The following is a 57671-nucleotide window of genomic DNA, read 5'->3' on the forward strand; positions in this document are numbered from 1 at the left end:
AGGGCAGGCTGCTCGATGGGAACCCGGTGGGTGGCGCCTTCGATCACATGAACGCGGGCATGGGGGAGCTCGGCGGCCAGTCGACATGTGTGAATGGGTGGGATGACCCGGTCCTGGGCGCCCGTGACCAGATGGACGGGGGTGTCTTCCAGTGCGGCGAGCCGGCCCGCGACGTCGAAGTCCGAAATCGCGCGGAACCAGGCGGCTGCCACATCGGTGGCTGGCCGCGGTGCTGCCGAGGGAGACAGAAGGTCTCGCAGGTAGCGAGTGGAGCGCGGAGCACGGGTGCAGGCCTCGGCGATGGCGGTGCGCGCACTGCCCACAACACGGGCCAGTGGCGGATACCCTTCGAGGCGCAGGTCGATCTGGCCGCTGCTGGCGCTCACCAGCAGCAGGCCCGCGAGCCCCGCGGGCGTGGAGAGGCTGTCTCTTGCGGCGCCCATCAGTACGGCCATCGACCCCATCGAGTGCGCGGCCACGATGGCCGGGGTGCCCGCGCTGAATGCGCTCAGCACGGCCTGCAGGTCGTCTGCCAGGACGCCGATGCCCGCCGGGGTGCGGCCTGGGGTGGAGGCTCCGTGACCACGCTGGTCGAAGGTGAGGACCCGCATCCGGTCGTCTGCTGGAAGGTGGCGGATCACGTCGTCCCACACGGCGGCGGACGCCGACCAGCCGTGCGCCAGGATCAGCGTCACGTCGGGTGTGGCGCTCGGTTCTCGCCGGTAGACAGCGAGGCACGCGCCGTCCGGCCGGGGCAGGTGCAGAAGTTCTGCTGGCACGGTGAGGTCCATCGGGCTACCCAACGGGGACCGCGAGGTCGACGGTCGAACTGTGAATGGCTGGTCGGGGCGGTGAGAGGTCCGCGTGATCCGGGGCGTGCCGCCCGGCTGGCTGGGCGGGTGGATCGAGTGCTGCGCCCGTATGTGGAGCGTGGCTGAGGGGCCTGTACGTCCGCACCACGGGCGCGGGCGATACGCTGACGCGGCGGTGCCCCCCGGCCAACTGAACCTTGGCCGGGGGGCACCGTGCTGTGCGGGCTACTGCTTGGTGATGGTCGGGTTCTTGCGGTCGCGGGGCTGCCCGTGCTTCTCCAGGACTCGGTAGAGGCGGGACGGGGGCATGGCGGCTGCGATAGCGATGGCCTTGCGGTCGGCGTGGGGGCTGGTGCGGTCGGCGGCGGCGATGGCCAGTTCGCGGGCGGCTTCGAAGTGCTGGATAACGTGTGACATCTGAGTGATGACGGCGGTCAGGTCATTGAAGGTCTGCGCGTGGCGCGGGGGTTGAACGTTGATCTGGTTGCGGATGGCAGCGATGAACGCCTCGGCAACGTCGGGGCGGATGTCATAGACGGTGTCCTCGCGCTCGTTGGCGGCGCTGCCGAACTGGGCGAACCAGTTTCCTTGAGATCCCATGGTGTTCCTACTCAATGTCGTTGAGGGTGTAAGCGACACGAACGTCTTCGGGAAGGTGGGCGACGATCTCCTCCCGGTTGCTCACGAACCCGAAGTCGTGTTCGTCGCAGATCGCGTTGAGGTCCAGGTCGCAGGCTTCGAACAGGTCGTGAAGGGTTACGGCCGGCACTTCGTCGAGCTCGGCGGCTTCGGCGGCGCGAAGGCGATGGGTTCCGCTGTAGGACACGGCGTAGTCCGGGAGTACAACGAGGGGGGCGCCCTGCCAGCCGTTGCGACGCATGCTGTCGGCGATCTCGTCGATGTGGGCCTGGTCGTAGAAGTCCCAGTTGCCGCCGGTGGTGTATCCGGTGGCGTCGATGATGTTCAGGTTGAGAGGGTTCATCAGCTCCATGACGCATACGCTACACGCATCGCGAACGCTACGCAAGGGGGTCGGGGTGAGTTAGATGCCAGGGTCCTGCTGCGCGGCGCGCCATTCGCGCCCGATATTCGAACAGACGTAGCATCGCTGTGTGCCCAAGAACAGCCCTGCCCCCGACTTCCCTGACGATCTCCGCGCAGCCCAGCTCGCACTCCTTGAGACCCGCGCCGCGTACGACGAGTACGCCAAGACCCTGCCGTGGTCGGTCGAGCCGCTGCCCGGGTGGGAGGGCGACAAGCAGCTCCACAGCAGCTACCGGTCGGGGAAGGCGGACAGCCCTGGCTACACCGACGAGCAGAAGGCCGAGGTGGCCCGTTTCCGGGCGGAGCTGCTCCGCCTGAGCATCGAGGTTTCCACCCACTCGTACTGGGAGTCGGTGAGCGGTCCTGACCTGGTTGAAGCGCGGATGGCACTCAAGCACGCCCACGAATCCAGCGACGAGGCATAGCGGTGCCTGACCCGGACGGCGTGTCCGACCTGGACAAGAACCGTGCACTGGCCGAGTGGCTGGAGTACCAGCTGCGGCAGGTTCGGGCCCGAATCCGTGACCTCGAACGCGCCGAGGAACAAGACCGGTGGCGCCGGGAGCGGGCGCGGATCGAGCAGATATGGAAGCTTCAGCCGCAGCGGGCCGGGACGCCCGCGATGCTGCACCGTGGCGGATGCGGTCTGTACAAGACTGAGCTCGGATACCTCAACCGTGAGGAAGCGCTGATCGCCCTGGCGGAGCCGGACATCGAGCCGTGCGAGGTGTGCCGGCCTGAGGCGGGGCTGCAGAACGGGTAGGCCGGACGTCTGCTCGCCGTCACCGCCGACACCGACTGCATGTCGCGGGGCAGGTGCTTGTCTAGCTCGACTTCCGCCGCGCTTGGGTCGACTGGCCTGCGGGTTCAAAGGAGTTGAGCCAGCCCCTTGCGCTACACCCTATTTTAGGGTGTAGCCTGTGGGGTGTGAGGCAGGGGAACAGCCCCAGCCCGCTCCGTAAGACACTCGGAGAACCCCATGAACACCACCGCGGCTGCCGCCCAGGCCAACGTCACCGTCGACACCATCCGCACCTGGTGCCGCCGCGGCGTGATCACCGCCACCAAGACCGCAGGCCGCTGGGTCATCGACGCCGCCTCCCTCGCCCACCGCATCGTCATCGGCAAGATGAAGCGCCCCGCCCCCAAGGCGAAGCCGGTGGTCTTCTCCACCGAGACGCTGGTCGCGATCGGCGGCAGCCGCTGGACCAAGGCCGGCCACGACCGCGTCTACATCAACGACTGGACCCAGTACCTGCCCCTGGAGATCAACCGGTACAACACCGGCAACATCTCCTGGGCCGCCTGGGACGGCGAGACCATCGCCAACCGGCAGGCCAGTCTCATTCTCGGCTCCGTCGACAAGGTCTGGTTCGACGCTGCCGACGGCAAGCTCCACTGCCGCTACGGCTGGACCGAGTCCCGCGTCGCCGACCGCGAGGAGATCTGGTCCCTGATCGCCGCCGGTATCCGCGCCGCCATCGCCGCCCTCTAAAGACCACCCACCCAAGACTGTCCCTGGAAAGGGGATCCGCCATGAGCGTCCGCATCATCGAGTGCACCGACCCGACCGGGCTGTACCGCCACTACGACGGCCAGTCCGAAGCCCAGCTGGCCTACATCGAGTTGGATTTGCGCGAGGGCACGCTGCTCGCCGACTACGACTCCGAGATCGGCAACGCGATCCCGTTCTCCGTCTCCTACGGGTTCGAGCGACGCTACGGCGTTCCCGTCCTGACCGCCGAAGCGGCGAACCGGGTGATGGAGGAGATCCGCCCGTTCGCCGAGCGCATGCTCGCCGACTGGGAGGAGGAATGGGACGGCAACAACCACGTGGCGCGCCTCGGTGAAGACGCGCAGGCCGCCGAGGAAGAGATCACGGAGCGCCTGGGGCTGAACCTCGGGTACGGCGCCCTCGGCGGGGAGACGCAGGGGTTCGACGATATCGACATCGTCCAGGCGTGGGACATCGACGGTGCCACCAACGGGCAGGAGGTGGACGATTACGACATCACCGCCGACACCACCGATGCCCGGCTGGACGAGATCGAGGCCGAGATCACCCAGGGCATGGCCGCCTGCGTCACGCGGGCGGAGGGCGACACCCGTACCCCGGTCGCCGTGGTTCACGGCCTGGACGAGTACCTGCGTAACCTGCGGGACGAGCTTGCCGAGGAAGAACCGCTCACCGCGGCCGAACTGCGCATCACCCGCGAGCAACTCGGGCTCACCGGCGACCACCTGGCCAAGCTCCTCGGCGTCAACCCGCGCACCCTGCGCTCGTGGGAGCAGGGCCGCGACCCGATCCCCGGCCGCCTCCGCCCCGAGATCGCTGCGCTGAAGGAGGAGACGGCCCGCGCGGTCGCCGACATGGTGGCCGGCCTCGACGACGCGGACGAGGACGTGCTCATCACCTACCGCAACGACGAGGAGTTCCTGGCCGCCAACAAGGGCAGCCGCTGGTCGGCCTCCTGGCACCGGCAGGTCTGCGCCCACGCGGCCGACCAGACCGACGCCCGCATCAACTACGCCGACGACGAGGACAGTGAGTGATGCTACGCCCCTACCAGCAAGAAGCAGTCGCCGCGATCACTGAGGGCCTCGCCGACGGCGGCCTCGGCCAGGTCCACATGGCGTGCGGATCAGGCAAGACCCTCACGGCGCAGCGCGCAGCCGAAAGGCTGCTGCCCGATGGTGGCACGGTCGCGGTACTGGCTCCTTCCTTGGCCTTGGTCGCTCAGACCCTGGCTTCCTGGCAGGCGCAGGCGAGTGCACCGCTTGGGAGGATGCTCGCCGTGTGCTCGGACGACACGGTCGTCGACGCGCCCGTCCACACCACTGATCTGCCCGGTGACGTCACCACCAGCACCGACGAGATCCGTGCCTGGCTGGAGGTGCCCGACAGCGGGATCCGGCTGATCGCAGGAACCTACGCGTCCGCTGAGCGGCTCGCCGACGCGGTCCGTGGCACGGGCCGACCGCTGGGCCTGTTGGTGCTCGATGAAGCGCACCACCTCGCCGGGCGCCCTGATCCATCTGCGAACAGCGTGCGCCGCGTGATGAACCAGGCATGGCTGCCAGCGCGCCGCCGGCTCTTCATGACTGCGACGCCACGGATCGACGCGGCCTCAGCGGAACGGCACGGGCATCTGTCGATGGACGACCGCACGCTGTTCGGACCGGTCCTCTACACCTACCCCTTCAGCCGGGCGATCGCCGAGGGCTATTTGGAGGACTACCGGCTGCTGGTCGTCGGCGTGTCCGACAGGGAGGCCCGTGCCCTGCTCGCCGATACGCAGCGCGAGTACGTCGACGCGCCCGGCGCCCAGTCGTTGCAGACCATGGTCGCGCAGGCCGCCCTGGTCAAGGCGAGCCGACTGCACGGACTGAGGCGCGTGCTGAGCTTCCACCCGAGGGTGGATCACGCGGCCGAGTTCGCCCGGAGCCTGCCGGGAGTGGCCCGTTTACTCGGCATGCCCGAGCCGTATGCCGCGCACGTCCATGGAGAGATGGACCACCAGACCCGGGCCCGGCTCATCGACCGGTTGCGTACTCCACCCCTTGAAGGCTGGACCGTGCTGTCCAATGCCCGCTGCCTCGGTGAGGGTGTCGACGTGCCCGCCGTCGACGGGATCGTGTTCGCGCACCCCAAGCGAAGCTCGGTCGACATCGTGCAGGCAGTGGGCCGGGCGCTGCGCCGGCACCCGGACACGCCAGGCCCGTCCACGGTCATCGTGCCGGTCGTCGTGCCCGACGAGGACGGCGAAATCGGTGACCTGGACGCTGGCGACTACAGCACCTTGTGGCAGGTGGTACGGGCCCTGCGTGCGCATGACGAGCCGCTGGGCCTGGCGCTGGACACCCGGCGGTCCTCCCCGTCGACGCACAACCCCCAACTGCCCGCGAAGATCACCGTCGTGCTGCCCGACGGGACGTCCCGGACCATCCTCGACAAGCTCACGGTGCTGACCGTCCGGCAGGTGACCTCCCCCTGGTGGGAGGGGTACGGGCGGGCCGCTGCCTTCCGGGGGGCGCACGGCCACTTGCTCGTTCGGAGCGGTTACCGGTCACCCGACGGGCACCGGCTGGGCACCTGGCTCAACCAGCAGCGCAGTGACTACCGCAAGGGCTGGCTGGCAGCGGACCGCGTGACGGCACTGGAGGACCTCGGCATCGAATGGGAACCGGTGGACGCCCGCTGGCAGCTCCTGATGACCGCGGCCCGCGCCTACCAGGCCGAGCACGGACACCTGCGGGTCCCCACCGACTACACCACACCTGACGGGTACCCACTGGGCAAGCAGCTGTCGATCCGCCGCAGCCAGCAGAACTGCGGAGAGCTGAATCCGGCCTGGGCCGCGGACCTGACCCGGCTGGGCATGGTGTGGGGGGCGCTCCGAACCCGTTTCTGGGACACCCACGACCGTCTCGCCCGCTACCTGCAGGACCACGGCCACCTCGATGTGCCCGCCTCCCACGTCGACCCCGACGGCTACAAGCTCGGGAGTCGCATCCGCAAGCTCCGCAGTACTGCCCGCGGCACCCTGTCGGCCGAAGAGTCCGCCGCCCTGGACCGGCTCGGCTTCCGCTGGTCGGATCAGGAACAGCGGGCAGACCTGATCACCGCGGTGGAACACTTCCACACCGCCCACGGGCACGCCGAAATCCCCGCGGACTACGAGGCCCCGGGCACACCGGCCCGGCCGGCCGGTTGGCTCGTCGCGGTCGTCAAGGGCGAACGCCGCCTGGCACGGGCGGAAGCAGCGCGACTGCGTGCCGTCGGGGTGACCGTGCCCGGCCAGGCGGATCCGCGGTGGGAGGCGAACCTTGCTGCGCTGCGTGCCTACCGTGCCGAGTACGGGCACCTGGACGTGCCGACCAAGTACCGGACCGCAGACGGATCCCGGCTCGGATCGGCGCTGGTGGCGCTGCGCTACAAGTACCGCCAGGGGCAGTTGTCCGCAGACAGGGTCGCGGCCCTGGAGGAACTGGGGGTCGTGTGGTCTCCGCGGGAGGAGCAGTGGGAGGACTTCCTCGCTGCCTGCGACAGGCACATCCAGGAGTATGGGCACCTGAGGGTGCGGGTGGACTACGTGGACGCTGAGGGGTTCCCGCTCGGCGCGAAGATTGTGTTCTACCGGGGACTTGCCAAGGGCAATTCACGGGGTGAGCTGTCGCCCGAACGGCGTACGGCGCTGGACGCCCGTGGGATGGTCTGGGACGCGAGGACCTCGCCATCGAGTTCGCGGGCGGTGTCCGAGTGATTGAGCTGCGCCCGTATCAGCGGGAAATTATCGACGGCGTGGTGGCGGGCCTGAGGGATGGCGGGCTCGGGCAGGTCCATATGGCGTGCGGGAGCGGGAAGACGGTCGTCGGACAGTGCGCCGCAGAGGAGCTGCTGCCCGGGGGCGGCACCGTCGCGGTGCTGGTTCCGTCCCTCGCGCTGGCCGCACAGACCCTGGAGGCATGGGGACGCAACAGCCGGCAGCCCTTGGACGTGCTGGTCGTATGCGGCGACGACAGCGTCGCGGACGCCGCAGTCCACGCCGAGGACCTCCCGGTCCCGGTGACCACGGACACCGATGCGATTGCGGCCTGGTTACGACGACCGCCGGTGACCGGTCTGCGCCTGGCGCTGTGCACGTATATGTCCGCGCCGCGCCTGGCGGACGCGGTCGTGGCAACCGCCCCGTTAGACATGCTGATCTTGGACGAGGCGCACCATCTGGCTGGGCGGGTGGAGTTCACCACCCGCCAGATCCTGAACCCGGCGCGGCTCCCGTCCCGGCGGCGGCTGTACATGACCGCGACCCCGCGCGAGGACCTGCGGATCAGCCTCAACGCTGGTTCGGCGGCGATGGTCGGCATGGACGATGAGGGGGTGTTCGGCCCGGTCCTCGGCCGGTACTCCTTCGCACAGGGCATCGCCGAGGGCTACCTGGAGGACTACCGCATTGCGGTGGTCGGCATCCCGGACAGCGAGGCGCGCAAACTCATGGCGGACGAGCGGGTCGAGTACGTGGAACAGATTGGTGGGCCCTCGCTGCAGACCGTCGTCGCCCAGGCCGCGCTGGGCCGGGCCCGTGAGCAGTTCGATATCCAGCGCGTGCTGGCGTTCCACCCCAGCATCGAGGCGGGGGCCGAGTTCTCCCGGAGCCTGGCCGGCACCCTGGCCCGTGTCGCGCCCGGGACACAGGAGGACCTGTATGCGGGACACGTGCATGGCGAGATGGGCCATCGGGTCCGCAGCCGCGTTCTGGACCGTCTGCGGGACACCGGCGGCGGATGGTCCGTCATCAGCAGCGCCCGGTGCCTGAGCGAAGGCGTCGACCTGCCGGCCGTCGACGCGATCCTATTCGCCCACCCGAAACGGTCCGCGGTGGACATCACCCAGGCCGTGGGACGTGCGCTGCGGCGCGACCCGCAGGTGCAGGGCCCGTCGACCATCGTCGTGCCGCTGGTCGTGCCCGAGGAAGATGGAGAGATCGGCGACCTCGACCCGGGGGACTACGACACGCTGTGGCAGGTCATCCGTGCTCTGCGCGCCCACGATGAAGCGCTGGGAATCGCTCTCGACAACCACCGGTACAAGGACTCCTCGTACAACCCGCAGCTTCCCGGGAAGATCACGTTCGTGCTGCCGCCCGGCACGAGCCAGGACTTCCTGACCCGGATGAAGCTACTGCTCGTACGGCAGACCACCAGCCCGTGGTGGGAGGGATACGGAGAGGCCGAGCGGTATTACGAAAAACACGGACACCTCCTCGTCCCGGCCGGTCACCGCACGGACACCGGATTCCGCCTGGGGCACTGGATCGCCCAGCGACGTTACGAGCACCGCCGCGGCCGGTTGAGCCCGGACCGAGTCCAGAAGTTGCAGACGATCGGCATGGTCTGGAACCCCGCAGCTGACGCGTTCGCCGAGAACCTTGCCGCCGCCGCCGCGTTCCGGGCCGCGCACGGGCATTTGCGAGTGCCGCAGAGCCACATCACCGACGACGGCAGGCGCCTCGGCGAGTGGCTCGGCAAGCAGCGGGCCCAGTACAAGCGGGGGAAGCTGGCTCCTGAAGGTGCCGCGGCTCTCGAAGCGCTCGGTATCGAGTGGGTGGTGAGCCTGGCCGCGGAAGCGTGGGCGGCCGGTCTCGACGCTGCCCGCGCCTACTACCAGGAGCACGGGCATCTGAACGTGCCGAAGTCCTACGAGACAACCGACGGGCACCGGCTTGGTGGCTGGCTCAATACCCAGCGGGTGAAGAACCGCAACGGCGAACTTCCGCCGGACCGAGTGGCCGCACTCGAAGAACTCGGGGTGGCGTGGAACGCGACTGAGGCACGCTGGCAGCAGGCTTATGCTGCCGCCCGTGCGTTCCACGCCGCTCACGGCCACCTGCGGGTGCCACACGCCTACGTCGCACCGGACGGCATCCGGCTCGGGTCATGGGTCCTCCACCAGAAGCAGCTCCGCAGAGGCGTCAAGAAGGGGGGCCTGACCGCCGAACGGATCGCGGCTCTGGACATGCTCGGCATTTGCTGGTGACCGCCCGACCCGGCGGCGGAACCGGAACCCGTTTCGTAGAGTTCTGCATGTCAGCAGCGGCCGTTGACGAGCCGAGACAGATGACCAACGTGATTGGGGACGCCATGGCCTACAGCCCTACCGTTCGTACTGCCTCTGAACTGCGTGTGGACTGGTGGAAGTCCAGCGCGTCTGGGGCTCAGTCCGACTGCGTCGAGTGCGGAGTCATCGATGGTGGCGCGGTCGCTGTCCGGGACAGTAAGGACCCGCACGGGCCCGCCCTGGTCTTCAGGCATGACACGCTCCGCGTAATGGTCAACGCCGTGGCAACCGGGACCTTGTGATCCCCTCCTGAGGGGCGCCCTCCAGCGATCAGCTGGAGGGCGCTTTGTGTCTTCCAGCCCCGATGGGGGTCAGGCCGCCCAGGTGCCGCGGATGGCTGCGGTGGTGAAGCCGGGCCCGAACGCGACCATCAGGCCTTGGGCTCCGTCGCTCGGTGGAGTGGTGTGGGTGCGGGCGAGAACGTCAAGGACCGCTGCCCCGCCAAGGTTCCCGCACTCCGCAAGCGACCAGCCGCGCCTGGAAAAGGCAACGAGCCGTCCGGGAGCATCCTTCACGGATGGACTGGAAGCCTGCGTCCTTCTGGGGATCGGCTCTTCCCCGGTCCTCGAGCAGCTCATGCACCTCTACCGGTGGCCCCAGCCCACCAGCGCCGCCTGACAGCTCTGTCCGGAACGGCTGACACCTCAGCCACAGCGTTGTAAGAGCGGCCCCCATGCGTCGCCGGACGAGCGTGCCTGCCGATGCCAGGAACCCGACCGGCAGGCCAGACACCCCTTTCTCCCTACTCCGTTGACCGCCGTGGGCTGGTCGACATGGCTCGCCACACCCACCTGCCGCCCGCTATGCGGCTTACATCACTCTGGAGCTGATTTCGGATGCGCAACCTCTCCTCGAACGCCCGCCGGGGGACCGCCGCCGCGCTCACATTCGCCGCTCTCGCCGGCACCTCGCTTCTCGCCGCTTCACGAGCGTCGGCGCTCTCCTACAAATGCACCACCAGCACGAAGTCCATCGACAACCCGGCCTACTCCGGCCCGTGGGCGGACAACTGGGACATCAAGATCAGTCTCTGCTCCGCCCGCTCGGGTTCGACGGTGTACAGCTACGCGAAGGCATCCTGGGACGGCCCCGTCGAAGAGGTCGACGACACGTCGATCTTCAACGGCGCATACCTGCGGATCTGGATAGCCAAGTCCGTCGCCGGCACCGACCCGGTTGTCCGCAGCGGCAACTACTACGGGATCGAAGCCAAGCTGGAGAACTCCGACTACTGGGGCAACTACAACAACAGCTACACCACGCCAACGATCAGCTACCCGGTCGGGAACGCGAAGGCGTACGTCGACGGTCAGCTGAAGCTCGAATGGCGCAACGACGGCAAGGGCTACCTGAACTACGACTACAGGGCCTCGCCGCTGGTCTGACCAGCCGACGCTCCTACCGCCCCGCGGGTAACGGCTGACCTGACGACGCACAGGAGCACCTGCTCGCGGCTGCTCCGCCCCGTTACCTTTCTCGTGGCCCTGAAACGGGGCGCCTGGCCCCCGGGCCCGGTATGGCTGTTTGCCCCCTGTCGCACGCATGACCTGGGGGGTGTTGCCGCCGGGTCTCGGGGCACCGCTTGACCGCTGATGAGGGGCCTGACGACCGCCTGGTCCGGCGCAATGCCGGACCGCTTTGCGGGTGGGGATGTCTGCGTAACGTGGTTGCCGGCGGTGCGCCGTGAGGCGCTTCGTTGTATCCCCGACGCAGTCGGGAGGAACTTGGAGGGATGTTCTTGGGTCACCTGGCTCACCTGGACGCGAAAGCGCGAGGGGACAACAGCATGCCAGGGAAGCGGTGGCCGCCCGGAGGCGTCCAGGACGATGCGCCGCAAGACCCGCTCGATACGGCCAAGGCTGGATTGCTTGAAGCCCAATTTCCAGCGGCGTCTACCACCGCCGTCGGAACGACGCCTGTCACCGACACTTCGTCCTGCCCGCCGCCGGCGCCGGTCGGCAAGGCAACCTCCGGGACGAGGAGCGCCGCTCAACGAGAGCGGTCAAGGAGATGAGTGGGCGGCCTACGTCGAGCTCGATACGTACAACGAAGACGTACCACGGGATCGCCTACGGGGCGCGAGCCCTATGGCGACGGAGTGCTCGTACTAGTCGCGGGGGTAACGGCCTGCCAGGGGGGACGGGAACGCCGTCCACAGGGCGAAGGAGCACAGGAGATCGAGACATTCGGGCCGGGAGGCATGCGTAATGCAGAGTGCCGAAACGGTCTTACATGTCATCCGGGAACGCGGCAGGCGTGGCCTGACGCTGGAGAGAGTTTATCGGCAGCTGTTCAACACGAGCCTTTTCCTCATGGCCTACGGACGAATTCAGTCCAATGCGGGTGCGATGACGCCCGGGGTTAACGGAGAGACTGCGGACGGCATGTCGCTGGCGAAGATCGATACGATCATCGGCGCTCTTCGCTCCGAGTCATACCGATGGACGCCGGTCAAGCGGGTCTATATCGAGAAGAAGGGATCCCGAAAGAAACGCCCGCTGGGACTTCCTGCCTGGTCCGACAAACTGGTGGCCGAAGTGGTCCGTCTCATTCTGGAGGCGTACTACGATGTCCAGTTTTCTGACCGCTCCCATGGTTTCCGCCCGGGACGGGGGTGCCACACTGCCTTACGTGAGGTGGCGGAGACCTGGAAAGGTACACATTGGTTCATCGAAGGCGATATCTCCGACTGTTTCGGCAGCCTGGATCACGAGATCATGCTTGGGGTCCTCTCGGAGAAGATCTTCGACGGCCGCTTCCTGCAACTGATCGGCAGGATGCTGAAGGCTGGATACCTGGAGGACTGGCGATGGCACTCAACACTCAGCGGTGCTCCGCAGGGTGGAGTGGCCTCACCGATCCTCTCCAACATATATCTGAACCAATTTGACCGATTCGTTGAACAGTGCCTTCTGCCGGACTACAACCGAGGAGACACGAGAAGGCGCCACCCTGAATACCAGCGGGTCGCAGCTCGGATCGCCAGGGCAAGGAAGTATGGGGACCTGGCAACAGTGCAGCAGCTTCGGCAGCAGCAGCGGAGCAGGCCCAGCCTAGATCCCAACGATCCGAACTACCGCCGCCTCAGGTACGTGAGGTACGCGGACGACTGGCTTCTCGGGTTCGCAGGGCCCAAGAGCGAGGCCGAGGAGGTGAGGGAGCAAATTCGGGTGTTCCTCCGAGAAAAACTCAAATTGGAACTCTCCGAGTCCAAGACCCTCATCACGCACGCCGCCAGCCAGGCGGCGAGCTTCCTGGGCTATGCGATCAGGGCACAGCGCAGCGATACGAAGATATCGCGAGGGCGTCGAGCCACTAACGGCGTCATCGGGCTCTACGTGCCGCAGCGCGTCATCCGGCAGCGATGCGCGATCTACATGAGACGCGGAAGACCGGCATCTCGCGGGGCACTGATCCACGACAGCGACTACTCGATCGTGGTGAAGTACCAGGCGGAATACCGAGGTGTGGTGCAGTACTACCTCCTTGCCCAAGACGTTCACCGTCTGGGGCGTCTGCGATGGGTTATGGAAACTTCTATGCTCAGAACCCTCGCGAACAAGCACAGGGCCTCTGTCCGGAAGATGGCGCGAAAGCTCTATGCGACCACCGAAACACCGGACGGTCCCCGATGGTGCTTGCAAGTCACGGTCCCCCGTGACAACGGGAGGAAGCCGCTGGTTGCCACCTTCGGCGGGATTCCACTCAAACGGAAGCGCACCGCAGAAATGGCCGACCGGGCACCGGCCACCAACCGAAGTCGCGGAAATGAACTCCTGCAACGACTGCTGGTTGGCGAATGTGAAATGTGCGGCTCGAAATCGAACCTGCACGTCCACCACATTCGAAAGATGGCCGATCTCAAACGGCCCGGTCGGCCCGATCGACCTTCATGGGTAGTCCTCATGGCGCGCAAGAAACGCAAGACGCTCATTGTCTGCGAAACGTGTCACCAAGACATCCATGCGGGTCGAGCCACCTCCTCCACCCGGAGGCGACCTCTGGAGAGCGACGTGCGGTGAAAGTCGCATGCGTCGTTCGGGAAGGGGCCGTCGGAAAAGGACCCGCGCCACGGGCACCTCGTCGGCGGCCTACTTCACTGTGGTGCCGCAGGGACGGCCGGGAGTTGAGGAGACGAGAGGCGAGGGGCACGCGCACATGGTGGACACGACCGCGATAAATCTCTTCCTCGGCCTGGACCTGGGCAAGGAGTTCCACCACGCCCACGGCCGGACCAGGGACGGCAGAACGGTGCACGACAAACGGCTGCCCAACACCGAACCGAAACTGCTGGAGCTGTTCACCAAGCTGGTGGCGAAGTTCGGCACCGTATTGGTGATCGTGGACCAGGTCGCCAACATCGGCGCACTGCCGCTGACGGTGGCCCGCGCGGCGGGCTGCCGGGTCGCCTATCTGCCCGGCCTGTCGATGCGGCGAGCCGCCGACCTGCACCCGGGTGAGGCCAAGACCGATGCCCGCGACGCGTTCGTGATCGCCGAGACCGCCCGGTCCATGCCGCACACTCTGCGCGCGGTGGACCGCGACGACGAAGTGCTGGCCAAGCTGACGATGCTCACCGGCTACGACAACGACCTGGCCGGCGAGGTCAACCGCACCACCAACCGGCTGCGCGGCCTGCTCTCCCAGATCCACCCCTCCCTGGAACGGGTCCTGGGGCCACGCCTGGCTTACCCCTACGTCCAGGCCCTCCTGCAGCGGCACGGCTCGCCCGCCCGGCTCAAGAGACTGGGCCGGACCCGCTGCGAGGACCTGCTCAGGGCACACGGCTCGCGCAAGGCCCACCACTTGAGTGGGGAGATCTTCGAGGCGCTCGCCGAGCAGACCCTCGTCGTTCCCGGCACCGAAGCATCCGCGCTGATCGTGCCGGGCCTGGCCGCCCAGCTCGCCGCCGCCCACACCCAGCGACGCCAGGCCGAGCAGGAGATCGCCGCCCTGCTGGAGGCCCTCCCTCTTTTCCACCTCCTGACGTCCCTGCCCGGCATGGCGTCAGGACCACGGCCGCAGTGATAGTCGCGATCGGTGACGGCACCGGCTTCCCGACTGCCGGACACCTCGCCTCGTACGCCGGACTCGCCCCGGCCACGAAGTCCTCGGGCACCTCGATCCGCGGCGAGCACGCGCCCCACCGCGGCAACCGGCTCCTCAAACGCGCACTGTTCCAGGCTGCGTTCGCCGCAATCGGCTGCAAAGCCGACCCGTCCTCCCGGATCTACTACGACCGCCAGCGGGTCCATGGCAAGACCCACACCCAGGCCATCCTCCGCCTGGCCCGGCAACGCGTGAACGTCATCCACGCGATGATCCGCACCGGCACCCTCTACGAACCGCGCGCCCTCGACCTCGCCGCCTGACATCCACGTCACCCCTACCTCTTCCAGACCGCCGCACCCGTCACCGGCACGACCACCCCCGCCGCGTCGGCCATCAGGCTGCTCGCACCGCACCCGATCCGCCGGGAACGTCCCGCTTCGCGGCACGTTCCCGAAAACCAGCACGAACGCCTACGAACCAGCCCCGCCAGGGTTGACGAAACAGATAGGGGCCCCCCTTTTGAACTCGTACCGGACCGAGGTCCGCCGGTCAGCTGCGGGCCCATCGTACGGGCTCGGGTCCGGGTGCTGGGGTCACTGTCGGAACTCGGGTGGTGGACCGGTCGGTCAATGTCGGCGACGCAGTTATTGGGCAATTCTCGCGCAGGGCCGGGGGCAGGGGGCAATTGGCTGGTGCCGGAGCCGCTGGCCTGGTGGCTGCCGGGTCAGGCAGCCGTCTGACCTGTCAGCCGCCTTCGCTCGCTCTCACCTGGCCATGCCAGCGCGCCGTCACTTGGCTGGTGGCCTCGTGCGCGGTGACGGCGCCTGCGGACGGGATCGCGCGCGGTGCAGGGGACGGCCCTTGCCCGGGCGCAGGGGATAGGGAAGTTCGGTGGCGAAGAGCGAGCGAGAACACATGGTCGGGCCCCTTGCTTATGCGGACAGGCGTGCTGCGCGGAGCTGGGCTGCGGCGTTGCGCAGGCGCGCGGTTGCCTGGGGATAGTCCGTGCCGGAGGCGAGTATGTGACCGCTACGCCGCAGGGTTCCGACGCGGTGCTCGGCCGGATACGGCTGGAGGGAGGCGTACGGGGTGATGTGGTGAGGGGCAACCGTGCTCGGAGGCAGCAACGGGGTCGTGCCGTGACCCTGGAGGAAGCGCACCGCGCTCGCGCCGAGGCGACTCTCATCGGTCAGGAGGGTCTGCCCGCGGGCGTGGTGGCCGGCCTGGGAGATGAGGTCGATCCCGGTCACCTGCTCGATCAGCATGCCTGTCAGGGGGTCGGTGAGGTGGGTGGTGACGCTGATGACCCGGGGCCCGGTTGAGGTGATCCGCATGCGGATCTGCGCCGGTCCTGAGCGGTGCCCGAGGGCGGCCAGCGCACGGCTCGCCGTGTCCTCGACGGCGGGCGCGCAGACGTCTTCCGCGTCGACCACCACTTCCACTGGGAGCAGTGCGGGTTCGGCCTGCGGGTCAAAGGTGGCATGGGAGATCGCGACGGTCGTGGGTCCGGATGGTGAGTCGGAGATGTAGGCGGTGGCTTCGATCCCGTCGAAGAGTGGCTCTATCACAGTGCCGGTGCCCGGCCAGGTGGCGGCGGTGGCCGCAGCGAAGGCTTCTGCAAGTTCGGGTAGGCCGGTGACCTGCCGCGCGGCGTACCGCGTGCGGGGCGAGGCAGGCTTGCACACGAGCGGGAATCGGACCTGATGTGCTGCTTCCAGGGCCTGGTCGTAGGAGTCCGCATGGACGGCTCCGCTGTTGTCCACGTCGGCAGCGCTGAGGAGTTGGGCCGTGCGGTGGCGCAGGGTGGTCGCTTCGGTCATCGCGTGGGACGGCCCGGGCAATGCGAGCTCGCGCCGGAGCAGGTCGGCCGTGCGGGCATGGGCGGGATGAAAGGTCAGTACGCCGGCGATGGACTGGGTGCTGGCCGACTTCGCTACCTCGTTCACGACTTGAGGGGGGTCGAGGAGGTTAGCGGTCCGGGCGGCGGCAAGATGGGGGCGTTGCCAGGTCGGCGGTTCCGTGTCGATGAGGAGCAGTGGTCCGACTGCGGCGAGGCGTTGCATGGCGTGCTCCCACTCCGCCTGCGGTCCGCTGCCCAGGACGACGAGGTGCCCGGTGGGGCCGTCATCCCGGTGGGGCGCGTGGGTGCTCACGGGTGGTACTCCAGAGTGTAGAAATCGGTGCACTCGCTGGCGGCGCCAGGGGGTTTGATCACTCTCGCCGGGCGGTTGGGGGCGGGGCAATGGCTCCTCGCTCAGGTTCCCCGGCTGCGGTCGACATGAGGCTCGTTGTGTCGCGTAGCGGGACGTGAACTCAATATCCGATTGCTGCTGGCGGGACGCGGTCCACGCGATGGGAGAAGGCGGCATTACCACAGCTCACACGGGGTGTCCGTGGAAGGAGGGTCCACGGAGTGACACCCGCGGCCACGAACCGGCGCACAGGCGTCCCGCTCTGACGACCGAGGTGGCACACTCCGGCGAAGTAGGCGCTGACCTGCGGGTTTTCCGCTTGCTTGTGGTCAACTCTAAGTTCGCGCAGCGTGTTTGAGGGTGCACAGGAACATCCTCTTCCTGGAAGCGGTGGTTCCTCCACAAGATTCGGTTCTCACGGTAGAGATATGCCTGTCGGGACCCGTGCGGCGGGATCAAGCCCCGCGACCGCCTACCAGGAGGACTGTCAGTGATCGGCACCGAGTTTGTCGAGTCCGCCGACACGGTGGACGAGGGTATGACCGCCCATGCCCGGGTCTATCTCGTGCTTCAGACCTTGAACAGCATGGGCCCCGGGCTGCACCCGCTGCGGCGCATCATCGACGAGTCCGGCGTGACCAAGTCGACCGTCCACCGCATCTTGCGCGCCGGGGTGGAGGCCAAGCACCTGATCTATCGCGCGCCGGGCCGCTACGGCATCGCCACCGACGTGGCCAACCACCGCCCGGATGCAAGCGTCCACCTCAACTTGCCGCATGACAGTGCACTCGACCGCGAGACCACGGTACTGCAGCGGCAGACCGCCCAGGTGGCCATGGCGTTCAGCGCGGTGCTGATCGACGACACACCGGGCCGGCTGATGCTCAACCACACCTACGGTCGCCGCAGCGATTTCCAGGCGGCGTTCAACCACGCCGACGTGGACACCAAGGTGGCCCTGCGGTACGCGCCGCTCACAGCGGACGCCGCCGGGCTTGCGATCCTCTCGCACCTCGACGGTGCTCCGCAGAGCCACCTCATGCGGGAGATACGTTCCGAGGGCTACGTGCTCACCCAGTCGCCATTGCTGGACTGGAAGATGCTCGGGGTGCCGCTGTGGCGCGGCTCGACCGTGTACGGATCGATGGTGGTCATGGGACTGCGCCCGCAGATGGAACGCAATCGTCGGGAGTACGCTGCCGCCGCGCTGGCCTGTGCGGCACGCCTGAGCGCCCGCTGCGAGTTGGGAAGCGGCGCGATGCGCCTGGCGAGCTGAGGGGCTCGCGCTCTGCACGTGCACTGCGTCCGGGGGGCGGCTTTGCGACCACACCGGCCGGAACTCGATCAAGTGTGTACTGACTGAGACCTTCATGCCTCCAGCACAGTCTGTCCGCGCCGCATCCTCGGTTCCCTCGAAACCAGCGTAGCAGCGACGGCACTGTCGGGCTGGCCGACCTCCTCGACGCTCAGACGGGCCTGCTCAGGTGTTGAGGGGGCAGTTCGGCAACTCGGTGGATCCCGTTGCGCCGTACATCATTGATCCGGCCGCAGCGACGGGGCCGAGCACGGGGTCTGGTTGGACCCGGCGTTGGTCGTGGGACGTGGTCTCCCTCGGGTCGGGCCGTCCCAGCGACCCGCTCGCCGGTCAACCGTCCTCGTCCTCCCAGATCGGGAGAGTCGGGATGCTCTGGGTCATCACGGATGGGACGGGCAGCAGCCTCACAGCACGAAAGGATCGACGCCAGAAGCATCTGCGCTCGCCTGGTGCCGGACACGGCGCGGCGGTGTGCCGGGACATCGAGCCCTCCCCGCTTCTCAGCCTCCGCCACTCCGGCCGCCCGCGACCTGCTGGGCGATGGAAGGGCGCCACGCCATGCGGGCGGGTCGCCCAGCTGCCGCCGACGATGCGCCTGCACATGGCCCTTGACGCCTGCCTGAAGCAGATGTTGCGGACTCGCGCGATGTCGCGCCACTGTGCACCCGTGCGCCCGTCGCCCTTGCGCGAGGGGCTGTCGTCACGGCGGGCGGGGCCGCCGTACTCATGCAGCGCGCTCCGGCACCTGCCGGTCAGGCTGAGCGCTGACCACGCGAAGAGCCCTTTCAGGCATGGACCTGCCATCGAGGTCCACGAGCACCAGAGTGAGGCGCATCAGTCCGAGGACCTTTAGGGACCACGGGGTCTCCTCGACCAGCCGGCAGCCTTGGAGGCCAACGTGCGCATCGGGGTGACGCAGTTCGCGGACCGCGCCTTCGTGGTGGACCAGGTCGGCGCCGGAACCCAGGACCCAGTTGGGCATGTCGGTGAGGTAGGCGTCGCGCAGCGGGGGGCACAGATAGACGTCGCGGCGGATGGCCTGGAGTCCGGCGTCATCGTCGTGGCGCTCGAGGCTGGAGGAGAGCTGCGCGAGCATGGCCAACTGCCACTTCAGGTGGTCCACGAGCACGCCCGGGGCGTCCGGATGGAACAGGCCGAAGCGCAGAAAGTTGGCGGAAGGCATCGAGGTGGGGTGGGCTCGCACATCACGGAACAGGTCGCGGTAGGCTTTGTTGGCCATCCTCACGTCCCACCGTTGGTCGATGACGAAGCTGGGCAGCGACAGCGCGTCCATCATGACGCTGTAGTCGCCGAGGAAGGCCGAGGTGGCCGTGTCTTCCGCTTCGGTGCTGCGGAACATGGCGCGCAGGTACGGTTGCGGGGCCCGATCGACCGCGTACCAGAACAGGCGGGCGGTTTGGAACTCGGTCATCTCAAGGGCGTCCGCGAGCAAGTACAGCTTTTCGTCTGTCCACTCCTTGACCCTGCCACGTTCCCAGTTCCCGTAAGCCCGGGAGGTGATCCCGAGGCGCGCGGCCACGGCCTCCTGGCTCAGTTCGAGGTGATCACGACGGCCCTTGAGGAAAAGATGCAGGCGATGGGCCCGCATCTCCGCGGCCAAGGCCTCCTCGTTGTCCGCCCCGGTTCCCCTTGACGTTGCGGCCCGGTCATACGCCCCCCCGGCAGCCGCTGATCCAGCTCTGGTCGCAGCACGACTGTCAGGATCTGCTGTTCGTTTTACTCCGGTATGGATCCCGGTCGTCACAGCGCCTCCCCGTACGTCAAACGGCCCCGCGGCCGGCCGCCCCGCCCGGCCGCAGCGCGGGCTCGTCGGGCCGGGACGCACACACAGGGGCTGGCCATTGGCAGTCATGGCGCACGTTGGCTGACCTGACGGCTGTTCCGGTTGTGCGTGCGGGGCCCGGGGGCAAAAACCGACCGGGTGCCTGGTCTGATTTCATGGGTCATGATTCACTCATCTCAGCGGGAATGCAACAACGTTGGAGCGAGCAACATTTGAGATCGGGCGTTCGAGTGACCAAGTGTGTCGCAAAGTTGGGTCGCGCCGAGTTCAGCGTGCTGTTCGAGCAGTGGCTCGCTGGCGTGCCGCGAACGCGTGGAGGAATGGGGAGAAATGTCAGGGCCACAGCAAGTTCGTTCCCGCACGACGCGCGAGAGGCTGGTGTATGGGGCGGCTCTCGTCTTCGCCGACATGGGGTACGCCGCATCGATCAATGACATCACTGAAGCTTCGAGCGTCAAGAAGGGTGCAATTTACCACCATTTCAGGAGTAAAGAGGAGATTGCCGGGGCGGTCATGGATGAAGGCGCGGTCAGGGACGAGTCCATGCCTGCGTCTGGGCTTGTGCTACCGGACCAGTTTTCCTGGGTGCAGATGGTGGTGGACCAGTCGAGTCGTCTGGCCGCGCTGACTCCGGAGGTGCCTGCGGTAAGGGCCGCGCATCGACTGGCTACCGAGCCGGGCACACCGTTCTTCGGGAAGATATGGCGGCACTATCAGCCCGTGATCGCGCAGGTCCTGCAGAAGGCGCACGAGAGGGGAGAGCTCCTCCCCTGGATTGATCCCGAAGAGATGTCCAAGACGTGGATTGCGGCTTTCACCGGTTACGACCTCATTCGGCGAAGCGAGCCCGAGAACCTCCCGCAGGACATCTACGGTCTGAACCGGAACATGGTGGTCCAGGGCGTGCGCCTTGAGATCCAGCGCGAGCTGGATCTCACCATCGAGCGGGGCAGAGACCTGGCCGCTTCGCATCCCCTGTACGCGAAGGCCAAGGCCAATGCGGCAGTTTATAGCTAGGACTGTGCGCCTTGCCCGGCCGCGGCCGGGCAAGGCGCGCTAGGTCCCGCCACCGGCCAGAAGAGCCTTTCCTTGTGCTGATGCGCATTCCCGCGACGTGGTGTGAGCCAGACGCAGCCTGGCGCCCGGGGCGGCTGGGGACCGCCGCCGGGCTCCCGTCAGGCGTCGACAACGGCGCTCTGGGCGCCGAGGCGGACAGGGATGCGGATGTACCCGTTGACGATCCAGGACGGCACGAAAGTCAGGCTCTCGGCGGGTGCTGTCAGATGAGACGTCGGGAACCTGGCGAACCACCGGGCGGCCGCCACCGTGATCTCGCGGCGGGCGAGTGCGGCACCCGCGCAGAAATGGGGTCCGGCTCCGAAGGCGAGGTGCGGAGCCTGCTTCCGCATGATGTCGAAGTGGTCGGCGTCCGCTCCGTGCGCCTGCCGGTCACGGCCAGTTGCTCCAAAGTCAATGAGTATGGGCTGGCCCTTTGGGAACAGCTCACCGGTCGCCGCGTCGTGGATGTCCTCAACAGCGAAGCGCAGAGGCACGGCGCCGGCAGGCCCCCTGAACCGCAGACTCTCTTCGCAGGCTTGGTCCCACGTGGCCTGACCGGACCGGATCAGTTGCAGCTGCTCCGGCTGGCGCAGCAGGTTGACTATCAGCGAGCCGATCCCGTGCACGGTGGTCTCGATACCGGCAGCGATGACGAGCTTGAGCTGGTCGTGGAGCTGCTGTGCAGTCCAGGCGCTCCGTGTGGCATGGGTTTCGCGCAGGAGATCTGTGGCGAGGTCATCGCCCGGCCGCGCCCGCTTGGCCTCGATCAGTTCCCGTAGCAGGTCGGATATGGCCTGCCGGCGTTCAGCTGCATCGGCCGGGCCCGTGGTGTCGAACAGCGCTGCCATCGCCCGGCGGAAGTCCTCCTCGCGCCGTTCTTCGATGCCCAGCAGCTTCGATGTCACCCCCAAGGGAAGCCGCATGGCGAAGTCCTCGACGACATCGGCCTGTGCCGAGGAGCCGATACGGTCAAGCAAGTCGTCCGCCACGCCGGTGATGACGCCCGTCATCTTCTCGACTCGTCCTCTGGACAGTGCTCGCGCGATGGGCCCTCGGAGGTGACTGTGCTGTTCCCCGTAGGAGTTGAGGGCATTCTCAGTGCCGACCCAGCTCTCGATCAGCGGATGCCGCTGCCTGGTTCCCTCACGGTAGCCAGGCCAGTGCAGGCAGGCGTCTCGGCTGACGAGGCGACTGGTTAGAAGCCTGCGGGCCAGCCCCTGGTCAACGACGAGCTTCGCCTTCAGGCCGCCCGGCAGGACAACCGTCGGGCACGGACCGAGCCGCCGTGCCTCTTCGGTGTCGATGAATGGATCACGACCAGGAACCCTCCCCAGGGACAACGGACAGACCGCGGCGGGTGAGGCTCCGCCGGCACGGCTGTCGGACACATCCTCTGCCTGGCCCGCGGATACAGGTCGGTCAGTCCCCGGCACGGCATTGTTTCGTGGCACGAACTCTCCCTCCGCTGTGCAGTCTTGGCCCGGCTCGGCCATCCGGCGCAGCGGATCGCGGCGCGGGGCCGAACGCTCAGGGCCTGTCTGCGAGGCGTTCATTAGCACACGGCCGGGCGGCGAATGAAGACTTCAAAACCGACCAGGCGTATGGTTGGATTTCTTGCATGCTGCCACAAGGGGGAAGGAAGGTCCACGGCGCCGAAACGTGCGACCTGCGAGGGTGGAAGTCCTGTGCTGCTCCGGCACGGAGGTGAACGGCGTGGTGGGAACTCAGGGCAGGCCCTTCCGCATGCTTCTGCGCCTGTACCGTGGACGGCGCTCCCGGAAGGAGTTGAGCTTGCCGGCAAGGCCGTCCAGAGCCGCAGGCCCGAAGGTAACGGGCTTACGCCCAAGCGACATCTACTGGCTGCTCGACCCCGGCTCCGGCGTGTTCCAGGGGACTGAAAGCGGGGCTCAACAGCCCTGTGCCGAGACGTTCATGAGGATGACGTGCCTCCTCGGATTCAACGGACAGCACGTACGCATCGCTCAACTCGGCCTCTCCGGTGCGAAGCCGCCCGCGACAGCGGGAGTGTCATCCGGCTGCTGGCAGGAGATGGTCGACGGCCATGGGGAGATGGCGATCGTCCTCGATGCCGACGGGGCGATTGTCGCCGCGTGCTCAGCGTTCCTGGAGATGGCCGCATCCGCCCACCAGAACTGGGGGCGGTGGACACTGCTCGACCAGGCCGTTCGCGACAACTGGCCACGGAAAGCTGCCTGGACGCCACGCCCGCCGACCGGTTATATGCCCGCCGGTGTGCACCGCCCCGCCTCCGGCCCCCTCACCGCCATACGTCAGGTGGTCCGGGACGATCCCATTGCCCAGCACATTCTGGTAGCCGACTCCGGAATCGGCGGCCGGGCCCTGCCCTTCAGGCACAGACAGTGGGGCACGAGGAGGGTTCGACCACTTCTGGCCGTGGCATCCGCCGCGACACTCATCACCTTGCCGTTCATGCCAGACGATCACGATGCAGCGCTCAACGCCTCTGCGTGAGCCCATCCTGACTCCTACACAACGCGGGAGGTCTCTATGCACGTAGTGATACCCCAAGATCCCTTCTGGGCTGAACTTTGGGCAACCGTTGATGACCCCCTTCTGCATGAGCTGGACTCCAGGGTAGACGCGCCTCCTGAAGAACTGGTGGTCAGGCACGCCTATGCTGCTTACGACCGGATCCTGTACCAACTACCGCCGGACGTACGACAGCTCGTGCTTCCCCACACATCCTGGCGGGCGACGGCGCTCCCAGGCCAGCAGGAACTCCTGGACCAACGCCGGCCCGTGGAGGAGGGAGTGTCCCTGTACCGGGCGGACGGCCAACCGCTCACACCGATGCACGTCATCGACATCGCCGAAGACGACCTCGTCGCGCTGGTCACCTTCCAGTGGCATCTGACGTCGGACAAACTGTGCGACTTCGGCACCCTGGTCCCCCAACACCTTGCCAACGTCTACCGTAGGGCCCTCGGGGTACTCACGGCGATCCCCCCGCCCGGCCTGCTTGAAGCACTCGCAGCTGCGCGACGCAGTGGCGGCGTCGAATTCTTCCTCTCGGTGGATGCTCAGGCCGCCTACGACACACATCGGGACAAGATCATTCAGGTCATCAGCGGACACAGTCCCGATATCACGTCCTTTCATCGCATGCTGTACACGTGACCGCGACCGGAAGACGGCAGATGGAAGCCGCCCGGGGCGGCGAGGAGGCAAAGACGTGCGAGTTGCGTGACACCGGACAGTGTCCCCTTGCTGAGCACCACCTCACGCTGCAGGCGGGGCGGGCTCCTCCATGGGCGCCCCACAGCCCGCCCCGGCCTCGCCCCCGTCCTCCCTCGGCGCCGTTCTCGAGGGTCCCGCCACTCAGCGCGTCCTGGAATCGAGGAGGAACGCATGCGTCTGAAGCCGGAGCGTCGGGCACGTACCACCATTCAAGACCGCGGAATCGTGGGAATGATCATGGTGAACCAAGCCAGGAGCATGCCATATCGTCCACAGAGTGATCATCACTCAGACTCCTGCGCAGGAGGACCACTCCGTTGCGGCAGACCTTACCCGAGCACTCTTCGACGGTCAGTTCGACCAGATCCACCGGCCCTGGCGCGACTTCTTCAGCACCAGCACTTTCCACCACCGCGAGCTGCCGCCCGAGGATCGGATGGAGCTCAGTTACGAACGCCTGCGTCATCTCAACAAACTCCTTCTGGACAGCCCCCACAGCCCCGAAACCCTCGCTCAGGACCCATCGCGGCTCACTGCCCTGCATGAGTGGGTAGGTCCGGTCGACCCAGGACTCGGCACGATCCTGACCATCCACTACAACCTCTTCCTGGGAAGCCTGACGAACTTCGAGGACACGAACGGATACGATCTACGCCCCTACGTGGCCATGGACCGCACCGGCGTCTTCCTCTGCACGGAACGGGCCTACGGCAACAACGCCCCGCAGCTGAAAACCACTTCCACCTGGGACCCTGCCAGTCGCGAGTTCGTCCTGCACACACCAGGACCTGGAGCGGCTAAGTTCATGCCGAACACCAGCTCGACCGGCGGCCCCAAGACGGCCCTGGTCGCGGCTCGCCTGATCGTCGCCGACCAGGACGAGGGCGTGCACCTCTTCCTCGTGGATCTCCACGATGATGCAACCGGAGAATCCCTGCCGGGAATCTCCATCGAGCGCCTGCCACAGACAGCGAGCGCCCCCCTCGACCACTGCATGACGACTTTCACCCGCCTCCGCCTGCCATACGAGGCGATGGTGCAGTCCGATCGCGGCCGGCTGACGCCTGAAGGCATCTACACCAGCACCGTCGGGGGCGCCCTTAAGCGATTCCACAGCTCACTGGGGCGGGTCACCGACGGAAAACTGTGCATGCAGGCCTCCCTCCTGGGTACCACCCGCCACGCCTTGACCGTTGCCGTCCGCTACGCCCACACCCGGCACACCTCCAGCGGCACCAGGGGCGGCAGCGTCCCGCTGTGGCACCACCGAAGCCACCACGCGCCACTGCTCGAAGCCCTGGCCACTACCTACGCCGCGACATTTCTCCACCGTTCCGCGGTCCGCTCGTGGGAGCAGGCCACCACGGCGGAGGAACGCGCCGACGCCGAACGACTTGCCGCTATCACCAAGGGGTGGATCACCTGGCGCGGGCGCGAGGTGATGGACGAGTGCCGCGAGCGCTGCGGAGCGCAAGGGCTTTTCCTGGCCAACGGCATCGCCTTCCAGCGCGCGGCGGGTGAGGGTGCCATCACCGCGGAAGGCGACAATAAGGTGATCTGGATCAAAGCTGGCATGGAGTTGGTCATGGGCCACTTCACCGGCAAGAAGCTCAGCCCCCAGCCGAGTGACCTCTCCGCCCCTGAGTCCCTACAGGAACTGCTCGGCGACGTCGCTCGAATATGGCGCGACCGCGCCGCCGAGCGGCTCCGTGGAACGGAGGAGACTCCGCAGGAGACGGACGACGGCGCTACCCGCCCGCGTCGCCGCAGTCGCCGCCCTGGCAACGCCCTCCAGCGGACCGTCCTGCCCGCACTCCGGCTGGTGGATGCCTTCGCCCCCTTCCTCGCAGCCCAGGAAATGCTGAAGGCCGCTCAGCAAGCAACCAACCCTGAGGCCAGGCGCCTCCTGTATGCCCTGCACCGGCTATTCGCACTGCATCACATAGCCGCTCACACAGGAGACCTCGTCGTAGAAGGGCGCCTGACGGATACTCAGGTTTGGACGATGCACGACACGATCGAGCTCGTGCTCGATGAGCTTGAGCCCCACGGCCTGCTCCTCGCCAACGCGCAGGCCGTTTCGGAGGATCTTCTCCTCAGCCACCCGATCATGGCCTCTGACCCTGACCACGAGACCCAGCCCACCCTCGCAGTCGCCGCCGTCGGGGTCGGGGGACAGGCTTCCTAGAGGCAGCCCGCAGCACAACGAGTGGATGCCGGTGGGGGCGTCGTCACGAAGGCTGGCCGAACACGACGATACGACCCCACCTGTGCCCGGGAGCCTGTCGTGCTGCGAGAGCGCGTACGCGGTCTTCCGCCCGTCCCCCTTCCCGAAGCTGTCGGCCGACTGCTGCCGACGGTGCAGTCGGCCGGCAGCGGGGGACCACTGACGACACATGGTGAACCATGCCTCACCCGCCCCTTGTAGTGCCCGGCGTTCACAAAGGCGGTCTTGAAGTGGCTGGTCTGCCTGCGGCGGGCTCGCGCTGACGGAGGGTTGGCGGGAGGCCGGCGCGCGGTCGCTTCGAGGGAGCGCCGCTCGCGCAGTCCGCCAGGCTCAGGGCGGCGGTCAGCCCGATGACGGCTGCGGCCCGCGCGCCGCGTAGGCGCGGGGTTCGGCGGCTCTCAGTGGCGGCGGTGGCTCCGAACAGCCTCCGGCCACACAAGGCCCATCCAACCCGGTGCGCCGGGCATCCCGCGTGGCGGGAAACGGGATGAACTCCTCTCCTCCGAGACGGACTTTCCGCCTCCCATCTCTTCGCGCTGCCCGCGCTCGCCCTGGTCTGTGCGCCGGGCGTTCAGTGCGGTTGCTGCGGGAAGGGGCTGTGCTGCGTGTACCCGGATGCCATGCCGTAGCCGTGCTGCTCGGCTGCCTGGGGCGGGAAGGGGCATGCCGGCGGGACGGCGGGAGCGGCGGCCGGCGTGCTGGCCCCGCGGGTGGTGAAGCCCTCGGCGACGAGTGTGCACAGGTCCAGGTATGCCTCGCGAGTCTTGGGCCGCATCAGGTCCAGGTCCACTTCGGCGCCTGCCGCCAGGTGCTCGTCGAAGGGAACCGGGACGACGCCGCGGCATCGGGCGGAGAAGTGGGCGACGATGTCCTCCACTTTGATCATCTTGCCCTTTTCGCGTACTCCGGAAACGACTGTCAGCCCCCTGCTGACCAGGTCGGTGTAGCCGTGGGCGTTGAGCCAGTCCAGTGTGGTGCTGGCGCTGGAGGCGCCGTCCACCGAGGGGGTCGCGACGACGATCAACTGGTCTGCCAGGTCGAGGACGCCGCGCATCGCGCTGTAGAGCAGGCCGGTGCCGGAGTCGGTGAGGATGATCGGGTACTGGCGGCCCAGTACGTCGATGGCGCGGCGGTAGTCGTCGTCGTTGAAGGTGGTGGAGATGGCAGGGTCGACGTCGTTGGCGAGGATCTCAAGGCCGGAGGGGGCCTGCGAGGTGAAGGCGCGGATGTCCATGTACGTGTTGAGGGTGGGGATCGCCTGCACCAGGTCGCGGATGGTTGCTCCGGTCTCGCGTCGCACCCGGCGTCCGAGGGTCCCGGCGTCCGGGTTGGCGTCGATGGCCAGGACCTTGTCCTGGCGCTCGCTGGCGAGCGTGGCCCCGAGCGCCGTGGTGACGGTCGTCTTTCCGACGCCGCCCTTGAGGCTGATCACGGCGATCCGGTAGCAGGCATGGACCGGGGTGCGGATGAGCTCCAGCTTGCGCTGCGTCTCGGCGTCCTCCCGCGCACCGCCGATCCTGAAGCGTGACGGGCGGGTTCCGGGGCGCGCGCTTCGCGGTTTGGGCGGGGCACCGCGCAGGAGCCGTTCGGAGGACAACTCGGTTGCAGCGCTGTGCCCCAGCGGTGTTTGCGCCGGTCCGGGAGGCGCCTGGTGCGCCGGCATGTGTGGGGTCGCAGGGGCCGCCGCCGGTGCGGTGGTCGGCATGGCGGCGGACGCGGTGTGCTGCGGCGGCCAGGCCGCAGGCCCGGGCCCAGGGCCCGCAGGCGGGAACGCGGGGACTGCGGCAGCCGCGGGGTGGGGGACGGCGGGCGGGTATCCGTAGGTGCCCTGTACGGGCGGCGGCCCCTGCTGCGGGTATCCGTAGGCGGCCTGTTCCAGTGGCGGCCCCTGCTGCGGGTACGCGGCTGTCGGAGTCGAGGCCGGGTGGTGTGCGGGTGGCTGCACGGTCTGCAACGGATCGGGGTGCGCGGGGCGCTGTGCGGGCTGGGTGGCCCAGGGCACCAAAGCTGCAGGTTGGGGGGCCGCGGGAACGGCCGGGATCGTCTCCGACGGTGTGGGCGCGGGAGCGGCATGTCCGTACCAGGCCAGGCCCGTATAGGTGATGGCGAAGGGCCCGTGGTCGGGAGCGGCTTCATCGCCGTTGGTCGGCTGGCTCTGTGCGCTCGGGGCCCAGCCCGCGTTTCCCCCTGCTGGCTGGCTGTGCATTCTTCCTCCTGATCTGAGCAACCGCCGGGTGGACGGTCGGGTGGACGGTGCTGTTCGTGGCGCCGAGCTTGGGATTTATGCAGGACCAGGAGGTGGAGCGGCGCTGCGATTCCGGTGGGCCCCTTGGCCGCGGCTGTTCACTCACGCCCGCCTGCCGCGACGTCTCCCCTTCTGGACGGTTGGTTCGGTGCGGTCAGGCCCAGCGTGCCCGAGGCGCTGCGGTGATCGGAGCGTCGGCGCTCTTCTTCCCGCCGGGGGGAACAGCAGTTGAGATCGGATCCCGCCCGCTGCCACCAGGCGGGCCAAGCGGCCTTCGTGGATGCCGGGCGCGTGTGTAGGTGGGGTGGGGAAATGCCATGCCGCGTGCTCGTCGGCGGCTACCGAGGTCCGAGAGAGGGACAGAATGAAGTGGCCGCCGCGGCGCCGCAGGCTGAACATCGCCGCGGGCATCGCTCGGATCGATTTGCTGTGTGCTCCGTCGGTGTGGTCGTCGCTGCTCACCCGGTGCGCCCGCCAGCACGGCGCCGTGCACTTCGCCGAGGGGATGCAACAATCAGCCGGTGCCGGGCTCGTGCGCGTTCGGTTGTCTGGGCTCGAGCTGTCGGAGTTGCTGGATGTGACGGCTCGCAGGGGTCGTTGGTGGAGCCAGGAGGACCCTCCCGGCCGAGCGTTGTGCCGTGCCGTCTACCGGGCTGCGGCTGTCGTCATAGACGAGCTGGACCCAGGCCACGGTGATGGGGCGATTCCGCCGATCAAGCTCACCGCGGGCGCACTCCACCCTGACGCCACACCTGCACCGATGTGAACGTGTCGGCAGAAACTACTCAAGGACTAGCGAATTGCGGTTAGTTAGAGAAAGCCGGGCGTGACTCAGTGCTGCACGGCAAGCGGGCTCGCGGGCAGAGGCCTACACCAGTCGTGGAACCTTTTGCTTCCTATGCCGGATTAGGCGGATACATGCTTCACGTTTTCATGCGAAGGGCGACGACTATGTATCGACATATTGCCCCGTGGAAAACGTGAAAGATTCCACACATCTGACGTACAGCTACAAGGGCGAATGCGCCGATACTGGCAGCTTTCGTCGCAACCTTCCTTTGACTCCTCACAATCCGTCACAGGAAGAGGGTCTTCCGGAAAGGGGTGTTCCTGGTCATCCCTACGTGCGCCCAGATAGAGATCTTGTGTACAGACCAACAGCACCAACTGCCCCGGCTGACGTGCTGTTTCGGCACAACGGGGGGAATTGTGGACATCGGCTCACGTAGTTCGCATCAGCGCAAGGAGCGCGACCGCACGAACGCAGTGCTCCATGCCCTGCTCCAGCTCGGCCCCGGTCCGCACAAGGCTCGCGACATCACCGCCCGGACGACCATGGACGAGGAGGAAGTGCGGCGCCGACTGCTCCAGCTCTTCAAGGCCAAGGTCTGCTACCGGCCCCGCTTCGGATACTGGGAGCTGCGCCCCATCGCGACCGCCCCGACCGACACACCCGGGCTCGTGCACCCCAGCGCCACTCCCCTGCTGGACACCGCCCTCCTCCTCGAGGGACTGCACAGCCGCACCGAGCAGGCAGTGTTGCTGCACACCCACTCCCCCGTCACCGGCGAGCGCCTGTGCATTGCCGCCGCCGGGACCCACGACCTGCGCCTGCGCCGCGAACTGGCGCACGTCCCCCGGGCTGTCGACCGGCTGCGACGAGCTCCCCTCGATTCCGACGCGCCGGGCCTGGTCATGCTCGCCAACCTCGCCGGCCACGACGCCCCGCTGCGCGAGGATCTGCGGCAGATTCGGGTCGCCCAGATCGCGCTCACCGAATCACCGCTGCCTGGCTGGACCCTGGTCTCCGTTCCGCTCCGCCGCCTGCCCGGCGCGCCGGCCATGCCCGGCGCGGAACCCCGCGTGGTCGCAGCCATCAGCATCCTGGCCCCCGACCACGCCCAGGGCGACCCCGTGGTCGCCTACGGGCGCCTGATGCGCAACGCCGTCCAGGCGGCCATCGAGAGCAGCGTCGTCATCACCCACCCGCGCTTCGCGGCCGCTCAGGCCGCGTGACCCAGCCCCGGCCGCCGCCCCTTCACGAGCCCCACGACGGCCCCTTCGGCGCCCGCACAGCGGTCCACGCTGTCGGGCGCGCACGCACGTTGGCCTCGACGCAGGCCACACCCAACCAAGGAGGACGACGTGTCAGCCAGGAACGACAGACAAGTGCACGGGGAGCATCCGATGACCTAGCTCCCCCGCGGCCCGGTGCTTTCTGCCCACGCACACGGGCCCGGCCTCGCGCTCGATGCGGTGTGCCACCACCTCATCAACCGCCGGCCCTTCGCCATCGCCCGACCTGCCAGTCGAGCGAGTCCCGGCTTCTCCTCACCGAAGCAGCCGGGCGAAATCACTCCCACTCCGGAGCTCGCACCCCTGCCAGGGGTCTCGACGTTCCACAACACCGGGAACGGATCGCGTTCATGATGCAGCAGACGGCTGCCGCTTGTCACTCACCCCTGCCCCAAATATCCTGTTCTGCCCTCCCTTCGAGCCTCCTTGTTCATGCTTCACAGCTCAGCCCTCTGGCCGGAGCCGCGGCACCGCCCTTGAACCCGTGGACATGCTCCGCCACGCCCTCGCGGATCTCAGCGGGGGTGGTGTGACCATGGTCAGCGCGAACGCAACCCTCCCCCTCGCCACAGCATCGCCTACACTGCCGCTCCGCAACTGCCCTGCCCGGACCGCTCCCGCGTCCCCGTCGCGGCCCGCGTACGCGCCAGCGAGGCCGGCCAGGGTGGCCTCCTCCGGCCTTGGCGCACACCACTCTGGGACACGGCCGCTGCAGAGGACCGGTCTCCTTGCTCCGCTCCCACCTCTGTCCGCGCGGATGCACAAGCTCCTTGTCCTCGGCGACCAGGACGCCGCGTACGCGATGGGCAACCTCCAGCGCGGCGGCAAGAACTCCTCCTCCTCCGACCACGCTTGGGCGATCACCCGTGCCCTGGCCGCCGACGCCGTGCGTGTGGGGTGGAGCCGGGCCTCGTTCCTCCAGGTCATGCTCGACGGCCCGTACAAGGCCGGCCAGCACGCCCGCACCCTCCAGCACCGCCGCGGCTACGACATGGCCGCAGCCTGGCTCCAGCGGGCCTGGGACGGCGCCCAACAGTACGTCCAGTCCACCGACCCCCTCGCCACCCGCCAGGACTTCCACGCCGCTCTGGCGGCCTTCCGCGCCCGCATCGAGTGCACCCCTTGGAAAGGCGTCGCCGGCAAGACCGACCTGCGCAATCTCATCGCCCGCATGGAGATCTGCTCCCGGTCCGGCAGTTGGGACCACACCGTCTCCGAACGCGACCTCGCCGAGAGGATGGGTTGCAGCCGCACCACCGCCCACACCTCCAACCAGCGCCTCCTGGCCGCCAAGATGCTGCGCCAGCTCGACAACGGCTCCCCCACCGAAGGTGCCCGCTGGATGCTCATCTCCCACCTACCTTCCACCACGTCTCACCACTGGTCCACCCCCAAAGGGCCGGAGGCTGGGGGGGCCATGAGTGGCCCAGACGTGAGACAGCCCGACACCGGTGCCGACATCGACTCCCGGACAGCCGGCCAGCTCATGCACCTCGACGCGTTCGCCCACCACGGCCTCGGCAGCAGCGGACTCGCCATCCTCGCCTCCCTCGCCGAGCGAGACGGACAGAGCCGAACCGAACTCCAGGCCAGCGCCTCCATCTCCCGCCCCACCGCCTACCGACAGCTCGGAAAGCTCAAGGAACTCGGCCTCGTCCGCCACGAAGGAGAGCTCTACCACCTCTCCCCCACCGCCCTGGAAGGCGCCGGAGCACCAACGGAGCATTGCACCGACCCCGTGGCCAGCTGGGCCGAGACTGCCGAACGCCTGGGTACCGCTGGCACGGCAGAACGACGACGCCGACATCACGAGGCGCAACGAACCCACTGGCGCCTCGAACAAGTGCGACTCGCCGAGCGCCGCCGCAACGCACAGCAGTCCCCCCTCCCCCACCCAGCCGTGGCCCTGCCCGAGCACGTGCGTGCCGACGGCTGCGCTATCGACCCCAGCACCGGGGAGGTCATCGCAGGGCTGTATGTGGCCAATGACGGACGCTGGATTTGGGTGTAGACGCATCAGTGGACTCACTTAGGGAAGCTGGAGGCAACGTCTTCCCCCAGGAGAGCTGCCAGCGTTTACGCATGACCCACCCCTCGGGACTGCGTAACAGGGATAAGCCACTTCACCCCTTACTTCATGCGTCAGCTACGTCCGGACCGAGAAGCGAAATCGCCTGAGAGCCCGCCTGCGCGCCTCCCAGGTCACCGGACAAGCAATCACCCGGACGCCCTCCCGAAAGGCCGTCTCGCGAGAATTCCGACAAAACTGCAGGTCAGAGCCTTGCTGTCGCGCCAGAAATGACCCGTTTGCCGCATTCACCGAAGTGCTCAGATCCTCCAGAGGCGTTCCCCAAGTGCACGCCGCTACATCAAATGTGCGGCCAAGTGGGTGACTCTGACGCCATCCCCCAGGTCGACCTCACCAGTGGATCGACACCCCTTGCCCGGGCATCCATCGGCACTCAGGCGAACCCGGGCACAAGCCAGGTGTGGCGGCACTGGCCGTTGACCCATGGGACGGGGCAACGGCATGGGCTGCTCATTCCAGGGTCGCCCTGATCCTCCGACAGATCCCGCCTTCCTCCTGATCCTCGTTTACAGCGATCGTTTTTCCATGGCGACGCCTGTCAAGAGTCGCAGAGGCCGAGAGAGGCACTTCGAGGTCAGGAAAGCGTGCCGCTGGAGCGGAGGACGGCCGGTCTGCCTCACTCCGATGGAAGCACGTTCCACGACCTTTCCCCTCAGGTGACGCCAGACCGACATCCTTCGAGTCGGAAGCAATGCCTTGTTTGCTCCTGCCTGCCGAACTGTCTCCTGTTCCGAATCAGCCTCCCGCCGCCACCGCCAGCAACACCTGGCTCAGTGAGTTGTCGCAGAAATGGGGGAGACCAGGGGGGCATCCGCAGGAGCTCGGGGCTGCATCACGTCACAGTTCACGTCCTAGGAGAGGAGCCGAGGGCCTGTGCCCCGGACGTGCGGGCCGAGTTGGGTGGCGCTTTGAAGCGCCTCTAGAGCCGCCGGCACTCACACACGCCAGCCTCCTCCGTTGGGGTTCCGAGCAGATTCTTCCATCCTTAGCGGGGCCCCTCTCGGCAGCGGGACGGCGTTCCTCGGGAAGGCAGTACTTGAATGTCCGCCACGCCACTCATCGACCTATCGGCTCCACAATCTTCCGCGTCCTACCCATCGGCAGCCAGTAGCGCAGTGCCGCGCGCCAACCCTCGGTAGGAGGCGCCCGCTGGTGATCTCGCGCCTGAGTCAAGTGATCAGTCGAGTAAACAAGGGCGAGCCACGCGGCGGTTGTTTCCCCGTCCATTCACGTCATGCCACTGCGGGCGGAGTTGAGGTCAAGTCCAGAATCCTCACGCTGCGGTGACCTTGCGTATGCCTTCCCCGTGACCCTCAACTCTCGAGGAGCGGTGACCCGAACCGTGGCCAACGAACTCGGCTGTTTGCGGCGTTCAGAGTGGAGCAGGACTGGCCATCATCGCCAGCGTGTCGCGGGGGTGAGCTTCTGGGAGGGGCGGGCACATGAGCGGCGGCTCGCTACGGGCGACTCCCAGCTTGAGATCGAAAGGACGTGCCCTTCGATGACGCCTCTGAAGACTCGCGAGGGCCCGTAAGCGTGGCGGTCATGCAAGCGGTCTCGTGCACCGCAATCACGCACCTGCCGATCACAAACGGCGTGCGCCGAGCTCCGCTTCTTGGTACCCTTTCCGCAGGTCAGAGCACCTTTTGAACCTTGAAGAGTAGTAAAGAGCTAGTCAAGTGCTAGGGCTTGCAACGTATAGCGCGCTATGCCCTGTGCACGATGTTCCACTAGGGTCATCGCTCGGGTTCAACCCCTTCCGCACTGCGATCGCCCAGTCGGATCTGGTGTCCTATGTACCAAGCCGCCCGTGACACGCAGGTGAAACTTTCCTCTCCTGCACCAAGGGCGGCCAGGGGGCATGTATCCTCCTGCCCTGTGGTTGACCCTGCTTCTGCTCGCATCCTCTGCTCGTGGATCAGGTGTCTCTTGCAGCACACATCGGCGCAGTCAACGCATGCGCCAGTGGACTGTTGACAACACGTCAGAGCCCAGTGGAAGAGGAGGATCGCGAAATGGCTACTACGACACTTGAGATTGCGGACATCGGCCCTGCTTGGAACGCAATCCAGAAGCGACTCGCTAACGCGGAGTCCATCGCCACCAAGCGTATGCGCTTGGTCATCATCAACGGCAAAGGCGGCGTTGGGAAGTCCAGCCTGGCCGCAGCCATCGCCGTCACCTGCGCTTCCATCGGACGCAAGGTGGCTCTTGTCGAGATGGACCCCCAGGGCAATAACGCCGAGGACCTCGGCTTCCTTGGCACTGAGTTCTTCGACAACGGCCAAGCCCAGGTTGATGCCATCCTCAACGGCAAGCGGCTTGTCCCCACGGGGATGGTGCGCGATAACTTGTACGTCATCCCAGGGGGCGATCTGCTTGAGCAGATCGTCGAAGAGCTCTACATCCAGAAGCGTGCGTACCGGGATTACGAGGACTCTCTCTCGAGAGACGCATGGATGGGGATGTACGCCGCTGCCCTGGAGGACCTGGACGAGGACTTCGATCTGGTCATCCTCGACGTAGCCCCTGGGTACGAGACACTGCAGCTCCAGGCACTCACAGCCGGAGACATGGTCATCATTCCCGCGAAGAGTGACCCCAGTTCCCGGAAGGGACTTCGAACCGTTGCCCGCCGCATGGTGCAGGCCAGGGTTCACAACCCGGCAATCGCCTTCCTTGGAGTCGCGCTTTTCGGCGTCAACTCCAGTGCGAAGAAGGTGCTTGGCAACATCAGGGAGTTCTTCGAAGGAGACCTCAAGGGCATCGCAGAGGTATTCTCAACTTCCATTCGGCACGTAGAGGCAGCTGCAGTTGCCTGCCGGACCAACGGCCTCGTGCCGCAGGAACTGGCCGAGAGGTCTGACCGAGGTGTCGATCCGTCGGTCATGAACTCGGTGGTCAATCTGGCGAAGGACTACCGGTCTCTCGCCATTGAGATCCTCTCGACCATCTCGAAAGTCAACAGCACTGGAGGTTCTGAACAGTGACTCCCCAGCAGGAGAACGGCCGAGAAAGCAGCAAGCGGGGAGGCCTCCCAGAGGACGATGCCGACCTTGCGGCGCTCGCCTCCGGCGCACTGGGGCCTACGCGTAGCAGCACCAAGGCTGCGCCAGCTGGCCCGCCACAGCCTGCTGGGACTGTTGCGACCATCGCGCAAGGCCCTCCCGCTCCGATGCCTGCAGCCGCGCCGCCGCAGCCTCGGGCTGCTACCTCTGCGCCGGCGGCTCCTCCGCGCCAATCAGACGAGCCCGCTGACACGAGTGCGTCTGACAATCGGTTCACGCAGGTCACTTCCATCGTCGACGTTGAGGTCCTGGAGCGCTTCAACGCCTACAAGCTCGATCAAAAGATCCGCGGGTCAGAGCCGTCAAATACCGTCGTCGTCTTCCGGGCTATCAACCAAGCTGTTGCACAGAACAAGCTGGAAGAGCTCAGCCAGGAGGCTGGTGACGAGGAGGAGGATGCAGGGGGCTTCCTCTCGATCCAGGCTCCAGGGCGGCGCACATCGCGCGAGCGCCGCAGGACCGATCAGTTGTCGTGGCGCCCGACCTTCGCCAATCTCGGGCAGATTGACGAGCTATGGCCCACGGCAGGCTTCAAGGATCGCTCCCATTTCATCAATGAAGTACTGGACAGTTTCCTGCCCGAGCTCAAGCGCAAGCGTTCCAGGCGCCGATAGCTAGTCAGGGCCGTCGTCCGAGCCCTGACTAGAGGCTGTGTGAGGGACCGCCGTGGCGGATCAAGCCTTCTGCTGTTGGCAACTGCGCCACGCACTAGGCTGTGCGCGGCGTACGAGGGGGTGGGAACCAGGCGAGGGCTGGTTCCCACCCCGTCTCGCCTCATCGACAAGATAGGTGGACCATAGATGGGTGAGTGTAAATTGCATGTATAGTCGCGTGCGGCACTGGGCGCACTCGTCACGGCATGCCTAACGAGTTCCGTTGGGGGGAGCGATGTATCGCAGGACAGCTCCAGCCACAGCTCGAGGCAGACTCGCAGTTCCAGGGACCGTCCGAGTTCGCTCTCTGTCGCACGTGCGAGTCACCCGCGAGCTCGCTCGTCAGACCTGCTTCAGTTGCAGGTCGAAGGGCTGATTCCGGTCGAATATCCCCGCCCTGCGCATTCGGCGAGTGCCAAGGCAGGCAGATGCCCGGCTGGAGGGGTTTTGATCGACTAGCTACTCCTGGTATCGGTGGTTACACTCTCACCGATACCAGACACACCGGGGCCCCCGCTCTTGCGGGGGCCCCGGTGTTTGTTGAACTGGGTTACTCGGCCGCGGCTGCTCGAACCCGGCGGCTGCGGCGCTGACGGTGTGCGACCAAGTCCGTGGGCGGCAGGACAGGCGCCTTCCGCATCGCGGCCTTCTGCTTCAGCGCCTCCTGGTGCTCCTCGACGGCGGCCTGGTAGCGCTCCTCGAAGTCTTCGACATCCAAGTAGAACGACTCGTCCATCTGCCGGATCGCATCTTCAGCCTCGGCCGGCGTGGTGAAGCCAGCCACCTGCGGGTTCAGCTGGTACACACCCTGCCGCTTTTTCCGGACGATCCGAGCAAACTGAAGGTGTTGGAGACTCAGACCGACAGCTGAGCGCTTCATCCCGAGCGCCGACGCGATGTGCTCCTGCGTGATGACGATGCGGCCGCCCGGCTCTTGCACGCCCAGTAGAAACAGCATCACGCGGAGTGCTGGCCCGGGAACGCTGGGGACGTAAGCGAAGGCGCTGGGAGACGTCCAGAGTTCCGGAGCGTGTTCCTCGGCAGGTTGAGCTGTCATCTATCCCTCCGACGCTCTGGGCTTCTTCGGTGCCCTGTTGGGAAGCATGAGCTGTGTGAACTCATCAGGGACAGCCGGGTCTTCAGCCAATGCCTCGATGAGCTCGAGTTGATCGACTCTCCGTGTTGCAGGCTTCCTGGTCGCGGCTCGACCAGGCTCCTCTACCTCAATCGTCCCACCCCTGAGCGCAACCTGTGGATTCAGCTGGTAGAGGCCTCGCTGGACCATGTGGACTAGTCCGAGGCCGAAGAGACGACCGATGGCCCTGTTGACGTGTACTCGGTTGAGCTGGAGGGCGTGGGCGATCTCCTTCTGTGTCGCCCTGATCGTGCCCCCTGGCTCCTGGCTCCCCATCAGGTAGAGCAGGGACCGCAGGCACGCGACGTCGTCGTGAAAGTAGATCGCCATCCACTTCAGGAACTCCAGGCTGTCCATGCTGAAGGCGCCGCCGAGGAACCCCACGCTGGTGGGGTTCTTCTCCACGATCGCGCGATGGCCCTCAGGGAGTTTGACGATCGTGGCCGGCTTGGTCCTCGGGATGCCGCGAGGCCTGCGGTACGAGCTGGGTGCAGGTGCGTTCCGCTTCGGCTTTGGCGCTGCCTCTCTATCGGGAGCCCGCTGCCGCTGCGGGTCCTCGGAGGGGAGTGCTGACATGGGTGCATGTGCTCCTCATGATCGATACCAGACGATTAGCACCCTACCCAGCGCAACTATAAGTGGCAAAGACGCCATGCATAGTGGCATCCCGCGTGTCGAATGTAGCCCCTGAGGTACCTACCCGTCTCGCGCGCGAGACGTCCCGACTGGGCATGGATCGTCAGTTCGAATCATGGGCACCTCTTGTTGTTTCGGCGTCCTGTGCATCACCTCGCCCGTGATGCAACTATATGTTGCAAAACCCTTCCCGACGGCTCGCGAGAAGCTACGTTGACCGGTCGATATGTGGCCTGTGGCGTACCTTACTTGCCGGTAACAAGTCCCTGACCTGCAACGATGTGGAGCTCCAGCTCTTATATCGTGCGCGCACGCGTGATACCTTACGGCTTCATTGGCGTCAAGCACCAAACGGCTGTACCTAAGACGGCGCTCTACCCAGCACCTCATCGCGCTTCTTCCAACCTCGCGCGCCCTAATTCCTACCCAGGGCCCGCCGTCACCACTGTTCGTTACCCCCACGTTGTCGAGCATCTACAGCATCCCGCACCCCCCTGGCCTGGCCGCTACCTCGGGTGGACCTCCGGCAGGCCCATGTGCCCAAGGAGGGCGCCCTGCGCCCGAGTGGTGCGTCAGCGACGTTAGGAGCTGGCGCAGGGCGCGTGGGGTGGGCTGGTCCAGGCCGCCAAGGGCCTGGCGCTGGGGGTCTGGGGGGCGAGTAGGCCCCCAGTGCGGGGTGCAGGGGGCGCTGCCCCCTGCCGGGGTCGGGGGCAGCGCCCCCGCGATGCGGGTCCAGGGGCCGCTCGCCCCTGGCGGGGTCCAGGGGCAGCGCCCCTGGGATGTACGGTCCGCAGCCAATCCGCCAAGAGACGAGCTGATTTCGAACCTTCTGATGCTGTCGGTCAACCACCTCAAGTCCGCGGTGCGGACCACAGCAACAGCTCCCTCCTTCATTGGTCCCGCTCGACGGGATCGCCCAGCTCAGCCCCGTTTTGGTCCTCTCTCACCGCCAAGCATCGGTTGCTGGCGGCGTAGGAGGAGCCTCTCTTAGTCCTTGATCGTTCTGCGCTGCCCACCGGACGTAGGGAGTGTGGACGTGAATCAGTACGGGCGGCGCGCGCAACAACACTGGCAGGAGTTCCGGCCCGGGCGCATCGCGGAGATCGATGACCCCGAGGCGTTCTTCACTGAGCTGGGCATCGATGTCCAGGACGAGGTGCGGAGCCGTTGGGCCGCCGAGCGTGTGACCGCGCCTGCGGTGGCGGGGGAGTCCTATCTCGAGCGTGCCGGCCGTCTGCAGCAACTGCGGCACGAGGCTGAGGCCCAGGTGCTGCGCGAGCTCGTGCTCCTCCCGGCCGAAGAGGACGTCGACCTGGCCGACGATCCGCACCTCACTGAGGCCGAGGTGGCCGAGGAGCAGTGGCGTGAGCAGCATCTACACGACCTGCTGGCCGGCCGCAGTAGGCCGGGGGACTTCAGCGCCGCGGAGCGTGAACGGCTGCGGGCAGGTGCTCCGGCCCGGCTGCTGGAGCTGACCGGTCTCTCGGATGAGGCTCTCGGCCGTCAGGGGCTGCTGTAAATGGCGGCCCAGGAGGGGGCGTTCCGCCCCGAGGACCAGAACGATCTTGCTCCGGCCGCGCCGATGGCCCGGCTGGAGGCGAACCTCGCCGCGCTGCGCGTGCTGCGGCTCATCCAGGGCGAGAACCGGGAGGCGACCAACGAGGAGCGCCGGGTCCTGGCCCGGTGGTCGTCGTGGGGTGCCCTGCCGAACCTGTTCGCCCCCTCACGGGAGCGGACGAAGAGTCACCGGGAGAAGTACGAGGCGGCGCAGGCGGAGCTGCGGGACCTGCTGAGCGAGACGGAGTACCAGGCCGCCCGGCGGACCACGCTGAACGCGCACTACACGGACGCCGCCTTCGTGAAGGTGATCTGGCGGGCCTTGCAAGCACTCGGGTTCAAGGGCGGCCGGGTCCTGGAGCCGGGCTCCGGGGTGGGCACGTTCATCGGGATGGCTCCTGAGGGGGCCGAGATGACCGGTGTCGAACTTGACCCGGTGACCGCGGCGATCAGCCAGGCCCTGTATCCGCAGGCCCGGATCCTGAACGAGGGCTTCGAGAAGTCGAGGGTCAGGACCGGCGAGTACGACGCCGCGATCGGAAACGTGCCGTTCCATTCCGCACGCCTGACGGACCCCCGTCACAATCCCGGCAATTTTCCGATGCATGATCATTTCATCATCAAGGCCCTGGAAGGTGTGCGGGTCGGGGGAGTGGCCGCGTTCATCACCTCCACCGGCACGCTCGACAAGTCCTCCAAGGCCGCCCGCGCCGAGATGGGCGAGCTCGCCGACCTGGTGTGCGCGATCCGGCTGCCCAACGGCGCCCACGCCGCAGCCGCCGGTACCGACGTGGCCACCGACCTCCTGGTGTTCCGCCGCAAGGCGCCCTCCCACAAGAAGCAAGGCGCCGTCTTCGCGAAGACCGAGGAGGTGAAGACCGAAGACGACGAGCGGATGGACGTCAACGAGTACTACCAGGCCCATCCGCGTAACGTCCTGGGCACCCTGGTGCCCGGCCGGCCCCGCGGCGGCAAGCACCGCCCGGAGGTCCGCGCCCGCGGCGGTGACACCGCAGCCGCGCTGAACAGGGCGCTGGAGCGGGAGATCGCGGCCGCCGTCGAGGCTGGCCTCGTCATGACGGAGAACCCCGCACGGCGCGAGGAAGAGGCCCAGGGGCCCGGCGCGCAGGAGCTGTTCGGGGAGAACGCGGAGCGGTTCGACGGGCGGATCATCGAGCTCGACGACGGTAGCTTCTGGTCGGCGCGGCTGGAGGACAGCGAACCGCACCCCTGCCCGAAGACCCAGCGCGACGAGCTCAGGGCGCTGCTGCTGATACGCGACGCGGTCTCGGAACTGCTGGACGCCGAAACCTCTCCGGACGCGGACGAGGCCTGGCTGACCTTCCTGCGCTCGACCCTGAACGCGCACTACGACGCGTATGTCGAGAAGTACGGGCCGGTCAGCCGCTTCACCCGGCAGGAGCGCACCCGCAAGCTCACCTGGGACGACGTGCCCGAGGAGCTGTCCGAGCAGCTGATGGACGCCGCCCTGGAGGTGACGGGCCGGCTCGGCTCGAAGCAGCAGGCCGCCATCGACAACCTCGGCGACGGCGTGATGACCGAAGCCGACCTTCAGGTCCTGCTCGGCTGGGACGCCACCAAGGCCCCGGCCGCGCTGCGCGAGGCACTGGCCGAGGTGCAAGCGGTGCGCGACGAGATGCGCGACACCGGGAAGCTGAAGGTCTGGGCGCGGGTCCCGCCGCCGCAGGGCGGCTTCGCCGACGACCCGCACGCGCCGCTCGTCTACGCGCTCGAGGACTACGACGAGGAAACCGGCACCGCCCGCAAGTCCGAGATCTTCACCCAGCGCGTCTCCGCCCCGCGCACCCTGCCCGAGAGGGCCGAGACGCCCGAAGAGGCCGCCGCGATCAGCCTCGACCTGCACGGCACGATCCGCCTCGACGTCATCGCCCGGCTGCTGGAGCTGGACAGCGAGCAGGCTGCGCGGGACGCACTGTTCGGAGTGGTGTTCGAGGAGCCCCGCACCGGGCGGCTGGTGCCGGCCGCCGAGTACCTGTCGGGCAACGTCCGCCTCAAGCTCGCCCAGGCCCAGGACGCCGCCGCCGTCGATCAGCGGTTTATCGCGAACGTCGCCGCGCTCACCGAGGTGCAGCCCAAGGACGTGCCCCCGGGGGAGATCCGCGTCAAGCTCGGCGCCCCCTGGGTGGACGCCTCCTACGTCCAGGAGTTCCTGCGCGGTCTGCTGCGCGATGAGTCGATCAAGGTGGAGCGGGCCGCCGGCTCCACGTGGACGGTCGACTGCAACACCGAGCAGAACGTGATGACGACCGCGGTCTGGGGCACCCAGGAGATGAACGCGGTCCAGATCGCCCGTGCCCTGCTCAACCAGCGGCCCATCCGGATCACCTTCACTCCCCCTGAAGAGGCCACCGCTGCGGAGAAGGCCCAGCTCCGGGCCGAGGCGATGACCGCGACGACCATCGCCAACAGGTACGCGGAGCGCATCAACGAGGAGTTCCGCAACTGGCTGTGGAAGGACGAGGAGCGCGCCGAGCACCTCGCCAACCTCTACAACACCCGCTTCAACAGCTTCGTCCTGCGCAACTACGACGACGCGCCCAAGCTGTCCTTCCCGGGCCTGTCCACCGCGTTCGACCCGCGCCCCCACCAGCAGGCCGCGGTCTCCCGAATCCTCAACGAGCCGTCCGCGCTGCTGGCCCACGAGGTCGGCGCCGGCAAAACACTCGAGATGTCCATGGGCGCCATGGAACTGCGCCGCCTCGGCCTGGCCCGAAAGCCCGCGATCGTGGTGCCCAACCACATGGCCGAGCAGTGGACCAGGGAGTTCCTGCAGGCCTACCCCGGTGCGAAGGTGCTGACCGCCTCCACCAAGGACCTGTCCACCCGCCGCAAGCGCAAGCGGTTCGCGGCCAAGGCCGCCACCGGCGACTGGGACGCGATCATCATGACGTACGGCGTCATGAAGGCGATCCCGCTCTCCGCGGCCGAGCACGAGAACTACATCGCCAACCAGCTCGCCGAGTTCGACCGCGACCTGGAGCGACGCCGCGCCAAGCTCATCGCCGAGGGTGAGGACCCCAACAACGACGACACCGTCAAGGAGGTCGAAGGCAAGAAACTGGTCCGCGAACAGGCCCTGCGCGCCCGGATGCGCTCGATCCGTGAGGGCGGCCTGAGCTGGGAGCAGCTCGGCATCGACTACCTGTTCGTCGACGAGATCCACAATTTCAAAAATCTGTACAACCCGTCCAACAACGCCGGGCTGAGCATTGCCGGGTCGATCCGCGCGACCGACCTGCACATGAAGCTCGAGTACATGCGGGCCAAGTACGGCGCCCGCGTGATCACCGGAGCCTCCGCGACGCCGGTGGTCAACTCCATCGCCGAGGCGTACGTGTGGATGAAGCTGCTGTGCCCCGACATCCTGGCCGCCGAGGGCCTGGACAACTTCGACGACTGGGTCGCCAACCACGCCGAGATCGACACCAAGATCGAGATCGCCCCCGAGGGCGGGCTGCAGACCAAGAGCCGCTTCGCGCGCTTCACCAACATGCCGGAGCTGCTGACGGCCTGGTGGGTGCCCACCGACGTCAAGACCGCCGAAGACCTCGGCCTGCCGGTTCCCGACGTGTTCGGCGGCGGCCCGCAGATCATCACGTGCCCGCCCACCAGCGTCAACGCTGAGATAGCCGAGACGGCCAAGAGCCGGGCCCGCGCAATTCGCTCACGCTCGGTGGACCCCAGCGAAGACAACATGCTCAAACTGGCCAGCTGGATGAGGCAGGCAGCCCTCGACCCGCGGCTGATCGGCTACGCCCTCGAAGAGGGCGAACAGACGAAGATCTCGAAGGCCGCCGATAAGATCGCCGAGCTGTACTTCAAGCACAAGGACGACGTCTACCAGGGCCCCAAGGACGCGGCGCCCGACGAACTGCCCGGCAGCCTGCAGCTGGTCTTCGCCGATCTGGGCACCCCCTCCAAGGACGCCCTCAAGCAGGGCAAGTGGACCGTCTACGACGGCCTGTTCATGGAGCTCGCGGCCCGCGGGGTGCCCACCGACGGCATCCGCTTCATGCAGGAAGCCAAGAGCGACCGCGAGAAGGCAGCCCTCTTCCGCGACGCCCGCAACGGCAAGATCTCCGTGCTCATCGGCAGCACGGAAACCATGGGAACCGGGACAAATGTGCAGCGGCGTGCGATCGCCGTGCACCACCTGGACTGCCCCTGGCGCCCCGTCGACCTGCACCAGCGCACCGGCCGCGTCGTACGCCAGAAGAACCTGAACTACGACCTGGGCCGCGACGTCCACGTCTACAACTACGTCACCGAGAACTCCTTCGACGCCTACGTGTGGCAGCTCGTCCTGGGCAAGGCCAAGTTCATCCAGCAGCTCATGAGCGGCAAGCTCACCGACCGCACCATCGACGACATCGCGATGGACCTCAACGAGTACATGGTCGAAGCCGTCGCCATGGGCGCCGGTGATCCGCGGCTGCAGGAAGTCGGAACCCTCCAGAACGAGATCCTCGGCATGGAGGCCGAGAAGCACGCCCACAACGCCGCCCAGTACGGGCTGCGGCACACCATCGACAGCGAGACCCTGCGCGCCGAGCAGCTCGAGGCCAGCATCTCCTGGCTCACCACCATCCTCGGCGACGCCACCACGCCCGGTACCCGCCGCTCCACCCGCGACACCGACTTCTCCATGACCGTCGTGGAGCGCACCGGCACCAAGCGCACCTACACCAAGCGCAAGGACGCCGCGCGCGCCCTGCACTTCCGGCTCATCGACGCCCTCGACGAACTGCGTGGCCAGCGCAACCACCCGCCGCTGGAGATCGCCGAACTCGGCGGCGTGCCCATCTTCGCCCGCCGGGACTTCCTCGACCTCCACCTCGACTTCGGCACCGGCAAGCCCGTGCCCGTCGACCACAAGAAGCTCACCACCGAACCCGCCTCCGTCTCCGGCACGATCCAGTCCCTCGAACACCGCCTCGCCCACCTCGAAGACGACCTCGCCACCGCCCAGAAGCAGCACGCCCACGCCATGGCCGAGGTCGCCAACGCGCAGCAGTACCTCGGCACCGTCTACCACGACGACGACAACCTCATCGAGGCCAAGGCGAAGCTCGCCGCCCTGATGGCCGAGCTGGAAACCGAAGCCCCCGCCCAGAGCAGCAGCCCCGCCGGCGCCGTACCCAGCTACGCGGGCGGCGCCGAGGACGGGGCGGCCATGGTCCGCTCCGGCGGGGGAGGAGGAGGCGGAGGCGGACGCTCCAGCCGCCGCTCCAGCGGCAGCGGCGGCTCCGGTGAATCCGCCGACGGCCCCACCGGAGCCGATGAGGAGCAGGAGGATTTCCCCCACTACACCGACCGGCTCAGCACCCTGATCGCCGAGCGGCTGCTGGCCGAAGCCCTGCGCGCGGTCATCGAATCCCACCCCGACGCCGTCAACAGCCCCGGCGCCCGCAAACTCACCAAGGCCGTCACCCAGCTGTACGAGGAGAGCCTGAGCCTGCGGGCCAAGCGTCTGGCGGGCGAGGTGCTGGCACCCGCCGCCTCGATCGTGCCGCCCGACCTGTGGCGTACCGCCATCGAGGACGCCACCAAGACGCTCGGCAAGAACAACCCCATGGCCACCGACCTCAAGCGGCTCGGCCGCCTGGCCACCCTGCACGAACAGCGCTGGACCGCCACTCTCGCCACCCCCTCGGCGCTGGCCCAGTGGGAGGACTCCGCCGAACCCCGCACCGACCAGTCCGGCGCCGAGGACGGCCGCGAGTACGTCCGCCTCGACGACCTCGGCCTGTCCGCCAAGTACACGGTCGGCACCGAGCCCGTCGCCGCCCACACCCTGCTGCGCCGCCTCATGCAGGACGGCCCCGCCCTGCACACCATCAGCAGCGAAGGCCGCCACCTCACCGCCCGCCGCCGCGACGGATCACGCCTCGAAGCCGTGTCCAACGACGCCCGCCTCACCGGCCTGGCCCGCCGCGCCGCGCCGTCCACCCCCGCAGCCGTCGAACCCCCGACCGAGCACCCGGTCGCAGAGAGCCCGGCCGAAGCCACCGGTCCGAGCACCCCGGCCGCTGCTCCGCCCGCGGCCGCAACGCCGGCGCCCACCGGCGAGCCGACTCCCGCCCCGGCGCCGCAGCCGCCCGCCGCCGTGCCGCCGCCTGCACCGGTGCCCGTGTTCACCACTCAGAGTGAGTGGGACGACGCCTTCGCCCGGGTGGATGCCGCCGAGATCGCACTCAGCGCCGCGGCCTTCGAGACCTGGGACCGTGGGGCCGTCCCCCGTGCCTTTGACCAGCTGCGCCGCGAGCTGTTCGCGGCGGTCGCCGCTCATGAGGACCGTGACGGGCACGACACCGAGGCCGCTCTCACCAAGTCCCTGATGAAGGCCGAGCGGCTCCTGCGCTCCCTCAAGGGCCGCGACCGCGCCACCATGCAGGCCCCCCTGAACGCCTTCACCGGCCTCGCCCGCACCTTCCTCGACCGTCACCACGCCACCCTGGCCCAACGCGCCGGCGAGAACGACCTGGCTCGCTCCATCGAGGCCCAGGCACGCGCGCAGTTCGAAGAGGAGATGAAGACCTGGAGCCAGAACAACCAACCCCTCATCCAGGCCATTCGTGACGGTGACGACGACACCGTCCGCGCCCTGGCCGCGGCGGACCCCACCGCCAACGGCACCCCCGCGACACAGGCCCCCACCCCTGCCCCGGCGGCTGAGCTCACGGAGGAGGCCGGGCAGGACACCGTCACAAGCGACGACCCCATGTCCCAGGCCCGCTGGATCCTGGGGGAGGACCGGCCCGCACCGTACGCCACGGACAACGAGCACGACTCCGCCACCGCCGCACGCGAGGCCCTGCACGAGCTGTACGACCAGTGGAGGGAAGACTTCGATCAGGAACTTCCCGCCGAACCCGGCGAAGAACTCAGCCTGGCCATCGCGGAGTTCGCCGACTCCTGGGCAGACGCTCAGCAGACCCCCGCCGCAGACTGGGGCCTTCAGCTCCAGGCATACACCCGCATCCAGGCGGCCACAGATGCGCTTGCCGCGCACCCGGACTTCGCACCGGCCGACCGCCGCGCCACCAACGGCCGCCTGCGGCACCTCGCGCGCGCTGCGGCCCTCCACGTCGACCGCCTCGCCCACACTCCACCGCCCGAGCCCGATGCGGCATGGCTGGTCGAAACCGCCCAGCTGTGGAATGAGCCCTACACGAGCGCCGAGGAGATCCAGCAGGCGCTCGCCGCGCTGGAGGAAAAAGCTGCGCGGCCCACCGGACCCGATGGCCAAGAGCGCAGCCAGCAGCAGCTCGACCTTCTCGCGGCACGGGTGGCGGCCGCCCGCACACCGCGCGGCGCCCTCAACCATCTGGTGGCCCTGCACGGCCTGGCCCGCGCCACGGGCCTAGACCTGCGCAGGTCGGGCGGCACCCTCCCCAGTTACCTGGGGCGTACGGCCCAGACCCTGCTCACCCATCCGGACCTGGCCGAGGCAGCCCTGGCCGGAGCGTCGCGGCCGCTCGAAGTCACCTACCGCAACCTCGACCCGGCACCCCCGTACGCGCGCACCGACGGGCGGCCCGACCAAGAAGGAATGGACCGCTCGCACGGCGCGCGCGTCAGCTCCGCGCGCCGGGCCCACGCGCAGCTCCGACCGAAGAAGGCGGTCACCGAACGGCGCCTGTCCCGTCTCCTGGAGGAGATCGACCGCCGCCCGCTGCACACGGGCGACGGCCTCATCGACCCGGCCTGGCCGCACCTGCTCGACCAGGCGGCCCAGCTGGCCCGCCAGGTGAGCCGCGAATACGAACAGGAGGGCTATCGCGCCCACCGGGAGAGCGACTTCCGCAACTTCGCGGCAGCCGCCACCCACCACGCGCGCCGGCTGCACGCCACCTTCATCGAATCGGACGGACAGCTCAACGCCGAGCTGGACACCCTCACCCAGCAGGCACTTGCCGACCCCGAGCTGCTCGCCGCGATGGGCACCCCCACCAACCCCCTCACCAGCAACGCCCCCGTGCCCTACGCGCCGGCCCTGCTGGACTGGCTGAGCGCACGCGCCGAAGCCATGAGCCCGCTGCTGCGCCACACCCTGCACGCCGACTTCACCCCGGGCGGCTTCACCGGCGCCTTTGCCCGCCTGGCGGTCACTGTCGCCCAGCACGCCACCGGCACCGAGCCCGCGCGCACCGGCCGTAGCTTGCCGCTCCCGCCCCAGTGGCAGCAGCACGCCGAGCTCATCGACCAGCTCCTGGACGCCGCCGCGACCGACCCGCGCACCGTCGGCCTCACCGTCAGCAACGAACCGTTGGACGGCCAGGTCGTCGACCTGATCCGCGACTGGATCCAGGACCAGGTCATGGAGCAGCTCGGCACGCCCAGCGATGCACGGGACGCCGCCCTGATCGACGCATTCTTCGGTGACGACGCGGCAATCGACCTGCTCGCCGCGCACGTCACCGCGCACACCGCGCAGAGCGCCCGACTCGCCCTGCAGCCCGCACCCGACACCCTGTATGCCGTCCAGCGCGGCCGCGAGGTGTTCGTATGCCGCGGCGCAGAGCTGCACGAACGCCTCGGATCCGACTCCGGCCTGCGGATCTTCTGGCAGGGCGAAGACCCCTTGGCCCTGTGGTCGCGCGACGGCGGCCGTACCGGCACCCTCCAGGTGCTGCCCGCGCAGGAGGACGCCGCGCGGTTCATCTCCACCGCCCAGGGCCTCACCGTCAACGACGCCCGGGCCCTGCTGTCCAACCACCCTGGCGACTGGCCCGGCCTGTTCGGCCCAGACGTCGACACCGACACCTTCGGCGCACTCATCGAATACGCCGCAACGCCGCGGCCGGACACCGACCCCGTCAACACCTCCCTCGAATCACTCACCACCTCACAGCCTCACGCCGCCGAGCAGGAGCCGACGACCAGCACCCTCGTGCGCGCCGAGCAGGCGGGGGAGTGGGCACTGGAAGTGCTCCACCCCACCCCCTTCCCGCCGGGACCGGAAGCCGTCCAGGCCGCCGACCGTCTTCTGTCCGACCTTGGGCAGTGGCTGGCCGAGCACCGCCCGCTGATCGAAGACGTCACGCCGTGGCATACCCAGGCCACCGAGGAAGCTCTTGCCGACGCCGCCGCGAGCCTGCCCGAACCCGGTGAGAACGGCGGACCGGCAGAGCACTGGCGCGCCATGTCCGAGGCCCACCAGCACCTGCTGCTCCTGCGCACAGAGCTGACCGACAACGGCGGGGCCCGCCCGCTGCACCCGGCCCTCACCCAGCTCACCACCCTGCTGCGGCACAGCGACAACTACCTCGCCCGCGCCGCTGCCCGAGGCATGCCCGAACTGCGCCGAGCCTCCCTGCGCAGTGCCGCCAAGAAGACCGCCTACACGAGCCCGCAACAGGCGGTCGCAGCCCTGGCAGGCCTGCAGGCCGCCTGGCGCGAGTGGGCCGAGGAGGTCGGCCCGCTCGACCAGCTCCCCTCAGCCGAGCGGCACTCCGTCATCGCGCTGTCCGCGCTGCTGGACCCGCCCAGGCCCGGCGCGACCCCGAACGGCTGGGTCGAGCTCCTCGACCAGGTCATCGGCATCACGCGCCTGCGCGCCGGGGAAGTCTCCGACCGCATGCTCGGCTGGCAGGCCCTGGACACTGTCGCGACGGACATGGGGCGGCAGTGGACCGCCACCATCGTCCACGAGCCCGACCACGCCGCGGCCGCCGTGCGCCAGAGCGGCATCCTGCAGCTGACACGGCCCGAACTGGACCCCGCCAATCCCCCTGCAAACCACAAGGACTTCACCGCCCGGCACAACTACCTCATCCGCCTCGCGCAGCGGGCGACGGAATCCGGCGCGCTGACGCCCGACGCGTCGGCCGGCGAGCGAACCCTGCTGCGCCTGCTGGAGCACCTGACCGGTGAGCACGGCGACCCGACCGCAGGTGTCTCCCCGGTTCTGCCCGCCCTGTGCCACCAGATCAGCGAGCTGACCCGGCAGGTCTGGCACGAGCAGTCCGAAGAGGGCCAGTTCGGCCACGGCGACCTGCTGATGACCCTGCACAGCACCGCGGCCCGGCACGCCGAGCGCACCCAGAGCCTCGTCGACGAAGCAGACCCGCAGCTCCAGCAGGAAGTCGCCGCCCTCACCGCGCAGGCCCGCACCGACGAACAGCTGCTGTCCACCATTCATCACCACGCCTCATCCACGGCCGAGGTGCCCCAGGCGCCGGCCCTGTGGGCGTGGCTGGAACAGCGCGAGCAGGACATGTCACCCCGCCTGCGGCGCGTCCTGCACAGCGACATCGGACCGACGGGCGACTTCGTCGGCCTCTTCGGCACCATGTCGCGCACCCTGCGCGAGGCCGCTCCCGCCCATGCACCGGCGCAGTTGAACCCGCTACCCGCCGCCGGCACCGAGCTTCCCGGCCGGTGGCAGCCGTGGGCCGAGCAGGTGGCCGCACTCGCGGACGCAGCCAGCAGCGACATCGACCTGCGCCTGCGTCTCACCGGCAGCCTCGGCGACGACGCGGACGACCTAATCAGCCGCTTCACCGAAGCACACCTCGCCGCCCACCAGGATGTCGTACCCGCAGGCTTGATCGAGCTGTACTTCGGCGCGGACGACGCGCCCACCACCGCCGCCGAACACCTGCACACCTACCTGGTCCGCGAAGTCACCGCGCGCCTGGATGCCGCATCGGCACCCGCGCCCGCCCCCGGGGCGCCGGTCCCGGCAGCCGCACTGGCCGCCTGGCATCTGGAGGACCCGCAGGGCATGGGCGAGGCCGAGGACCCCTACCCCGACCAGGCCTCCGCCCGCACCGGCCTCCTGCAACTCATCGCTGCCCTGGGTGCGTTCACCCGCACCTGGAGCGGACACCAGTACGTCAGCGAGAAGGCGCTCAAGGAGATCGCCGACGAAGCGGCCACCGAGCTCTGGCAGGACGCCACCGCCGAGCAGCTCGGTACCCGCCCCGACGCCGCGCGCTGGTGCGTGAAGCTCGTCGAACTCGCCCACGCCTTCCAGCTCCACCTCGAAGAGACCGAGGGCATCAACGAGTCCAGCATCAGCGCGCTGGCCTCGGCCGCCTACGAGCACGCAGCCCGCATGCACGTCACCACCGAAACCCTGGCCACCACCGGGGAGGAGAGCTGGCCGAGCGGAGCCGAGGACGCAGAGCAGCAGCGCGCCCGCGCCCTCGCCCAGACCATCGCCGAGCACCTTCCTGCATCCCAGCTGATGCGCGCCGCCGGCTCCGCGACTTGGGACGAGACCGTCACCTACACCGCCGCCGAGCTGTACGCGCTCGCCCTGCGCACCGGCGCTGAGACTCCGGTCTGGGACAACGGGGTCCTCAGCGTCACGGGAAGCGACAGCGAGCCGCGGATCTTCACCCCGGTGGGGGAGACGTCCGGCGACACCATGCGCCTGGCCATGCGCCGTCCCATCGGCGCCCCGCTCGAAGAGCACGCCCAGGCCTTCGAAGCCACCCTCACCGAGCCGATCACCATCGCGACAGAACTCGATGAGGTCGGCGCGGCGCTCAACACGCTGCACAAGGACGCGATGCGTCACCTGCGAACCGTCCTCAAGGACAACGAGCAGATCAACGCCTTCGACCAGGCCCTGCCCTTCATCGGCGGCGCGGGCAACTGGCACCGGCAGGCCGCCCAGGCCAAGGAGCTGGCGAAGGCTGCCGCCCGGACGCGCCATGCCGTCGAAGAAGCGATCGGACGGCACAGCCAGCACCACACGACACAGCCCGCCCACCACGCACTGCGTCTCATCGAGCAGGCCGCAGACCAGCTCGCCGACCACCTGGTGCCCGACGGCACCGGCACCACCGGCGAGACCTACCCGGTGCACGACATGCAGCAGGACCAGGAACGCATCACCGCGCTCGCCTACCTCCTTGACCACCTGCCCTTCGACGACAACATGCCGGCCGACGCGGGCCGGGTCCTCCAGGCGGCGCTCCGCCTGCGCGACGGGCACCGTGACGTCGGCGGACTTGCCGGGGAGATGCACCGCCACCACAAGATCGCGGCCGTCGCCAAGACCGTGCTCAACAACAGCGGAAACCAGCGCGCCTTCTTCGCGCTGGCGCTGCACAACCTGGCGCGCTACTACGTCGACCGGCTCGGCCGCCACCTGCTCACTCTTCCCACCGACGGCACCTCCGCCGACCGCGTACCCGACCCCGGCACACCGGTCACCGACGCGATACCCGTCCCGCGCGGCGCCCAGCCCTACGCCAGTGCCGCGCAGGGCCTCGCCGCGCAGGAGAACCTCCTGGAACTGGTGCGCACCGCGGTGCTGGATGGCCAGCGGCCCCTGACCACCGGCCATGCCCCCATCGTGCTGGCCGCGTTGATGCAGGCCCGTGAGCACGGCATCGTCTACAGCGACCACCGCACACTGGCCGCGTTCACGGAAGAGGTACGAGGCCAGGCACACCTGCACCGCCTCGACAAGATCGACGACGCGAGCACCCTGGAGGCCGCAGCCCAGGCCGCGTCCCAGCACGCCGGGAACCTGGCCGCCACCGAGCGGGACGCCGATCCGCGCCTGCACCTCGCGCTGCTGGAACTGCGCCGCCGGGCCGAGAACGATGCCGAGCTCGCCACCCACACCGAACCCGAAGCCGATCCAGAGACCGCCCGGCAGGCCGTAGCCGACTGGCTATACGGAACCGCGTGGCAGCACGAGTTGCCCGCCGAGCAGACCACCCTGCTCAGCGACGTCATCGCCCGCAGCGGGGGAGACGTTCTGGGCGAAGGACCCCTCGCCGCCTGGTGGAAGACCCTGCAGGCCACCCGCCCCGCCGCCGTCACCACGGCCCTGCGAAACGAATTCCCCGGCGGCACGGTGCGCCGGTCGATCACCGCGTTCCGCAACCGGCGCGCCCCGCTGCTGGACCAGATCGAACAGGTCTTGGCACTGGACGCGGTCCGCGAGAAGCTCGCCAGCCCGCACACCGACGACCTCGGCGCGGCGGCCCTGCGCTGCCCGGCACGCATCCTGGCCCGCGACGAGAAGCTGGACCGGCGCGAGGACGCCTACCGTGCCACCCTCGACGTGGCCCGGGCCGCCCGCTACCTGGCCGAGCGCGCCGCTCACCACCAGCTCCCGGACGCCGACCAGGTAGTCATCACCACCCTGGCGGCATCCGCACAGGAGCTGGCAGCCGACTGGATCGCCTCCGCCGACGAGCCCCGGATCTTCCCCGACGGCGAGCAGGCCCCGCTGTGCCCGCCCTCCCCGGCCACCGCCCCCATCGGCACCGTCACCACCGCCGAACGCGCCCTGGCCCAGGTTCTGGACGACAGCGGGCTGGTGCCCGCCGCATGGGGCGGCGGCGGATACACGCTGGCGCCGAACCTGGACGGCACCGTCGCCATCACCATGACGATGATGCCGTTCGAGGCACCCAACGAGCGCGATGCCCGCATCTGGAGCCTGCACGCCCTGGGCTGGCAGCCCGTCACCGTCGACGAGGACAACCCGCGCAGCGCCCACCGCGGCGAGGCCCGCCACGTCACCGTCACCCCGCCCCGCGGCCTGGCCGCCGAACGCCACCAGCTCGCCACCGAAGTCCACGCGATCCTGGACGCCCACCGCCGGCGCACCGACCCCACCGAGACCTTCCAGGTGCGCACCGCCACCGAACAGGACTTCCCCGGCGCCAGTGCCGCCACGGCCGTCATCGCGACCGGACGCATCACCCTCGGCTCCGACCTCAAGCGCGCCGGGTACACCACCGAACGCCTTGGCGCGCGCGGCGTGGTGGTGCGCTGGCCACAGGGCGCGGTCCCGATCGGACCCAACAGCCCCGCCCACAACACCCGGCCCGCCACGGTGCGCCTCACCGCCGTCAAGGCTGCCCTGCAACCGCTGCGCGCGCAGCTCACCACCCTGCTGTTCGCCGTACCGGACCGGCACCCCGACCTCGACGACCTCGCCGGGCTGGACGCCGAGCTGACCGCGCTCGACGAGGACTTCCCCCTGGCCAGCAACCCTCCCGGCGTCCTGGACCAGTCGGCCCGCAGCCACACCCTGCAGCGCACCCCCGCCTACCGCCTGCTCGACCTCCTGAAGCGCGAGGGCGCACGCCGCAACGAGGACCTCGAGCGTGCTCTGGTCGAGGCACACGGGCAGGGCGCCGACCGCTTCGTCCGCGGCCTCGCCTCCACGCTGCAGCGCCTGCTGGACGCATACGCCAGCGGCCGGGACGATGTAGCCCGTACCCGGCTCGCCAACCCCCACCCCACGTGGGAAGAGGAACAGCGCACCCGCGGCCACGCACCCACCCCGGCCGCCCAGCCGACGGCTGGCCCCGCGCCGTCCAGCGATACGGCGGGCGCCGAGCACGACACAGTCCCCGACGACGACCAGCAAAGGGTCCTTTCTCCGGCCGCGGGCGCCCCTGCTACCCGCGAAACCGGGGAGTCGGTGCGTCCCTACTCGAGCGCGAGGGAATGGCGCGACCACCTTGCCGAAGTGCCCGTGTCGCCGCTGCATTGGGACGCGGACCACGACTTGGCCGAGGCATTCCGAGCGGCCGACCCGGTCGCACATGCACTGCTATTCACCACCGGGCTGAACGACCTTGCCCTGCATCCGGGCGAGGTACCGGCCCCGCCTGAGGTCACCATCCCCTACGCGTTCCAGCTCGCCGACGCCGCCGACACGCTCGCTGCGTTCCTCACAGACCAGGGCGCATCCGAACACGCCCGGCAGCAGGCCACAGCATGGGCTGCCGTGATGCGGCAGAGTGCACAACGACTGCAGCAGACTGCAGCGGACGGCCACTGGAAGCACCTGTCCGCCTCCCTGCCCCAGGGAGTCCCGCCCGGCGCCCGGGAACGCAACGCCCGCCGTACGCAGCGCGCCACACGCTCACACGGGTTCACCGCAGATCCCTGGCGCCTGTATGCCCCCGCGAGTGGCACCGACGCCGGGCCCTGGGAGGGACACGACGTCACGCACACCGCGAGGTCACTGATTGCGGCCGGGGCCCTGGCCTACACCGACACCGACGGCACGGTCGTCGTCGACATCCCGGCCCATCCGGGTGCGGTACGCACGCACCGCCTGGTCTTCACCCCCCTGGATCCTCAGGCAACCCTGGACCACCTGGCGACGCTGCCGCGGTTCGCCGCCAGCGCCGACGGCGCCCGCTTCGAGCTCCTCGACGACCTCCTCGACCACCTTCGCTCCGACAGCCCGGAGCTGGCCGAACCCGGTCAGAGCGCCCTCGCCCCCAACCGGGCCGCACACCTGAGGGCGATCGCCGACTCCGGCAGCCTGGCCCTGACCCCCAGCGGCAACCTCGCCGTCTACGAACACCCCGGCGACCGGCAGTGGCACGTGGCACTGCCCGGTCCGATGGCCGACCTTCCCGGGGCCCCGGCCCTGGCCGACAAGCGCACCGCCCTGCGGTTCGCCGCCCGCGTCGAAGCGGTCCTGGCCGGCCCCTCCGAGACCGCCTTCCCGTTCACCTCGCCCCTGGCCGGACACGTCGCCCGCCTGTGGCGCACCAGCTCCGGTGACACCGTCGAGGAGGTGGTGCACGCAACAGCGGTCGAAGACGGGCATCTGCCGGCCGACACAGAGAACGACGGTGAAGCCCGGCGCACCCGGCAGGACACCGAACTCGCCGCGGGCTACAACACGATCGCCACCATCCGGGACCTCACCCCCGGCGACCGGATCAGCTTCCGCCACCAGGTCACCGCGACCGACGTGGCCGACAGCCGCCTGCGTGGCGCGACGGCGCCCGCCGTGGGGGAGTGGGTGACCGTGCGGGGCACCGTCACCACAGCCCCGAACCTGCGCGAACGCACCGACGACCATGGCCAGCCCATCGACCTGCACAGGGTCATCAGCCTGGACGACGCCACCTGGATCGACCACCAAGGACGCAGCGGACCCGCGTCCTGGATCCATGGACCGGCGCCCCGGCACCAACTGCGGCGCCACGCCCGCATGCCTCATCTCCTGCAGGAACGAGCCACTGCGTTCCTCAACCGACTGCCCAACAACCCGGCGCCGGACGGCGACGCCGATCGCCGCCTGTTCAAGAAGGTGCAGCCCAGCGCCCCCAGGCGCCTGGCTCAGGACGCCCTGACCCGGCTGGCGCAGGGCGTCAGCTACAGCGGCGATCCCTCCCAGGACCTGCACCTGATCAGTGACCTGCTCCGCGACTTCGACAAGCGTCTGGGAACCGGTTCCGGTTCCTACGCCCAGACACGGCAGCACGCGCGACAGTTGGCGGACGACATCACCGCGGCCGCCGACCTGTACCCGCCCGGCGAGAGGGCTGCTCGGGGACGCGGCCGCCACGGCTGGGACCTTGTCTACCCCTGGGAGTTGCAGCCCGGTGACGAGGTCTGGGCGGACGGCTTTGAGAGCTCCACCTCGCAGCGCACCAGCAACGTCCACGGCCGCGTCACCGCACCAGGCAGCTTCACCGCCGCCGGCGACAGGCTGAGTGTCTTCCCCAGCCGGTATGGCAAGGGACGCAACTACACGCTCGCGCACACCATGAGCCGCCCGTTCCATCAGGTGTACGTGCCGTTGACCGGGCTGGTCGAGCGGGCGCCGCGCCTCCTGCGGCTGCCAACGTCGCCCGACCGAGCGCACCACCCCGACAACAACAACCTTCCCGCCGCTGCCCCAGCACCTGCGATGCAGCCGCAGACAGCACTGGCCGCCCAGGCACAGTCCGGTGCCAGCCCTACGGGCGAAGCACCCTCCGGCCCTGCCGCCGGGCCCGGCGAGGGCCAACGCAGCGGCCACGACCAGCGGGCCGCCGAGCCGCTCTCCGGGGACGGCGCCGGCCCCGGCACTCCGCCGCCCCCCGCACCTGGCGGCAACGACGAGGCCGACCAGCCTGCCGAACAGCCGGGAGACAAGCAGCCGCAGGCCACGGCCTTCACCCACTTCAAGGAGAGCAGCGCGCCGCGCCGCGCTCTCAACGACGCCATCCGGGCAGTGGCCCGCACTTCCCACTTCAAGCGACAGGCCACTCAGCCAGGTCCCGAGACAGCGCTGCGCGAGGCCCTGGATACCTTCCGTCGGGTCTCCCTGCGTGACCCCCACGACTTCCACGCCGCCGTCGAAGCTGTCCACGCGGCCGTCACCGCCGTGCAGAGCGCCTGGTCGGACACGACGGTGCCCGACGATGCGGCACAGGCTCTGGCCGAGCTGGTGCAGGCAGCCGACTCCTTCACCGCCACCACGGACGCCTGGGAGCCCCTCTTCGACAACGCGCCGCGCCCCACCGGTGCGCAGGCACAGGCGGCCCCCGCTTCCGTGCCCACAGGCCCGGAGTCCGACAGCCCTGCCGCACCGGCGGGTCTCGAGATCGCTGACTGGGCTGTGCCCGGCATCTCCCTCGCCCAGCAGCACGCCGTCATCCGAACCATGATCGACGCCTACGGAGTGCTCGCAGTCGGCGAGCCGGGATCAGGACTCGCGGCATTCGTGCGGCGGATGGACGACCCCGCCCAGTGGCACGCCTGGCGCGAGGAGCTGGTCGGCTCCGGCCGCGGCATCTGGCTCGGAGGACCCAACCTCCCCGAGGACCTGCGCGCCCTGGGCCGGCTCGACCCCGCACCCGACGGCATCCTGATCACCACCGAAGGAAGCCGCACCTGGCCCACAGTCCGCATGGTGATGCGCTGGGAGGAACTGTCCGCCTGGATTCAGCTGGGGCTGAGCGACCAGGCGCGCCGCGAACTCCTCGACGCCGACGAGGAGTACGTCACCGCCCTCGCCGTCACCCCGGACAGCAGGGCCGACCGGACCCGTCTTCGCAACGCCGAAGCGACGATCTGGGACGCTGTGCGAGCCTCCGGCGCCCCGACCC

29 protein-coding genes and 1 pseudogene (2 of these 30 running past the window's edge) are annotated in these 57671 nt (G+C 68.3%); 21 read left to right on the plus strand and 9 right to left on the minus strand.

Going from position 1 to position 57671, the window contains the following annotated elements:
* The 3 genes from ACGF2V_RS20470 to ACGF2V_RS20480 form a co-directional block, all read right to left on the minus strand.
* Positions 1-791, minus strand: partial view of an alpha/beta fold hydrolase gene (locus tag ACGF2V_RS20470; RefSeq protein WP_362708119.1) — the 5' portion only. The gene continues 226 nt to the left of window position 1, outside the view; only the first 791 of its 1017 coding nucleotides appear in the window; the start codon lies at positions 789-791; its stop codon lies off the left edge, out of view.
* 246 nt (positions 792-1037) lie between these two features.
* The gene (locus tag ACGF2V_RS20475) at positions 1038-1412 is read right to left on the minus strand and encodes a hypothetical protein (protein ID WP_362708122.1); all 375 of its coding nucleotides are present in this window, start codon (positions 1410-1412) and stop codon (positions 1038-1040) included.
* 7 nt (positions 1413-1419) lie between these two features.
* On the minus strand, positions 1420-1803 hold the full coding sequence (locus ACGF2V_RS20480) for a ParB/Srx family N-terminal domain-containing protein (protein WP_362708125.1): 384 nt from the start codon (positions 1801-1803) through the stop codon (positions 1420-1422).
* Positions 1804-1924: 121 nt separating this feature from the next.
* On the opposite strand from ACGF2V_RS20480, the gene ACGF2V_RS20485 reads away from it, so the two are divergent.
* The 10 genes and pseudogenes from ACGF2V_RS20485 to ACGF2V_RS20530 all read left to right on the plus strand — a co-directional run bounded on the left by ACGF2V_RS20485 (position 1925) and on the right by ACGF2V_RS20530 (position 14846).
* Entirely contained in the window at positions 1925-2281 is a 357-nt protein-coding gene (locus tag ACGF2V_RS20485; protein WP_362708128.1) for a hypothetical protein, read from the plus strand.
* A 2-nt stretch (positions 2282-2283) separates the two neighbouring features.
* Entirely contained in the window at positions 2284-2619 is a 336-nt protein-coding gene (locus ACGF2V_RS20490; protein WP_362708131.1) for a DUF6233 domain-containing protein, read from the plus strand.
* Between the two features lie 216 nt (positions 2620-2835).
* Complete coding sequence (locus ACGF2V_RS20495) at positions 2836-3351, plus strand: hypothetical protein (protein ID WP_362708133.1); 516 nt, start codon at positions 2836-2838, stop codon at positions 3349-3351.
* 41 nt (positions 3352-3392) lie between these two features.
* Positions 3393-4409 (plus strand): DUF1870 family protein, encoded by a 1017-nt coding sequence (locus ACGF2V_RS20500; protein ID WP_362708135.1) that lies wholly within the window; start codon positions 3393-3395, stop codon positions 4407-4409.
* On the plus strand, positions 4409-7120 hold the full coding sequence (locus tag ACGF2V_RS20505) for a Helicase associated domain protein (protein ID WP_362708138.1): 2712 nt from the start codon (positions 4409-4411) through the stop codon (positions 7118-7120). Before ACGF2V_RS20500 ends, ACGF2V_RS20505 begins: the two co-directional genes overlap by 1 nt.
* Positions 7117-9393, plus strand: a complete 2277-nt coding sequence (locus ACGF2V_RS20510; RefSeq protein WP_362708140.1) for a Helicase associated domain protein — start codon at positions 7117-7119, stop codon at positions 9391-9393. Before ACGF2V_RS20505 ends, ACGF2V_RS20510 begins: the two co-directional genes overlap by 4 nt.
* Positions 9394-9497: 104 nt before the next feature.
* Positions 9498-9716 (plus strand): DUF397 domain-containing protein, encoded by a 219-nt coding sequence (locus tag ACGF2V_RS20515; protein ID WP_362708324.1) that lies wholly within the window; start codon positions 9498-9500, stop codon positions 9714-9716.
* Between the two features lie 594 nt (positions 9717-10310).
* Entirely contained in the window at positions 10311-10859 is a 549-nt protein-coding gene (locus ACGF2V_RS20520) for a hypothetical protein (RefSeq protein WP_362708142.1), read from the plus strand.
* Between the two features lie 822 nt (positions 10860-11681).
* Positions 11682-13496: a reverse transcriptase domain-containing protein gene (locus tag ACGF2V_RS20525; RefSeq protein ID WP_362708145.1), complete on the plus strand. Its 1815-nt coding sequence runs from the start codon at positions 11682-11684 to the stop codon at positions 13494-13496.
* Positions 13497-13632: 136 nt separating this feature from the next.
* A pseudogene (locus ACGF2V_RS20530) lies at positions 13633-14846 on the plus strand (IS110 family transposase).
* A 612-nt stretch (positions 14847-15458) separates the two neighbouring features.
* Here the strand turns inward: ACGF2V_RS20530 and ACGF2V_RS20535 are convergent.
* Positions 15459-16679, minus strand: a complete 1221-nt coding sequence (locus tag ACGF2V_RS20535) for a hypothetical protein (RefSeq protein ID WP_362708147.1) — start codon at positions 16677-16679, stop codon at positions 15459-15461.
* A gap of 529 nt (positions 16680-17208) precedes the next feature.
* Here ACGF2V_RS20535 and ACGF2V_RS20540 point away from each other — a divergent pair.
* Positions 17209-17994 carry a helix-turn-helix domain-containing protein gene (locus ACGF2V_RS20540; protein WP_362708150.1) on the plus strand — a complete coding sequence of 262 codons (786 nt, stop codon included), beginning with the start codon at positions 17209-17211 and terminating at the stop codon, positions 17992-17994.
* 763 nt (positions 17995-18757) lie between these two features.
* Here the strand turns inward: ACGF2V_RS20540 and ACGF2V_RS20545 are convergent.
* The gene (locus ACGF2V_RS20545; protein ID WP_362708153.1) at positions 18758-19654 is read right to left on the minus strand and encodes a helix-turn-helix domain-containing protein; all 897 of its coding nucleotides are present in this window, start codon (positions 19652-19654) and stop codon (positions 18758-18760) included.
* Between the two features lie 513 nt (positions 19655-20167).
* On the opposite strand from ACGF2V_RS20545, the gene ACGF2V_RS20550 reads away from it, so the two are divergent.
* On the plus strand, positions 20168-20854 hold the full coding sequence (locus ACGF2V_RS20550) for a TetR/AcrR family transcriptional regulator (RefSeq protein ID WP_362708155.1): 687 nt from the start codon (positions 20168-20170) through the stop codon (positions 20852-20854).
* Positions 20855-21012: 158 nt separating this feature from the next.
* Here ACGF2V_RS20550 and ACGF2V_RS20555 read toward each other — a convergent pair whose 3' ends face one another.
* Entirely contained in the window at positions 21013-21906 is an 894-nt protein-coding gene (locus ACGF2V_RS20555; protein ID WP_362708157.1) for a cytochrome P450, read from the minus strand.
* A gap of 928 nt (positions 21907-22834) precedes the next feature.
* Between ACGF2V_RS20555 and ACGF2V_RS20560 the strand changes: the two genes are divergently transcribed.
* The 3 genes from ACGF2V_RS20560 (at position 22835) to ACGF2V_RS20570 (ending at position 26303) form a co-directional block, all read left to right on the plus strand.
* Positions 22835-23389, plus strand: coding sequence for a hypothetical protein (locus tag ACGF2V_RS20560; RefSeq protein ID WP_362708161.1), 555 nt, complete (start codon positions 22835-22837; stop codon positions 23387-23389).
* A 300-nt stretch (positions 23390-23689) separates the two neighbouring features.
* Positions 23690-24055 (plus strand): hypothetical protein, encoded by a 366-nt coding sequence (locus ACGF2V_RS20565; protein ID WP_362708164.1) that lies wholly within the window; start codon positions 23690-23692, stop codon positions 24053-24055.
* Between the two features lie 337 nt (positions 24056-24392).
* Positions 24393-26303 carry an acyl-CoA dehydrogenase gene (locus ACGF2V_RS20570; RefSeq protein ID WP_362708166.1) on the plus strand — a complete coding sequence of 637 codons (1911 nt, stop codon included), beginning with the start codon at positions 24393-24395 and terminating at the stop codon, positions 26301-26303.
* A 610-nt stretch (positions 26304-26913) separates the two neighbouring features.
* Here ACGF2V_RS20570 and ACGF2V_RS20575 read toward each other — a convergent pair.
* The gene (locus ACGF2V_RS20575) at positions 26914-28548 is read right to left on the minus strand and encodes a MinD/ParA family protein (RefSeq protein ID WP_362708169.1); all 1635 of its coding nucleotides are present in this window, start codon (positions 28546-28548) and stop codon (positions 26914-26916) included.
* A 1248-nt stretch (positions 28549-29796) separates the two neighbouring features.
* Here ACGF2V_RS20575 and ACGF2V_RS20580 point away from each other — a divergent pair.
* The 4 genes from ACGF2V_RS20580 to ACGF2V_RS20595 all read left to right on the plus strand — a co-directional run bounded on the left by ACGF2V_RS20580 (position 29797) and on the right by ACGF2V_RS20595 (position 36434).
* Complete coding sequence (locus tag ACGF2V_RS20580; RefSeq protein WP_362708173.1) at positions 29797-30603, plus strand: hypothetical protein; 807 nt, start codon at positions 29797-29799, stop codon at positions 30601-30603.
* Positions 30604-31420: 817 nt separating this feature from the next.
* Positions 31421-32674, plus strand: a complete 1254-nt coding sequence (locus ACGF2V_RS20585) for a helix-turn-helix domain-containing protein (protein WP_362708176.1) — start codon at positions 31421-31423, stop codon at positions 32672-32674.
* A gap of 2093 nt (positions 32675-34767) precedes the next feature.
* Positions 34768-35742: a ParA family protein gene (locus tag ACGF2V_RS20590; RefSeq protein WP_362708178.1), complete on the plus strand. Its 975-nt coding sequence runs from the start codon at positions 34768-34770 to the stop codon at positions 35740-35742.
* A gap of 185 nt (positions 35743-35927) precedes the next feature.
* Positions 35928-36434, plus strand: coding sequence for a hypothetical protein (locus ACGF2V_RS20595; RefSeq protein ID WP_362708181.1), 507 nt, complete (start codon positions 35928-35930; stop codon positions 36432-36434).
* Positions 36435-37023: 589 nt separating this feature from the next.
* On the opposite strand, the gene ACGF2V_RS20600 is transcribed toward ACGF2V_RS20595, so the two are convergent.
* Together ACGF2V_RS20600 and ACGF2V_RS20605 are read right to left on the minus strand one after the other, a co-directional pair.
* Positions 37024-37431, minus strand: coding sequence for a replication/maintenance protein RepL (locus tag ACGF2V_RS20600; protein ID WP_362708183.1), 408 nt, complete (start codon positions 37429-37431; stop codon positions 37024-37026).
* Between the two features lie 99 nt (positions 37432-37530).
* The gene (locus ACGF2V_RS20605) at positions 37531-38013 is read right to left on the minus strand and encodes a helix-turn-helix domain-containing protein (protein ID WP_362708185.1); all 483 of its coding nucleotides are present in this window, start codon (positions 38011-38013) and stop codon (positions 37531-37533) included.
* 1267 nt (positions 38014-39280) lie between these two features.
* On the opposite strand from ACGF2V_RS20605, the gene ACGF2V_RS20610 reads away from it, so the two are divergent.
* Positions 39281-39763, plus strand: a complete 483-nt coding sequence (locus ACGF2V_RS20610; RefSeq protein ID WP_362708188.1) for a hypothetical protein — start codon at positions 39281-39283, stop codon at positions 39761-39763.
* A protein-coding gene (locus ACGF2V_RS20615) for a UvrD-helicase domain-containing protein (RefSeq protein ID WP_362708191.1) crosses the window boundary here: on the plus strand, positions 39764-57671 show its 5' portion. It continues 13196 nt past the right edge of the window; the window shows 17908 of its 31104 coding nt (coding positions 1-17908); it begins with the start codon at positions 39764-39766; the stop codon falls past the right edge of the window.

This window comes from Streptomyces sp. NPDC047982 (assembly GCF_043204165.1).
Lineage (GTDB): Bacteria > Actinomycetota > Actinomycetes > Streptomycetales > Streptomycetaceae > Streptomyces.

Bases quoted from the DNA above. Each gene is read 5' to 3' on its own strand.
- ACGF2V_RS20475 (WP_362708122.1), bottom strand. From the start codon at position 1,412: ATGGGATCTCAAGGAAACTGGTTCGCCCAGTTCGGCAGCGCCGCCAAC.
- ACGF2V_RS20480 (WP_362708125.1), bottom strand. From the start codon at position 1,803: ATGGAGCTGATGAACCCTCTCAACCTGAACATCATCGACGCCACCGGA.
- ACGF2V_RS20495 (WP_362708133.1), top strand. From the start codon at position 2,836: ATGAACACCACCGCGGCTGCCGCCCAGGCCAACGTCACCGTCGACACC.
- ACGF2V_RS20500 (WP_362708135.1), top strand. From the start codon at position 3,393: ATGAGCGTCCGCATCATCGAGTGCACCGACCCGACCGGGCTGTACCGC.
- ACGF2V_RS20505 (WP_362708138.1), top strand. From the start codon at position 4,409: ATGCTACGCCCCTACCAGCAAGAAGCAGTCGCCGCGATCACTGAGGGC.
- ACGF2V_RS20515 (WP_362708324.1), top strand. From the start codon at position 9,498: ATGGCCTACAGCCCTACCGTTCGTACTGCCTCTGAACTGCGTGTGGAC.
- ACGF2V_RS20520 (WP_362708142.1), top strand. From the start codon at position 10,311: ATGCGCAACCTCTCCTCGAACGCCCGCCGGGGGACCGCCGCCGCGCTC.
- ACGF2V_RS20525 (WP_362708145.1), top strand. From the start codon at position 11,682: ATGCAGAGTGCCGAAACGGTCTTACATGTCATCCGGGAACGCGGCAGG.
- ACGF2V_RS20550 (WP_362708155.1), top strand. From the start codon at position 20,168: ATGTCAGGGCCACAGCAAGTTCGTTCCCGCACGACGCGCGAGAGGCTG.
- ACGF2V_RS20555 (WP_362708157.1), bottom strand. From the start codon at position 21,906: ATGACGGGCGTCATCACCGGCGTGGCGGACGACTTGCTTGACCGTATC.
- ACGF2V_RS20560 (WP_362708161.1), top strand. From the start codon at position 22,835: ATGACGTGCCTCCTCGGATTCAACGGACAGCACGTACGCATCGCTCAA.
- ACGF2V_RS20575 (WP_362708169.1), bottom strand. From the start codon at position 28,548: ATGCACAGCCAGCCAGCAGGGGGAAACGCGGGCTGGGCCCCGAGCGCA.
- ACGF2V_RS20585 (WP_362708176.1), top strand. From the start codon at position 31,421: ATGCACAAGCTCCTTGTCCTCGGCGACCAGGACGCCGCGTACGCGATG.
- ACGF2V_RS20590 (WP_362708178.1), top strand. From the start codon at position 34,768: ATGGCTACTACGACACTTGAGATTGCGGACATCGGCCCTGCTTGGAAC.
- ACGF2V_RS20595 (WP_362708181.1), top strand. From the start codon at position 35,928: ATGCCTGCAGCCGCGCCGCCGCAGCCTCGGGCTGCTACCTCTGCGCCG.
- ACGF2V_RS20600 (WP_362708183.1), bottom strand. From the start codon at position 37,431: ATGCTGTTTCTACTGGGCGTGCAAGAGCCGGGCGGCCGCATCGTCATC.